Genomic DNA, 56194 nt, shown 5'->3' on the forward strand with positions numbered 1-56194 from the left:
GGGGCCGGGTGTGGGCCCGCAGGTGTGTGCTGCCGGGGCAGGTGCCGGGCGTGCGGTGCGGGCTGGAGGGATGGAGCCCTTCCCGCCGATGTCGGGTGCGGGTTGAAGGGCTGGAGGCTGGAGGGATGGAGGCCCCTCCCGACGATGCCAGGCGCGGGCTTGGAGGCCCCTCCTGACGATGCCGGGCGCGGGCTTGGAGGCCCCTCCTGACGATGCCGGGCGCGGGCTTGGAGGCCCCTCCTGACGATGCCGGGCGCGGGCTTGGAGGCCCCTCCCGACGATGCCGGGCGCAGGCATGGAGGCCCGTGCGGGCCTGGAGGCATCCGGCCGATGCCACGCACAGGGCTGGAGGCCCGTCCCCCCCGGTGCCGCGTACGGGCGGCCCCGACGTCCTCCGCCCCGCCGACGCCGTGCGCAGGCGTGAAGGCCGGAGGCAGGGGCACCCGGGGGTGGTTCGCTCAGGAAAGAGGGAGCCATGACCGCACCAGCCCCGGGCGCCTCCGGACCCGCCCCCACCGGCACCGTCACCACGGACGTGCCCGCCCGTCTGGACCGGCTGCCCTGGTCCCGCTGGCACTGGATGATCGTGATCGGCCTGGGAACCGTGTGGATCCTGGACGGCCTGGAGGTCACCACCGTCGGCAACATCGCCGGACGGCTCTCCGAGGAGGGCAGCGGCCTCGCCATCACCTCCGCCCAGGTCACCGGCACCGCCGCAGCCCTGTACGTGGCGGGCGCCTGCGCGGGCGCCCTCTTCTTCGGCCGGCTCACCGACCGCTACGGCCGCAAGAAGCTCTTCATGGTCACCCTCGCCGTCTACCTCTCCGCGACCGCGCTGACCGCGCTGTCCGTCGACGCCTGGTGGTTCTTCGTCTTCCGCTTCCTCACCGGCTTCGGCATCGGCGGCGAGTACGCAGCCATCAATTCCGCGATCGACGAGCTCATCCCCGCCAAGTACCGGGGCAGGGTCGACCTGATCATCAACGGCAGCTACTGGCTCGGCGCGATCGGCGGCGCACTGCTGTCCATCGTCATGCTGAACACGGACCTCTTCCCCGCGAACATCGGCTGGCGGCTCACCTTCGGCCTCGGCGTGGTCCTAGGGCTGGTGATCCTGCTGGTCAGGCGGCATGTTCCGGAGAGCCCGCGGTGGCAGTTCATCCACGGCCGCGGCGAGAAGGCCGAGGAGCTGGTCGCCTCCGTCGAACGGGACGTCGAGCGGGAGAAGGGCGCACCCCTGCCCCGCGCCCGCGGCGAGATCACCGTCCGGCAGCGCAAGAGCATCGGCTTCGGCACCATCGCCAGGAGCGTGTTCGCGCACTATCCCAAGCGTGCCGTCCTCGGCCTCTCCCTCTTCATCGGCCAGGCCTTCCTCTACAACGCGATCACCTTCGGCTTCGGCGCCATCCTCACCACGTTCTTCGACGTGCCCACGGGCGGTACCGGTTACTACTTCGCCGTCATCGCGGCCGGCAACTTCCTCGGCCCGCTGCTGCTCGGCAAGCTCTTCGACACCGTCGGCCGCCGGATCATGATCTCCTCGACCTACCTGCTCTCGGGCCTGCTGCTGTTCGGCACGGCCTGGCTCTTCGACCGCGGCTCGCTGAGCGCGGCGACGCTCACGGCCTGCTGGTGCGCGGTCCTCTTCTTCGCGTCCGCGGGCGCCTCCAGCGCGTACCTCACGGTCTCCGAGGTCTTCCCGATGGAGACCCGCGCCATGGCCATCGCCTTCTTCTACGCGATCGGCACCGCCGCGGGCGGCATCAGCGGCCCGCTGGTCTTCGCCGACCTCACGGAGTCAGGGGTGGTCGGCGACACCGTGCTCGCCTTCCGGATCGGCGCGGCCCTGATGTGCGTAGCGGGGCTGGTCGCCGCGTTCCTCGCGGTGAACGCCGAGCGCCGTTCGCTGGAGGACATCGCCACGCCGCTGTCGGTGGAACCGGCGGGGGCGGCCGCCGCGACGTCCGCGTCGACGAGGAGCTGACGGCCCACCTCGCACGGGCCCCCGGGCCGCGGGTGAACTCCCGGACCCCGGGGCCCGCGGCAGGCCCCGGCTCCCGGGCACGGCCCCGGCGGGCGCCCCCGGGAGCACGGATCTGAGTACGGGCACCTGAGTACGCGTACTCTGTCGGCCCGCCGCCCGGACGGGAACCCTCTTACGCATGACCGAGAAGCTGTTGAGCCCCCTGCGGACGCGCCCCGGCCCGGAACGCTGGCTGACGCGCCTGCTCGGCGCCGTGCTCTCCTGCACGGCGTATCTCCTGTGCCTGCCCTGGGACCTGGGCAACCGCCGGGCGACGGAGGACGCCCTCACCGAGACGAGTCCCGTGACCGGTGCCGGCGTCGTGACCCTCGCCGTGGTACTGCTGCTCCTGGCCGCCTACTTCGGCCACCGGGACGCGCTGGCCTGGGCGTTGCTGCTGGTCGCGGTCGGACCGGCGACGCTGCTGTACGTGTCGCTGCGCACGCACCCCGGCCCCCCGGACGGGTTCGCGGGCGCATGGCCGCTGGTATGGGCGTTCTTCACGCTGCTGATGGCGACCGGGGTGCTCGTCGCGGCGGCGGTGGCACGGCAGTTCAGGGCAGACTTGGCGGACGACTTCAACGAGGAACTGAGCCTGGCCCGCCACCCGTGACGCGCGAGGAGCCGTCACCGGCGGCCACGACGCGTGAGGAGCCCGCATGACCGTGCGCAGGATCGTCCCGGACGTCCACGTCGAGTCGGAGAAGGCCATGGCCACCAGCCGGGACTTCTACGGCTTGCTCGGCTTCGAGGAGGTCATGCACCTGGGCTGGGTCATGACACTGGCCTCCCCCTCCAACCCCACCGCCCAGATCAGCTTCTTCACCGAGGAGCGCACCGCTCCCGTCGTCCCCGACCTGAGCGTGGAGGTCGAGGACGTGGAGGCGGTCTACGAGCAGGTGCTCGCCTCGGGCGCCGAGGTCGTACGGGAACTGCGCGAGGAGGAGTGGGGCGTACGGCGCTTCTTCGTACGGGACCCGAACGGGCGGGTGGTCAACGTGCTGGGGCACCGGACGTGAGCCGCTCGCGCCGGGCGCCCGAAACCGGGGACGCCCGAAACCGGAGGCGCCCGAAACCGGAGGCGCCCGAAACCCCGGGCACCTGAACCCCGCGCACCCCGGGGCGCTGTCACTGCCTGTAGACGTCGTCACTGCCCGTGGACGTCGTCACTGCCCGTAGAAGTACTGAGAACCCTTCTCGATGAAGTACGAGGCGTAGACGCGGCCGAGGGCCGGCTTTCCGCGGTACATCCCCACGTGGTTGCGCGCGCTGTCGACCACGACGGGCCGCGTCATGCAGGCGAACTTGATGCGCTGCTGCGCCTCCGCCCACTGCACGGCGGCGGGATCGACCCGGTCGCTGACCAGGAGCGGGAAGGCGCCGATGCCGTTCTGCATTCCCACGGGCAGACCGCCCTTGGTGTCCTTGGCGTACTTCATCACCTGGTCCGTGAAGGCCGAGACGACGGGCACGGTTATCTCCGGGACCGCCGCGGCCACCGTGAACAGATGCAGCCTGGTCGCCATCCAGCGCATCTTGAAGTCGGCCCGCCGCCCCACGAGGACGGGCACCCCGGCCCAGTCCTCCCAGCGCGTCGCGCATCCGTCGGCCGTCAACTGGCGCTCTACGAAGGCCAGGTAGGCCCCCGGCGCCGACTGTCCCTGCTGTGCGTCCATGGGCGGGATCCTAAGCCCCCGTGGTGGACCCCGGCCGCACGATCATCAGGACGGTGACGGTCGCCCACAGGAGATTGAAGATCCCGGTGAACATGGCGAGCCGTACGGTCGCCCGGCGGTCGCCCGTGCCCTCCACGAGCGCGCTCTGACGGGGCAGGACCAGGGCGCCCAGGACCACCGCCGCCAGCGCGGTCAGCGCGATCGAGACGATCAACCAGGTGTCACCGAGGACACCCATGTCGCTCGCCGTGGCGAAGCCGAAGACGGGGACGGCGACGCCGACGACCGCGTACACCTGGCAGATGCGGTGCAGCAGGCGCGCGGTGGCGAGGGCACGCTCGTCGTCCGGCGCGGCGAGGGCCCTGCGCGCGGCGGGCGGGAACATGCTCGCGGCGACCGTGACGGGCCCGACGGCGACGATCGCGGCGATGACGTGGACGGCGAGGAGGAACTTGGTCACGGGGTGACGGTAGGGGCGGGGGAGGATCTTGCAGAAGTGGCGGTTCTGCCATGCCCCAACGGATTCTCGCCAGAGCTCCCGTGAAAACCTCTCACCTGCCCGATTCCCTCAGTCACGGGGAGAACCCCTCGCAGCCGAGCGCGGACACCCAGGTCGCCTCAGTGACCAGAACCCGCTGCCCACGTACGCTCTCGCCATGCACACCGTGGCCGTACTGGCGCTCGACCAGGTCATCCCGTTCGATCTCAGCGCCCCGATCGACGTCTTCGGCTGGGCACGGCTGCCGGACGGCCGGGAGGCGTACCGGGTCCGGGTCTGCGCGGTCGAGGCGGGCAGAGAGGTGGGCGCCGGACCGTTCACCCTGCGCGCCCCGCACGGGCTGCGGGCCCTGGCCGAGGCGGACACGATCATCCTGCCGGGCGTCGCCGACCCCACCGCCCCGCTCCCGCCGGGCGTCGCGGAGGCGCTGCGCGCGGCGGCCGCGAACGGCACCCGCATCGCCTCGGTCTGCGTGGGCGCCTTCGTCCTCGCCGCCACCGGACTGCTGGACGGACTGCGCGCGACCACCCACTGGATCGCGGCCCCCGACCTGGCCGCCCTGCACCCGGCCGTCACCGTCGACCCGAACGTCCTCTACGTCGACAACGGCCAGTTCCTCACCTCGGCGGGCGCGGCGGCCGCCCTCGACATGTGCCTGCACATGATCCGCAAGGACCACGGCTCGGCCGTCGCCGCGCACGCCGCCCGGATGTGCGTCATGCCGCTGGAACGGGAGGGCGGCCAGGCCCAGTTCATCGTCCACACACAGCCGCCCGTGCCGACGGGGACGACGCTGGAACCGCTCCTGGACTGGCTGGAGGAGAACGCGGCCCGCGACCTGACCCTGGAGGACATCGCGGGCCACGCCGGCATGAGCACCCGCACCCTCAACCGCCGCTTCCGCGAACAGACCGGCACGACGCCGCTCCAGTGGCTGCACTGGGCCCGCGTGCGGCGCGCCCAGTACCTGCTGGAGACGACCAAGTATCCGGTCGAACGCATCGCGGCCCAGGCGGGGTTCGGCTCACCCACGGCATTCCGGGAACGCTTCAAGCGGGTGGCGGGGACGAGCCCGCACGCGTATCGGCGGGCGTTTCAGGGGGAGGGGGCGGGGCGGGCGGGGTGAGCTTGCGCCCACGCCCGGGGTCGGGGTCGGCTGGGGTGAGCTCACGCCCATGACCAGGCCCGGCGTTGGAGGGACCCCGCGCTCAGGACCGGGCGGCCGGCGTCGCCCTGCCGCTTCCGCCCGCTCCCCTCAGGCTTCGAGGTCGGCGACGGCCGAGGCGGCGAGGGCCACGGCTTTCGCGCGTCTCGCTCAGGACCGGGCGGCCGACGTCGCCCCGCCGCTTCGCCCGGACGTCTCTCAGGCCTTGCGGTCGGCGACGGCCCAGGAGGCGAGGGCCACGGCCCCGGCGACGCCGAACACGGCGGGCCAGGCGCCGACCTTCTTGGCCAGGGGGTGGGACCCGGCGAAGGCGCCGACGTAGACGGCGGTCAGCGCACCGGCGGCCTTGCCGCCGGCAGCCTGCCGCCACTGCTGCGCGGCCGTGGCGCCCGCGGCGGCCAGCACGATCCCGCCCAGCTGTCGCTTCTTGGTCCAGCGCGCCACGCCGTAGCCGCCGATGAGCCCGCTCGCGGCCACCACCGCGGCCGGTACCTTCGCCATCACTGCCTCCTGCTGCTGCGTCAGTCGAACGAACCGAGGCTAACCCGGGGCCCTTCCCTCACCCGGCACCCACCTCACCAACGGCGCATCGGGGTCAATCCAGGCATCCGGGCGAGGGCCGGCCCCGCCGAGCAGGACAGGCGCGCGACGGGCCGTGGCCCGTTGTCAGTGGCACCCGCTTGGATGTGCGCCATGACTGCTCACGACGTCGTACGCGCCCTGCCGGACATCGAGTCCCTGAGGAACCTCTGCCGCTCGATTGCCATGGCGGAGGCGATCCTGAACCCCGACGGCGAGCGGGACCACTCCTTCTCGCCCGCGTGGTCGCCGACGGAGTCGCTCGCCTCGATGCGGAACGGCTCCGGCGACGAGTACGACGTCGTCTTCAGCCCCGCGGGCGCGTATATACGCGGCTTCGACCACGAGTCGCCCATGAGTCCCTACGCCCATGACGACGTACCCACACCGTGGCCCGGCGTGCTCGACTCGGTCCCCGCGGCCTTCCGGCGCTACGTCGACGAGCCCGCCTTCACGGACGAGGACGGAACGCCCACGGTGACGGTGTGCGTGTGGCGCGAGACCGGCACCCCGTCCTGGAGCACCGGCCGGATCACCTACCCGGAGGGCCACCGTGATCCCGACGGGTCGGACTGGCTCTTCGAACTGCTGATCCACCCGCCGGAGGCGTTCAAGGAGTACGCCGAGGACTATTACGAGATGCCCGTCGACATCGAGGCCCTCCGCCACCTGTACGCGCTGCGCCCGCTCGACCGCGCCCAGATCACCGCGCTCAACCCGTCGGCCCCGGCGGCGAGCATCGCCAAGGCGGCCACGGGGATGGGCTATCCGGTGGCTGAGGATTTGGACGTGAAGACGGCCTGACACGACGCGCTAGCCTGACCAGGAGCTCTTGGCATGCCATGCCCCGCCGCCAGATTCTTCGACCGCGGTGGGCACTGAGGGTCAACCCGCAGTAATCGCCGAATACGTCCACACGTCGGCCGGGAGCTCGTGCTGGAGGCGCCAGGTGATGGCCATCGGCCTACTGCCCGTGTGATCTTCGTAGGTGGCGGGGCCGAGCAGCATCCATGGTTGGGCCTTGCCTATGTCGGTGCTCTTGTAGCGGCGCGCAAAGAGGAGGACGTGGCTGCCCCGCTGCTTATGGTGCTGATAGCGCAGACCAGTTCGGGAGTTTGCTGCCGTCGTGTTCTGAGACTCCCAGTGGAAGAGAGTCGGGCTCAGCGCGTAGTCCTTGTAGCGGATGGTGGGGGAGAAGTCCCTCTCGTTCTTCTCCAGGGTGATGAGTAGGGCGTCGGTCTTGATGTCGTCGACCCATTGGACACCCTGTGCGAAAGATCGAGGCATCTGGCCACCCAAGCGCGCCACTCCGAGAGCGGCCAGGATCTCGGACCGGTTGTAGGAGCTGTGCACCTTCAAGGGGATGTGGTGATGAGGGCCTGACAGCGCGATCGGGAAATGGTCTGACTGCTCCATGACGTACGACAGCACCTGCCGCAGCTCGTCGCGGAACACCTGCTGATCGCCGAGGGATGCGAGACCTTGCTGGATGCTGGTGAACCCCCCTGCGTTGTCCCATAGGTTGAAGAAGAGCATGTGGGCATACGTTTGCTCGGTCGGGGTCAGCGACTCGTATGAGGGAGCGTCGTCTGCGAGCAGGCGTAGGTAGACCCGTGCGCGGTCGGGGTCATCGACGTGCAGAAACGCATGGACGCGCTTGAGGAGGTTGGCCTCACCTGCGGGGGCAGGGCTGTCATGGAAACCTGCCTTGCGGAGAATCGTCGTCCAAGAGTTGTCACCCTTGTAGAGCTCTTTGATCTCGCGACGGCTCTCGCGGAGGTAACTCGACAGCCGGGGTGTGTCGTAACCCCTCACCTCCTTGGTCAGCGTCTTCATGGTGGCGCCCAGCTGCGTACGGATGTTGTCGAGGATGAGCTCCTTCGACTTGCCTTCTAGGAGGATCTGGCAGCCGGAAGGGAGCTGCGGGAAGTCGTGCTCGATGTGATCGACGAGACGGCTGCGGGAGAGGTTGGTCATGGCCCGGAACTGCTCCTCGAAGCGGAACTCAGCTCGATGCTGGCCAATGAAGTCGAGGACAGTGAGGACCGGCTTCGACTCGGTGCGACGCAAGCCACGCCCCAGCTGTTGGAGGAAGACCGTCGCACTGTTCGTGGGCCGGAGGAGGAGCAGCGTGTCGACATCAGGGATGTCGAGGCCTTCGTTGAACAAGTCGACGGAGAAGATGACCTGGAGCTTCCCGGCGTTCAGATCGGCGAGTGCCTGTGTACGAACGCTGGTGGGCGAGTCACTGTCGAGGGCGACCGCCTGGAAGCCGGCTCTCCGAAAGAAGTCGGCCATGAAGTGCGCGTGATCCTTGGTCACACAGAATCCAAGAGCGCGCATGGCAGCCGGGTTGGATACCTTGTCCTGGACCTGCTTGACGACTATACGAGCGCGAGCCTGGTGGCCGGTGTAGAGATTGCCGAGCTCGCGGTCGGTGTATGCACCCTTCTGCCAGTTGATGCTTGTGAGGTCTGTACCGTCCGGAATACCGAAGTAGTGGAACGGACAGAGCAAGTCGTTCTCTAGCGCCTCCCACAATCGCAACTCCGCTGCGATACGCCCATCGAAGTACTCGTCCTGCACATTGCGCCCGTCCATCCGTTCAGGGGTCGCAGTCAGGCCCAGCAACTGCTTCGGCCTGAAGTGATGGATGACCCGGCGGTAGGTGGCGGCCGTTGCGTGGTGGAATTCGTCTATGACGATGATGTCGAAGTGGTCGGGGGCGAGTTGTTCCAAACGTGGCACGTTCAGTGACTGGACACTAGCGAACACGTGTTGCCACTCCTGCGGTTCCTTTCCGCCATGGAGTAGCTCCCCGAAGGACGCGTCGTCGAGTACCTCTTGGTAGGTGCGCAGGGACTGGCTGAGGATCTCCTTGCGATGTGCCACAAACAGCAGCGTCGGAGAATTGTCGTTGAACTTCTTCCGCAGAGCGCGATAGTCCAAGGCGGCCATGACGGTCTTGCCGGTGCCGGTGGCGGCGACCAAGAGGTTGCGATGGCGGCCGCGGATCTCGCGCTCGACACGAAGCCGTTCGAGCATGTCTCGCTGGTGGGGGAAGGGCCGCACTTCAAGACCGGACAGGTTGATCTGCAGGTTCGCGCCGCCGTGGGAACCACCACCCGCTTGGGACAGAGCGTGGTCGAGCCGGTCGCCATCGACATCGGGGGAGTAGGCCTCGAAGGCGTTGTCATTCCAGTAGGCGTCGAAGGTCGCCTCGAACTTCTTGAGCACAGAGGGAGTCGCGATCGATGACAGACGTACATTCCACTCCAAGCCATCGAGCAAAGCGGCTTTGGACAGGTTCGAACTGCCGACGTACGCGGTGTCAAAGCCGCTGTCTCGCCTAAAGAGCCAGGCCTTCGCATGAAGCCGGGTAGATCGAATTTCGTAGTTGACCTTCACCTCGGCGCCGAAGTCCCGCACTAGGCGATCAAGCGCTTGTCGGTCGGTGGCACCGATGTAGGTGGTGGTGATGACGCGGATCGGTATTCCGCGCTCCTTGGCGCTGCGAAGTGACTCTTCCAACACGCGTAGGCCGTGCCACTTGACGAAGGCGCAGAGGAGGTCAATCCGATCCGCTGTCGCCAGCTCTGCTCGCAACTCGCTGCCGAGACTGGGATCTTCCGGCGCGTTGGTGATCAAAGCTGTCTCGGATAGCGGCGTCAGAGGCCGTACGGCGTAGACACCTGGGGCTTCTTGTTCGGCCAAGGCCAGGAGCTGGCGAGGGCCCTCGGCGATCAGCTCAACAGCGTCCAGGTCAAGTCCTGCGGACGGGTCTGCGTCAACGGTGAGTGACTCGATGACTTGATTGGCGAGGGCGACGCGCTTGCTCTGGGGCACCTGCGCAAGCCTGTGCTCGATGACCTGGCAGAGGTGCCGGGCGATCACATGCGGAGAAGACTCCTCGCTGACGTCCGCGGCGACGGTCTTCCAGCCCGACCCGTCCAGCTGCTCCAACTGCGCCTGCCTGCGGCGCGTCATGAGTTCCTCGTACACACCCGCGACAGGCTGTGTCTCGTCCCCTGGCTGAGTCATGCTGCCCCCCCCGATCACACGTTCATCTGGGACCAGTTGTAACAGGAGCGACTGAAAGGCGCGCGGCCTGAGTCTCATGGGCCCGGACGACAGGCCGTATAGCGAAGGCGCTCACATTCGCCCCCTTGGCCAGCCTCGCCGGGGCCCTGATGTCGAGCCGAACGTCTTGTGCTTATGCCCTAACCGCCATGTGCGACTGGACATTGGGGCCATCGTCATCGACGACGCCTGGTCGATCGTCTTGAGGGCAGGCCTGCTCGGTGAGAACGTGAGGCCGAAACTCAAGAGGCATAGGAAGCACACGGTGTACGTGAACTACATCCGCTACCACCGCAAGTGGTGGCTGGGCGGAGACGACCCCAGCCACGAGTAGTGCTGGGGTCTCACGATGTGACCGGTGAGGGCGGGGTACTACCCCGCGCCGTGACACTCCCCATACCCCCGCCCCGACCCGCACCAGCAGACAGACCCCCGCTGCGGCGGCCACGCCTGCGCGCGGCCTCGGGCTGCCAGGGTCGTCGCGTACTGGGGGAGGAGGGCCGGGTCGGAGGGGGACGTGGCCTCCGAGGCGGCGAAGGCCTCGTAGGAGGGGACCGTGCCGGTGACGATGCCCAGGTTCGGGGTGCCCGAGGCGGACAGTTCGCGCAGGGAGGCTTCTATCGTCGCGAGGTGCTCCTCGTGCGAGGGGTACTCGGCGGAGAGGCCCGGGTAGGCGCTCACGAGCTCCGTGAGCTCGGGCGCCGTCCAGTGCAGGACCGCCACCGGGAAGGGACGGGAGAGCGCCTCCCGGTACGTGCCGAGCTCGGCCCGCAGCCGGCTGATCTCCGCCTGGATGTCCGCCGGGTTGTCGGAGCCCAGGGACCAGATCCGCTTGGGGTCGTGGAGCTCGTCCAGGGAGACCGACGACGAGTGCAGGGTGTCCGCCAGGGTGTCCCAGTCGTCGTGCGCCGCGCCCAGCATCCTGCGCACCCGGTGCCGGCCGAAGAGCACGGGCAGGGTCGAGTACGGGGGCTCGGCCCCGTCCGCGAGCAGCAGCGTGGCCGCCTCCGTGAACGTCTCCTGCGCCGCTTCCAGCTCGTCGTGGTGCTCCAGCGCCTCCGCGACGATCACCCAGGGGGCGGCGTCGCGCGGGGCCGCGGCACGGATGCCGTCGATGATCGCGCGCGCCTCGGCCTCGTGGCCGTACTCCCACAGGTTCGACGCCTTCAGGGCACGTACTAGGTACGGGTCCTCGAGGGGTGTCGAGGAGGCGAGCAGGCTGTCGTAGAGCGACGTGGCGCGGGCGCGGTCGCCGGCCAGCTCGAGGTGGGCCGCGGCCTGCACGAGCAGGTGTTCGGCGTCCTCGGGGTAGAGCTCGGCAGTCCGCTCCAGGCGTGCTGCTTCGGCGTTGTGGTCGACGTTCTCGGCAGGCGTGTCGGGGCGCATGGGGGACACCGTACTGCCGTCACCGTACGAAAGTGAGATACGGGCAGGCCAGGGCATTGGCCGGGAGCCGTCGGCGGCGCACCCGGGGGCCCGGTACCGCACCTCGGTACCGCACCTCGGTACCGGCCCATGTGCCGGACCCCGCGCGGATCAGTAGCCGTACCCCTCGGGCAGCAGCGTCGCGACGCGGATCAGGACGGCGGTCAGCGTGCCCGCGCACAGCAGGACTCCCGCCCAGGCGCCGATGACCGCCGACCGGTAGCGGTCCGGAGCGTCCAGGGTGACGGAGTCGGGGGCGCCGGGGACACACAGGAGGCGGACGCGGCTGCCTTCGGGCAGGGCGTGGGCACCGATCGTGTCGGGGACGGCGCGCTCGTGCTCCACGCCGTCGTCCCCGGTCCAGCGGACCACCGGGTGCAGGGCGGCGTACGTCGCCTCGCGGGAGGCCAGGTGGCCGGTGACCGTGCCCTCGACGGGGCGCGCGGTGCGGCGCACGACGCGCTCGGTCACGGCGACCATGCCCTGTTGGCCGGTCACCGCCACGCCCGCGAGGAAGGGGATCAGGGCCAGCAGCCAGTACGCGCTCATGGCCGGGGAGTCTATGGGGGCGAGAGGGCGAGAGGGCGAGAGGGCGAGGGAGCCTGTGGGGCTGGGGGAGTTGGGCATCCCCGAGTGCAAGGACGCGGGGCCGGGGCATGCCGCCGTCGGCCCCCTCCGACCCCGCCCTCGGCCCGGCCCGGCCCCCCTCAGACCGCCACCCCGTCCACCTCCAGCGTCTGCACCGCCCCCGCCGCGAACGGCACGGCGACCGTCTTCCCGGTCAGGTACGTGTCCGTGTGCGCGGTGTAGCGGTCGCCGCCGGCTCCGGTGAGGGTGTTCCAGCGGCGCACCAGGCCGCCGGTGGAGCCGGTCACCGTGCCGAAGCGGGAGAGGTCGAAGGTGAGGGTCTGGGCGGAGGACGCCTTGTTGAGCGCCACGATCACCAGACGCCGGGCGCTCCGGTCCAGGGCCGCCACCGCGTGGTCCACGCCCGTGTCGAGGATCGTCATGCCGGGCCGGATGTGGCGGCTGAACTGCGCCATGACGTAGTGCTTCGTCTGGACAGCGCCGGGGGTGAGGGTCCCGGCGTCGTACGCGATCATCGCCCAGCCCGCGGACGGGTCCATGACCTGCCAGTAGACCCAGGCGGTCGGGTGCAGCCAGCGGAAGTCCAGCAGGAGGTTGCTCGCGAGGGTGGCGCCGGTGCCGTCCGCGTCGCCGTACTCGGAGTTCCACAGGCTCTTGCGGGCGGTCGTCACGGCGTCCGTGTAGAGAAGGTCGCGGCGTCCGCCGGCCCCCTGGTAGCCGTGTACGTTGACGCGGTCGACCAGTGCCTTCGTCGTCGAGCCGAAGGAGTTCCATGTCGTACGGGCCAGGTCGTAGCCGGTCTCGTCGGACGCGGCGATCCGTGTGCCGGTCAGGCCCCGCTTGTCCAGTTCGCTCCTCAGGTGGGGCAGGACGGCTGCCTGGACGGAGGAGTCCATGTGGCAGCCCTCCTGGGTGCCGGTGGCCGTCCACCAGTTGGAGGACGGCTCGTTGAAGGCCTCGACCGTCGCGAAGTCCACACCCCAGTCGTCCCGGGCGCGGAGGGCGACCGCTGCCAGGTGGGAGGCGTGCTGGCGGTAGTTCCAGGACTGGAGGTTGTTGCCGCCGCCGGATGCTCCGGACGGGTTGTGGTTCAGACACATCCACCACATGGGGGAGTTGGCGAACAGCTCGCCGGTCGCGCCGCGCGCGGTCGCCTTGACGAGGGCTGCGCGCTGCGTGGCGTCGGCCGTCCACTTCCAGGCCGAGGAGGCGGGGTCCTCGTTGTTCCAGTCCTGCCAGTAGCCCTCGATCTGCTTGAAGGCGGGGATGCCGGCGGAGGCGACCATTCTCTCGCCGTTCACGCTGTTCCAGCTGCACGCGCCCAGGTTGTAGCGGGCGATGTTCAGGCCGAGGCCCGGCAGCGAAGTGCCGTCGTAGATCGTCGACTTGGTGGTGAAGAAGATGTCGGCGAAGTCGTCCCGGGCGCCGAAGACGTTGGCCCACCAGGCCAGCGAGGTCCCCCAGCCCTCCCAAGTCCCGTACGAAGTGGCGGGGTTGACGGCCATCGTCACGTCCGCGCGTGCGGTGCCCGTCGCCAGGGTGCCGGTGAGGGCCGTGCCGCCCGCGGCGGCCAGCAGTGTTCTGCGTCGGATCATGGCTTCTCCGTCCGGCCGACTCCTGGCCGTTCTCACGGAGTCGGCGTGTCGACTCGGTTGCCGGCCGTCCGCCGGCACTGGCCGTCGCGCTGCTGCCACAGGAAGGATCGGGTGTGGTGTGTGGGGTTGTCGAGAGTTGCGACAGCCCTTTCTAAAACCGGTGTACGAAGAGGAGTCCGACAGGTCGGGAGGCGCGGGTCTGGAGACTTGCGGGGGGATCGCCTACCGTGCGGGCCCGGCTGCCCGCCGGGCGGTGAAGGAGGCGTACGCATGCGGGCTCACCCAGGGGGCGTACGCGGCCGGGTTCCCGGCGTCGTGCACCACGGCACCCGCAGGCGGCGCGCACTGCGCCGCCGGGCCCTGTGGACCGGCGGTGAACTCCTCGTCACCGTCGGCCTCGTGCTGCTGCTCCTCGTCGTCCACCAGTTGTGGTGGACCAACCGGCAGGCCCGGCACGACGCCGAGCGCAAGGTGCAGGCGCTGGAACGGGAGTGGGGTGAACCCCGGGCGGACGACTCCGCCCCGGCGGGCGGCCCCGGCGGCGGTGCGGCGAGCGACGGCGACTCCGCCGACGGCCCGGAACCGGGCGAGGGCGCTTCCCCGGCCGGCGGCCGGCGGCCCGCCGGCGCCGGCGGCTCCGGGCAGCACCCCCGCCGGTCGCAGGCGTACGCCGTCCTCACCGTCCCCCGCCTGTCCCTGCGTGTCCCCGTCGCCGAGGGCGTCAGCAAGCCGGGCGTGCTCGACAAGGGATACGCCGGTCACTACAAGGGCACCCAACAGCCGGGCCAGGCAGGCAACTTCGCGCTCGCCGGGCACCGCAACACGCACGGTGAGCCGTTTCGGTACATCAACCGGCTGCGGCGCGGCGACACGATCACCGTCGAGACCAGGACCGCGCTGTACACGTACGTCGTCGACCGGACGCTGCCGCAGACCTCGCCGAGCGACGGCGGGGTCATCCGGAGCGTGCCGCGCAGCACCGTCCGGCCGTCGTACGGGTACAGCGAGCCCGGCTACTACATCACCCTCACCACCTGCACCCCCGAATACACGTCCAGGTACCGGTTGGCGGTGTGGGGCGTGCTGCGCTCCATGCGGCCCCGTTGAGGCCGCCGGAGAAGGCCGCCGGAGAAGGCCGCCGGAGAAGTCCGCGGGCAAGGGCGTGCGGAGACGTCCGGCCGGCCGGGCGGTGCCCGGGGAGCCCCCTAGAGGCGGGGCGGGCCGGGCGGGTACGCCGCCGGGCCCTTGCCCTGCGCGTGCAGCAGCGTCGCGAGTTCGTACTGCGCCACGACGTCGCCGCCCTCCGCCCGCGGGCGGTACAGCTCCTCCGCCTCGGCGTACCGGCCCAGCGCCGCGAGGCAGGAGCCGAGGTCGCGCCAGGCGAAGCGGTGCCCGAGCGTGACGGCGAGGCGGTACCACGCCACGGCGGCCGTCAGGTCGCCGTCCCGCCGCCTCCAGTAGCCCAGTTGGCCCGCGGCCCGCGCGCTGCCCGCCCGTGCCATCCCGGCCACCAGCTCCTCGGCCTCGGCGACCCGGCCCGACGCCCACCGGCGCATCTCCTGGGCCATGGTCACCAGCCAGTCGGGGTCCCGGCGCACTTCCGCCTCACGGCGCAGCCAGTGTTCGGCCTCCGCCTCGTGAGCGGGGTCGGTGTGGGCGAGTCCGCTGGCCGTCCAGGCCAGTCGGCGTACCGCTTCGAGGTGGCCGGCTTCGGCGAGCGGCACGAGATACCGCTTCGCCTCCTCGTGACGTCCCTGGTCCATGAGATCGCTGCCGAGCCGGTACTGGGCGGAGGCGTCGCCCTCCGCTGCCGAAGTCGCCATGACCGGCACCCTACGGGGGGACCGCTTTGCCCGGGCGCGGTCGGTCAGGTCCGTTCCCGCAGCACCAGCACGCCGGCCGCCGCCAGCAGGGACAGCCCCGCGGAGACGCCGATCGCGATGTCCGCGCCGTGTCCCGGCCCGCCGGTCGAGGTCACCAGGGCGATGGTGAGGGCGACCCCGGCGCAGGACCCGATGTAGCGGAAGGTCTGCTGGGCTCCCGAGCCCATCGCGGCCCGCGCGGCCGGTACGGACTCCACCGCGAGCAGCGGCAGGGAGGCGTTGAGCAGACCGCTGCCCACCCCGGAGACGACGAAGCCGGGGAGCAGCCGCGTCCACGAACCGGCGTCGACCGCGCCGAGCATGGTCAGGACGCCGGCCGCGTGCAGCGCGAAGCCCAGGACGAGCTGGTGGCGTGGTGAGACCCGGCCCGCGAGGCGCCGCGCCTGGAGGGCGACGGCGAAGGACAGCCCGGACCAGAGCAGGAACAGCCAGGCCGTGTCCATCGCGGACAGGCCGAGCGTCCGCTGGAGCAGCGCCGGCAGGAAGCTGAACAGGCCGATCACCGCGAGACCCGTGAACATTCCGCCCGCGGACGAGGCGAGGAAGCGGCGGTGCCGCAGCAGACCGAGGTCGATCATGGGGATGGCGGTACGGCGTTCGACGGCTACGAAGGCCGCCGTCAGGACGACGAAGGCCGCCAGCAGCAGACCCACCGGTGCGCGCAGCCAGCCGTCGCGGCCCATCGTGAGCGCGGCGACGAGGGCCACCAGGGCGAGGCCGAACGTCAGGGCTCCGGCCAGGTCGGGACGGCCGCCCCGGGGAGCGCGGGACTCGGTGAGGGCGCGGGTTCCCAGCAGGGCGACGACCAGTGCCGCCGCCCCCAGCACCGCGTAGGCCACCCGCCAGCTCAGCGTCGAGGCGATGCCGCCCGCGAGCAGCGGACCGACGGCGATGCCGCCGCTGACGAACGCGCCCCACACGCCGGTCGCGTGCAGCCGGCCGCGCGGGGTCGGGAAGGCGTGGACGATCAGGCCCAGGCCGCTCGCGAGGATCGCCGCGCTCGCCGCGCCCTGCGCGATGCGGGTCAGCGTGAACAGCCAGGTCGAGCTCGCGAGCGCGCCCAGCGCCGTGGTGATGCCGAGGGCGACCGTGCCGGACAGGAAGATCCGGCGGCGCCCGTAGTCGTCCGCGAGGCTGCCGGCCACCAGGAGCAGCGCGGCCAGGCCCAGCGGGGTGCCGTTCAGCAGCCAGGCCTGGGCGGAGACCGAGGTGTGCAGCGCGGCGGCGGTGTCGGGCAGCGTGACCATCGGCGCCGTGTACGTCATCAGGGCCACCGCGGTGGCGGCGCTGGTGACGGCGAGGGTGGGGGCGGCGCGCGGGGTGGCGCCCGGCGGCGGGGGCGCGGGGGTCTCCACCGATCTCGTGGAGAGGGTGGCTTCGGTGGCTTCGGTGGTGTCGACGGCGCCGGCGGCCCGGGTGGCCACGGTGGACCCGTCGGTCCCGGCGGCCCGGGTGGCCACGGTGGACCCGTCGGTCCCGGCGGCCCGGGTGGCCTCGGCGGTCGCGTCGGTGGAGGTGTCGGTCCGGTCGAGCCGGGTCATGGCCTGCCCCTTCGGAGCGTGAGTTCGTTCATTGAACCTTCGGATGTGCCGACCGTAGCACCCTGGGTTCGTTCATTGAACCAAGATGTCGGAAAGTGGCTACAGTGGGGGCATGGCTCTGGGCAAGGACTACGCGACGCAGGAGTGCTCGATCGCCCGCGCACTCGAAGTCGTGGGCGAGCGCTGGACGCTCCTCGTCATCCGCGACGCGCTCTACGGCGTGCGGCGCTACAACGACTTCCTCGTGCACCTCGGCATCCCGCGCGCCGTCCTGGCCGCCCGCCTCCAGACGCTCACCACCGAGGGGATCCTCGAAAAGCGCCGCTACCAACAGTCGCCGCCGCGCGACGAGTACGTGGTCACGGACCGCGGCATCGCGCTGTGGCCCACGCTGCGCGCACTCGGACTGTGGGGCCGTGAGCACTTCACCGAGACCCAGCTGCGGACGTTCCGTCACGCGGAGTGCGGAACGGAACTCGGTCCCTACGGGGAATGCCCAGTCTGCGGAACCGTCGTGCCCGTCCCGGACGTCGAAATGGTGCCGGGACCCGGACTCGATCCGGACCCGGCGGATCCGGTCAGCCGGGCACTGCTCAAGCCGAAGAGGCTGCTGCGGCCGATCGAGACGGATCCTGTATAACGGCAGGGAGTCAGGCACGGCAGGAAGCCGTGGTGCGGGACGGCCGACGTGGGCCCGCCGCACCACGGGCACGAGCACAGGCGCTCGTACCCGCACGGGCACGAGCACAGGGGGCGCGTACGCACGCGGCCACAGGCACGCGTACGCACACGGGCACGAGCGGAGAGGGGAAGCGGTCCATGACACGGAGCTGGGCGAACGCGCGTCCCGTCGCCGTGCTGCTGGCGCTTCTCCTAGAGGTCGCGCTGCTCGACACGGGCAGCCTCTCCGCCGCCGTGGCCGTCGCGTTCACCGCGACCGCGGCGGCCGGCTCCGCGCTCGCCGTCTGCGCCCTCACCGTCTCGCGCTGCGCGCCCGCCGTCCCCCGCACACGGGTCCGGACGGCCATCCGCGACCGTGAGCACCGTACGGCGTTCCTGCCCCAACGTGATCCCGACGCCGCCGGGCGCACCCGCCCGCGCGCACCCGGCCGTGCCCTTCTGACGGCCACCGCGTAGGGACGCACCGCACCATCACCTCACCGGTCACGCCGACCGGCACTCCGTGCACCCCGCGCGGGCCCGTCATGCCGCAACCCCGACGCACGTCGCCCCGACGCCGTCGAGGTGTCCGATTCCGGCACGACGAGACCCCTCGGAGGGCTCACCCATGTCCACGTTCATGTCCGCGTTCGCCGATCTGGTCGAGCAGCTCGCCGACCTGCTCCGCCCGCTGTTCCACGACTCCGCGGCCGCCGCGGCGATCATCCTGTTCACCGCGCTCGTACGACTCCTCGTGCACCCCCTGTCCCGGGCGTCGGCGCGCGGGCAGCGGGCGCGCGCCGAACTCCAGCCACGGATCGCGGAACTGCGCAAGAAGCACGGGAAGGACCGGGAGACGCTCCAGAAGGCGGTGCTGGAGCTGCACGCGCAGGAGAAGGTGTCGCCGCTCTCCGGATGTCTGCCCAGCCTGCTCCAGATGCCGGCCTTCTTCCTCCTCTACCACCTGTTCTCCAGCTCGACGATCGGTGGCGACGCCAACGCCCTGCTCGGGCACCGGCTGCTGGCCGCGCCGCTCGGCGGCCGGTGGGCGGACGCCCTGGGCGACGGCGGGCTCATCGGTGCCCCGGGACTCGTGTACCTCGGCCTGTTCGCGGTCGTCGCGGCCGTCGCCACCTTCAACTACCGGCGCACGAGGCGGACGATGGCGGCGGCCGCCCCGGCGGCCGGCGACGAGCAGCTGCCGGGACTCGCCTCGGTCAACCGGTTCATGCCGTTCCTGTCCTTCTTCACGCTCTTCACCGTGGCCGTGGTGCCGCTGGCCGCCGCGCTGTACGTGGTCACCAGCACGACATGGAGCGCGGTCGAGCGGGCGGTGCTGTACCGCGACATGCCGGGGGCGGCTCCCGCGGCGGCGACCCTCGTCTGAGCCCGGCCGCCGGGGGTTACGGTCCAGTCCGTGAACGGGGTATTGCGGACTGGACGTCGAACTCGGAGGATCGACCAGTCCTCCGATGGCTGCACCCGTCGGTCGACAGCCCGCGATCGAGGGAGATTGTGATCATGAAGCTGCTGCGAGTCGGTACGGCGGGATCGGAGCGGCCCGCGCTGCTCGACGCCGAGGGGACCCTCCGGGATCTGTCGGGCATCGTCCCCGACATCGACGGTGCGCTGCTCTCCGACGACGCGGCGCTCGGCCGGATCCGTGCCGCCGCGGCGGCCGGGGAACTGCCCGCGCTGGACGCGGCCGGGCTGCGCGTCGGGCCGCCGCTCGCCCGCATCGGCAAGGTCGTGTGCATCGGGCTGAACTACCACGACCACGCCCGCGAGACCGGTGCCGAGCCGCCCGCCGAGCCGGTCGTCTTCTTCAAGGCGGCGGACACCGTGGTCGGCCCGAACGACACGGTGCTCGTGCCGCGCGGATCGGTGAAGACCGACTGGGAGGTGGAGCTGGCCGTCGTCATCGGCCGTAGGGCCCGCTACCTGGAGACCGACGAGGAGGCGCTCGCGCACGTCGCGGGCTACGCGGTCGCGCACGACGTCTCCGAGCGCGAGTTCCAGATCGAGCGCGGCGGAACCTGGGACAAGGGCAAGAACTGCGAGACGTTCAACCCGCTGGGGCCGTGGCTGGTGACCGCGGACGAGGTCCCGGACCCGCAGAACCTGTCGCTGAAGCTGTGGGTCAACGGCGAACTGAAGCAGGACGGCACGACGGCCGAGCAGATCTTCCCCGTCGCCGAAGTCGTCCGCTACGTCAGCCGGTTCATGACGCTCTACCCCGGTGACGTCATCAACACCGGTACGCCCGCCGGCGTGGCCCTCGGGCAGCCCGAGCCGAAGCCGTACCTGCGGGCCGGTGACGTCGTAGAGCTGGAGATCGAGGGGCTGGGGCGGCAGCGGCAGGCCCTCAAGAACGCGTAGGCGCTCCGCTTGGGCTGCGGTTCTGCGGAGCCCGGGGCGCCGGGGGCTCGGGGGGCTCGGGGGCGGTTGGGGGTAGGGGCTTTCGGGGCGGGGGGGTCCGTGCCGGTCGGGGGTGGCTGGGCGCGCCGTTCCCGCGCCCCCCGCGGGGTGCTTCCGGCCCCGCCTGTCGGCGGGGCCGAGGGGCGTTCAGGTGGTCCTGAGCTTTTCCAGGGCCTCTACGACCAAGGCGTGGTCCTCGACCTGTGGCAGGCCGGACACCACCACCGTGCCGATGACTCCCGCGCCCTCGACGGCGATCGGGAACGCGCCGCCGTGCGCGGCATACGTGTCGGGGTCCAGGCGCGAGGACTCCTCGAACGTCGTGCCCTTGGCGCGGAAACGCGAGCCGACCAGGAGCGACGAGCAGCCGTAGCGCTCGACGACCCGGCGCTTGCGGTCGATCCAGGCGTCGTTGTCCGGGGTCGAGCCCGGCAGCGCCGCGTGGAAGAGCTGCTGCCCGCCGCGGCGGATGTCGACGGCGACGGGCGCACGGCGCTCGCGCGCGAGCTCCACGAGGAGCGTGCCCAGGGCCCACGCGTCGTCGTACGTGAAGTGCGGCAGCGTCAGGCGGCGCTCCTGCTCCTCCAGCTCGGCGATCTCCGGCGCGTTCACAGGGACACCACCACGGACTCGCGGGCGGACCGGCGGGCCGCCTCCAGGACGTCGAGCGCGGCGGCCGCCTCGTACGCGGTGACCGGGTTGGGGCCGCCGTCGCGGACGGCGGCGGCGACAGCCGCGTAGTACGCCGGGTAGGCGCCCGGGACCGTGGGCTCGGGTCGCCCGCCGCCGCTCAGCGGGGACTCCCCGGAACCGACGCGGCCCCACAGCGCCTCGGGCTCGACACCCCATTCCGTGCCCGCCGCGGGCCGCTTGCCCTCGCGCAGGTCCGCCTCCTGCGGGTCGAGGCCGTACTTCACGAAGCCGGCCTGCGAGCCCAGGACCCGCAAGCGCGGGCCGAGCTGGGCGGTCGTCGCGGAGACGTAGAGGTGGGAGCGGACGCCGTTCGCGTGTGTGATCGCGATAAAGGTGTCGTCGTCGGTCGCGGCGCCGTCGCGGCGGACGTCCGCCTCGGCGTACACCGAGGTCGCGGGACCGAAGAGGACGAGCGCCTGGTCGACGACATGGCTGCCGAGGTCGTAGAGAAGACCTCCGATCTCTGCCGGGTCGCCGGACTCGCGCCAGCCGCCCTTGGGCTGCGGGCGCCAGCGCTCGAAGCGGGACTCGAAGCGCCAGACATCGCCCAGTTCACCCTCGGCGAGCAGCTTGCGCAGGGTCAGGAAGTCGTTGTCCCAGCGGCGGTTCTGGAAGACGGAGAGCAGCAACCCGCGCTCGTCGGCCAGGGCCGCCAGCTCGCGGGCGTCGGCGGCCGTACCGGCGATGGGCTTGTCCACGACCACGGGCAGACCGGCCTTCAGCGCGGCCGTCGCGATCGGCACGTGGGTCTTGTTCGGTGAGGCGATGACGACGAGGTCCAGCTCGTCGGCGCGCGCCCACAGCTCGTCCGCAGTGGCGGCGAACCGGAGGCCGTCGCCGAACTCGGCGCGGGCCTGCTCCTGCCGCTCCGGGTTCGACGTGACGACCGTGTCCAGGGCGAGCCCCTCGGTCGCGGCGATCAGCGGAGCGTGGAAGACGGAGCCCGCGAGGCCGTAGCCGACGAGGCCCACACGGAGGGGAGTACGAATCATGCCCCCCACTTTCGCAACGCTGTTGCCAAAGTGCAAGCGCGAGAGACAATGGCCGATGTGAACAGGACGAACGCGGGAGAGGCGGGACGGGCACCGGCGCCGACGGCGGCCGGGGGCCGAGCACGGGCGGGCGCTGCCGAGCCGGCGGGCGGTGCGCACTGGGCTGCGGGGGCGGGCGGAGCCGTCGGGGCGGTCGGCTCGGGCGGCTCCTCGGGCGCGGGTGCGGGCGGGGCCGTGGGCTTGGCAGGACCCGCCGGGGCGAACCTGCCGGCGTTGCGCAGCCACAACGCCGCCCTCCTGCTCGACCTGCTGCGTGCCGCCGGGCCCACCGGGATCAGCCGGCTCGAACTCGCCGAGCGGACGGGGCTGACCCCGCAGGCAGTCAGCAAGATCACCGCACGGCTGCGGGCCGAGGGGCTCGCGGCGGAGGCGGGCCGCCGGGCCTCCACCGGCGGCAAGCCGCGCACGGTGCTGCGGCTCGTCCCCGAGGCCGGTCACGCCGTCGGACTCCATCTCGACCGGGACGAGCTCACGGCGGTGCTGTGCGACCTCACCGGAGCGGTCGTGGCGGAGCGCAGGGCCCCGCTGGACCTGGGCGCCGGGGGCGCCGCGGTCGTCGAGGGCGCGGCCGGGGAGGTCGAGGCGCTGCTCGCCGGGATGTCCGTGCTGGGCGTGGGCGTCGCCCTGCCCGGACCGCTCGACCACACGCGCGGGGTGCTGCACCGCGTCACCGGGTTCCCCCAGTGGGACGGGTTCCCGCTGCGGGACGCGCTGGCGGGACGGCTGGGCCTGCCGGTCGTGGTGGACAAGGACACCAACGCCGCCGCCCTAAAGATCGCGGTGGCGGGGGGCGAGCCCGCCGGGTTCGCCGCGCCGGCGGGCTCCGGCGGCGGGTCCTTCGCGTACCTGCATCTCGGTACGGGGCTGGGGGCCGGGCTCGTGATCGGCGGGGCGGTGCATCGCGGGGCCCGCACCGGGGCGGGCGAGTTCGGGCACCAGGTCGTCCAGCTGGACGGGCCGCTGTGCGGGTGCGGCAACCGGGGGTGCATCGAGGTGCTGTGCCTGGACGCGGTCCGGCGGGGAGCGCCGGAGGAGGCGGCCCGGGTGCTCGGAGCGGGGGCCGCGAACCTGGTGGGGCTGCTGGACATCGATCGCGTGCTGCTGGGCGGGCGGACCGTCGCGGCGGCGGAGGACGTCTTCGTGCGCGGGGTCGGGGCGGTGCTGGAGGAGCGGGCCCGGCGTGAAGGGGTTGCCGCGGGCGTGCCCGTGCGGGTGGCTCCGGGCGGGGCGCGGGGCGTCGCCGAGGGGGCCGCACAGCTGCTGCTGGCCCCGCTGTTCGGGCGGGGGGAGGGGTAGGGGCGGGGTTCGCTCTGCCGTACCTGGGAGTGCCGGGGAGTGATCGGGGCAGGGGTGGCGGGGCCGGGCCACACCTCGGATGTGGCAGCGCGCGGGGAGTGACGAGCCCGTCCGGCGTTTGAGGGTGAGGCGGTTCAGGCCGATCCGGGGGTCTGGGGACGGTGCTCCCGGGGACAAGGGACGGGCAGGGGTGGCCGGGGAACAAGGGACGGGCAGGGGCGGCGGGGGCGAAACCCGTCCGGCGCGCACCCGGCACGCCGGGCACGCCCGGCACCGGTCTCCAGGCCCGCACCGGTCTCCAGGCCCGGCTCCCGCCCGGCACTGGCCTCCAGGCCCGGCTCCCGCCTCCAAACCCGGCTCCCGCCTCCAGGCCGGAAGGGGTTCGGAGTGAAGGCCGACGCCGCACGGACTGAGCGTTCCCGGGTGCCGAAAGGGCTCGGCGAGCCAGGGCCAGAGCCAGGGGCCAGGGGCAGAGCCAGGGGCCAGAGCCAGAGCCAGAGCCGGCGCCGGCGTCGGACGGGCTCTGCGTTCCCCGGTGTCGAAAGGCCTCTGCCAACGGCAGCCGGCGCTTGGCGGCCTGACGGCCCCACGGCACTCGAAAGGGGCTGCCGTTCGGGCTATTTGTGCTACTTGTCCGGCGTGGTGGGGCGTTGCGGGCCGAGCGGCATGGCACGGTCGGGGAGGCCGTTGCGCGGTACCCCTGCCGCTTTCGACCCCGCTCCCAGCCGTCCCCCGATCGGCTAAGGCCCTTCATGCGACTGCGTTCCCTGCTTCCGTTCACCCTGACCGCCGCCGCCCCCGCGGCTCTGGGGAGTCTCGCCCCGGCGGCCTTCGCGTCGACCCCGGCCCCGGCGTTCACCGCCTCGGAGCCGCGTCCCGCCTGCGCCGCGCCCGACACCCGGGACTTCCCCATCAAGACCCGTATCCACGGCGGCCCGGCCGTGTACGGCGTCGGCGGCGGCTTCTCGACCTGGTACATCGACCTCACCAACACCACCGCGCACGCCTGCGGCGGCATCCACCCGATCGTCGTGCTCGTGGACGAGAAGCGGGCGTTGCGGCCGGAGCAGGCGCGGCTGGAGTTCTACGAGGGAGAGAAGTCGCACGCGGTGACGTTCGACAAGAGCGACGAGGCCGAGAACGTAGGCGCGTTCGACGACGGATTCCCGGGGTTCACCGTGGGCGCGGGCCGGACCCTCACCGTGAAGGTGCGGCTGTCCCTGACGTCGGACGCGCCCGTGCCGAACGAGGTCGTCGCCAACGCGGCCGTCGTGCAGCGGCACAACGACGACGGCGACTGGGTGGGGGAGTCGAACGACTACCGCTTCCGCGTCGAGGACCAGAGCGAGGACCCGCAGGGGAACGAGGAGCGGGGCGAGGAGTCGCGGGAGGAGCAGCAGGGGGAAGGGCGGGATCCGGGGCAGGGTGCCGGTGACGGGGAGAGCGCCGGGGCAGAGCCCGGGGTCGGGTCCACCGCGAGTGCCGGGGACGGTACCGCCACGGGGGGCGCGAGCCGTGACGCCACCGGCACGGACGAGAACGCGAACCCGTCCGCGGACGTGCTGGCCAGTACGGGACAGGGCGCGCCGCACGCCGTCGGGGTGGTGGCGGGCCTGCTGCTGTCGGCGGCCGGGGCCGCCCTCTTCGTGGTCTTCCGCCGGGAGCGCCCGGGCCGGCACCGCTGACACCCGTACCGCGGGGCCCCGGCGCCGTCGTCGGCGGTCCCCTCGTGGGCTACCCGAACCACCAGGCCCCCGGGCCCCCTTCCGCTCCGGCATCCCGGAACACGGTCGTATCCCGAAGTGCTACGCGGTGAAGGCGCACATCGCCGTGCCACGAGCCCCGCGGCTGGACGAGGACTTCACGGGCGACATCCGCAGCGGCGACGCCGTGGTGCTGTGCACGGCCGCCCGGCCCGGCGGCCTCGTCCGGGAACCGGCGGGCCTGACGCCGAGCCGGTCGCGCGGACACGCGTTGAACGACGAGTCGGGCGGCCGGAGCGCGGACGGCGCGGGTCCGGTTCCGCCGCACCGGCGGGAGCAGCTGGTACCGGGTGCTCGACGGGGTGTCGGTCGAGCCGGTCCGATGGCACCACCGGCCCCGCCGGGCCCGGAACCACGCTGTCGTGACCCAGGGATGCCGTTCGGATCGGGGTCCGAAAAGATGCCGAACGGCACCCCCTAGGCTGGGGGCGCCGGCACAACGTCGTTCCGGCGTCCCCGGATCGAGTGCGTGCAGGTACGCCAGGACGGCAGGAGACCCAGCAGATGGCAGAGCGCAAGCCCATCGAATCGTGGCTCACCGACATGGACGGTGTGCTCATCCACGAGGGCGTGCCGATCCCCGGCGCCGACGCCTTCGTCAAGAAGCTGCGTGAGTCCGGGAAGCCCTTCCTGGTGCTCACCAACAACTCCATCTACACCGCCCGCGACCTGCACGCCAGACTCCGGCGCATGGGCCTCGACGTGCCGGTCGAGAACATCTGGACGTCGGCCCTGGCCACCGCCAAGTTCCTGGACGACCAGCGGCCGGGCGGCACCGCGTACGTCATCGGCGAGGCGGGTCTGACGACGGCGCTGCACGACATCGGATACGTCCTCACCGACCACGACCCGGACTACGTGGTCCTCGGCGAGACGCGCACCTACTCCTTCGAGGCCATGACGAAGGCGGTCCGGCTGATCAAGGAAGGCGCCCGTTTCATCGCCACCAACCCTGACGAGACGGGCCCGTCCACCGAGGGACCGCTGCCCGCCACCGGCGCGGTCGCGGCACTGATCACCAAGGCGACCGGCAAGCAGCCGTACTTCGCGGGCAAGCCGAACCCGCTGATGATGCGCACCGGCCTGAACGCGATCGGGGCGCACTCCGAGACCAGCGCGATGATCGGCGACCGCATGGACACCGACGTGCTGGCGGGGCTGGAGGCCGGGATGCAGACCTTCCTGGTCCTCACCGGCCTGACCACACCCGAGGAGATCGAGCAGTATCCGTACCGGCCGTCGAAGGTCGTGGACTCGATCGCGGACCTCGTCGACCTGGTCTGAGACCCACCGGCCCGTTTGAAACCGGTACGAAGGCACGCAGACTCGGATGGAGCAACCGGGTCGCTCTGAAGATGCGCCCCGGCGCCGCTGGGGGGAACCTCCTGTTGTCTGGAGGTTCACGATGCGTTCCATGCGAATCACTCTCTGCGCCGGGGCGGCGGTCGTGGCCGCGTTCGCACCCACAGCGTGGCTCGCCCCCCTCGCCTTCGCGGCCGACCCGGGTACGGGCGTGCTGCTGACGCCCGCGGCCCCCGCGCCCGGCACCGACGTCCAGCTTCGGGCGACCGGCTGCTCGGGCAGGACGGGCACCGCCACGTCCTCCGCGTTCGTCTCCGACGCGCGGCTCACCGCCGTCGGCGGGGGCGTCCTGACCGGCGACACCCGGGTGACCAGCGGGCTGGCGCCCGGCACGTACACCGTCGAGGTCGACTGCGACGGCGGGGACGGCAAGGTCAGGGGCGTCGCGCAGATCGTCCCGCGGAGCTCCGCCACCCAGGGCGCCCTGCCCGACCTGCTGCCGAGCGACGTCGTGCAGCACCTGCTGCCGCAGGACATCGGGCCGACCATCCGGGTGCCGCAGGGCATCGTCCCGACGGGCATCGTGCCGACGGGCATCATCCCGACGGCTCTCGTGCCGCAGAGCAGGCCCGCCGAAGAACCCGGGACGGACCCCGGCTCCGACGAGGACTCCGGTACCGACCACGGCTCCGGCCTCGTGTCCGCACCCCCCGACGTCCCGGCCTCGCCGGTCGCGCCCGTGCACGCGGGCGGCGGCGGCACCGTGCTCCTCGCCACCCCGGACGCGCGAGCGGCGGGCCCCGGTACCCGGCAGGCCGTGATCGGCCTCGTCCTGGCCGGCGTGGCCGCCGTCGCCGTCGCGATCCTCCCCAGGGTCCGCGGCTCCGCCCGGACCGTCACGCGCCGGGGGGACGACCGCGACTGACATGTCCGAGCACGAGCGTTCTTCCGGCACGGGGCGGCTGCTGACCGCGGTGGCCTGGCTGGTGCTGCTGTTCGGGCTGTGGTTGTGGGGCCGCGACGTGACCGATGTCCGGCAGGGGCTCACGACGCCCACCACCGGCGACATCGCGGCCGTCGGGCGCCCGGACGTCCCGCTGCCGCCCGCGCTGGAGCCGCTCGGCAACGCGCGCCCGCAGCGCCTCGACATCCCGTCGATGGGGGTGCAGGCCCCCGTCGTCGCCCGCGGGCTCGACCGGCAGGGCGCGATCGAGCCGCCGCCCTTCGAGCAGCCCGGCGTGGTCGGCTGGTACGCCGCCGGCGTGCGGCCGGGAGCGGCCGGCGCCGCCCTGTTCGTCGGGCACGTCGACACGGAGACCAAGCCCGCGGTCTTCTACAAGCTCAGCGCGGTGCGGCCCGGAGCGACTGTTCGTGTCGTCCGCGACGACGGGAAGGTCGCCGAGTTCACCGTGGACGAGGTCCAGGTGATCCCGCGCGATCACTTCGACGCCCAGCAGGCCTACGGTGCCCGCAAGCCGGGGCGGGCCGAGCTGCGTCTCGTCACCTGCGGCGGCACCTTCGACCGCGCGAGCCGCACCTACACGGCGAACGTGGTGGTGTCGGCGTACCTCACCGGGAGCGGTTGACGAGCGGTACCGGGCCCGGTCGACGACACGCTCCCCCGGGAGCCGTCGACCGGGCTGGTCCTCGACCGCGCGCGCACGGGCTGCGGGAGTAACCCGGCGACCGGCGCGGGAGGTTCTGAGTCCGTCCGCGCGGGTACGCGGGCGGAGGCAACCGGCTCGGGGCCGTGGCCATGCGTGGCAACTCTAGAACGGATGAGCGTTCCGGCCTAGAGGTCGTCTGACGCCAAGTCCACGACCCGTGGCTCTGCGTGATGGGTGCAGGTGGACGCGGCCCCGGGACGGGCCGGGGCGGCCCGGCGCCCGCAACGTGCGCATCGCGCGCCCGGGGCGGGTGTCTACGGGTCCCGGACGGTCCGGGGCTGTAACAGCTCTCCGACAAGGGGTGGGCGACCTCGTGAGCCGCGCGACACCTATGTCAGGATTGAGACTTAGGACGGTGCACCCAAGGGGGAGTTGGATGTACGGCAGCAGGGGGGCCGGGGCACGGGCGTCCGTGGCGGTGGTGGGGGCGGCCCTGCTTCTCGCGGGATGTTCCTCCTCCGGGGGCGACGGCAAGAGCGACGGCTCGGGGGCCAAGGTCACGCAACAGCCCAAGAATTCGGACCCGTTCTGGGTCAATCCTGACGGGAACGCGGCCGAGCAGGTCGCCTCCTACCTGAAGGCGGACAAGAAGGACGAGGCCGAGCAGATCCGCAAGATAGCGGAGCAGCCGACCGGCGAGTGGATCGGCCCGGAGAACCCGGAGTCGGAGGCGCGCGGCTTCACGGAGGCCGCCGAGAAGGCGGACCGGGCCGCGATCCTGGTCCTCTACAACATCCCGCACCGCGACTGCGGACAGTTCTCGCAGGGCGGCGCCGCCGACGGCGACGCCTACCGGACCTGGATCGACGGGGTCGCCCAGGGCATCGGGGACCGGCCCGCCACGGTGATCCTGGAGCCGGACGCGGTCCTGCACCTGGTCAACCAGTGCACCCCGGACGAGTACCACGAGGAGCGCTACGACCTCCTCAAGGGCGCCATCGGCAAGCTCAAGTCCCTGAAGAACACGAAGGTGTACCTGGACGCGGGCAACGCCGGCTGGGGACACCCCGACCAGATCTTCCAGCCCCTCCAGTGGGCGGGCATCGACCAGGCCGACGGCTTCTCCGTCAACGTCTCCAACTTCTACTCGACCGAGGACTCCATCGCGTACGGCAAGCAGCTGTCCGCGAAGGTCGGCGACAAGCACTTCGTCGTCGACACCAGCCGCAACGGCAACGGCCCGTACACGCGCGGCAAGGCCGACGAGAACTGGTGCAACCCGCCGGGCCGCGCGCTCGGCGAGACCCCCACGACCAAGACGGCCGACCCGCTCGTCGACGCCTATCTCTGGGTCAAGCGGCCGGGCGAGTCCGACGGAACGTGCAAGGGCGGGCCGAAGGCCGGCCAGTGGTGGCCGGAGTACGCGCTGAAGCTCGCACAGGCCACCGAATAGCGGGCGAGCCGCCGGGCATCGGCAGCCGGACACGAGGAGAAGGGGGCGCCCTCCGCTCGAAGCGGAGGGCGCCCCCTTCGTCCGTGGGCCTCGCCCTCCGGGGCGAGGCGCAGCCGGTGCCGGGCGGCCGGGATCAGGGCACCCTGACCCACTGGGCCTTGCTCGGCGTTCCCTGGTCGTCCGTCACGAACAGCATGTACCAGCCGGATTCCACGAGGTTGCGGCTCTTGGGAACCGTCACCGTGATGCCGTCCTTCGTCTTGGTGAAGTCCAGCGCGATGGACCGTTGGTCGACGTCGGTGACGTGCGTGGAGGCGCTCGGCCGGATCAGCCGGGCCGTCCTGATCGAGGACGTGTGCTGCGAGGAGAACGTGGCCGAGCCGCCGCGCGCGATCGTCTTCGGACCCCCCGAGAGCGAGGGCCGCGAGTCCCGGTACAGGTACGGCGGCGTGTAGATCTCGATGCGCTGCTCGAACACGCCCGGCTTGGTGTCGGCCTTGTCGGCGTAGAGCGAGTCGGACCCGAAGAACATCACGCGGCCGTCGGGCAGCAGGAGCGATCCCGAGTGGTAGTTGCGGCCCACCAGCGGGTCGGCCACCCGGTCGAAGGTGTTCGACTTGGGGTCGTAGATCCGCGCCTGGAGGATGTTGGAGTCACCGCGCCCGCGGTAGTCCTCGGAGCCGCCGGACACCAGCACGGTGTCGTCGGGCAGGATCGAGGACTGCGGGTAGCGGGTGCCCTTCTCCAGCTCGGGGCCGTCCACGAACCTCGGGTTCTTGTCCTTGAGGTCGATGAGCCGGGTCTTCTTGCTGGACAGCTGGGATTCGCCGACCCCGCCGCCGCCGATCACCATGTACTTCTCGTCCTGGGCGGGCGGCAGCAGCACCGTGCCCGAGGTCTCCATCATGTTCGCGTCGCTCAGACCCTTGAGCTTGGTGAACTTGTTGGTCTCCACGTCCCAGACACCGGGCTCGCGGCCCACGTCGTCGGGGCCGTACCCGGCGTTCGAGCCCGAGTAGAAGAGCTTGCCGTTCTGCATCAGGGAGATCGCCGGATAGGTCGGGAACTGCCGGATGCCCTTGGTGTAGGTCCACTTCCTGGTCTTGGGGTCGAACACCTCGTTCTTGCCCGGGACCAGCTGGCCGATCTCGTCGAGACCGGACAGGCTGAGCACCTTGCCGTCGGACAGGGTGGTCAGCGTCGGGTACCAGCGGGCCTCGTTCATCGGGTCGACCTTGATGTACTTCTCGGCGACCGGATCGAACTCGTAGGCGTCCCTGATTCCCTGGAAGTCCTTCTTGTCCAGGGCGAGTTTCTGCGCGATGCCGTACGTGTTGCGGGCGTCGGTGCCCGTCAGGCCCTGGACGCGGTAGTTGTCCTGGGTGCCGGTCTCGTGCTTCTGGCCGCTGCGCTGCGCCTCGACGTAGATGCGGCCGAGGCCCGGGTCGTTGCGCAGGAACACGCCGGTCGCCGGGTCGAAGACCTTCTTGGCGCGCGGTACGAGCACCGGGTCCTTGGAGACGAACGTCTTGCCGTTCTTCTTGCCGGTGAACTTGGTGCCCGCGGGCAGGGTGATCGGCTTGTCCGGGTTCTCGTTGTGCAGGATCATCAGGCCGCCGGCCTTGGTGACGTCACCCTTCAGCTTCTCGTACCGCTTGGTGCCGCCCGCGATCAGCAGGTTCCCGTTGGACAGCTGGGTGTGGCCCGTGCAGAAGAGGTCGCTCGGCGTGGGAATCTTCTTGATGGTGCCCTTGACCGGGTCCCAGATCCGCGTGTCGAACCTCTTCGCGTCGAAGTTGTCCTGGTTGTTGCCCGAGCCCGCGACGAGCAGGACCTTGCCGGTGTGCAGCAGGGCGGCGTGGATGGTGTTCTGCCGGTACTCCTCGGGGAACTGGACGATGTCCCAGTGGCCGTTGTCGGCTTTGTACTCGGGCTTGTTGATCGTGTACTGGTGGTACTTGTCCGTCCCGAAGCGATACAGCCAGGGCCCGTTCATCCCGGCCAGAGCGAGCACCACCACCCCGGTTATGCCGAGGCGGCGGGCACGGCGGCGGCGGGCACCGTCTTTCATTTCTTACGTCCCCCAAGGGCGATCTGCATGGTCTGGTCGTTGCCCCCGGCCGAGGCCCAGGTGGGCCGCTGCTGCGGCGCGTGCGGGGCGTGCTGCTCCTGCTGCGGCACGGAGGCCTGCGGCGGGACGGTGGCGGCCTCGGGCGGAGTCGGCGGCTTCTTCCGCTCCTGGCGCATGGTCCAGCGCCAGGCGAAGATCGGCGAGGCCGTGATCAGCAGGGCGAAGGAGGCCCAGGTGATCATCGCGGGGTGGGAGTGCCCGAGCACGAAGCCGGCGGTGATCGAGCCGGCGAAGACCAGGATGAAGAACAGATGGATCCGGAAGGTCCCGAACAGCGTGTCGGGGCTGGCCGAATCGCCCTTGGGCGTCACCACGAACTTGCTCTTGCGGCGCAGTACGGCGTCCATCAGCGAGCGGGCGTAGATCGGCGCGGACAGCGCCGACATCACCATGCCCGCGACACCGCCGGAACCCTCGGGCTCGTGCGGGGAGACGTTGTGGCGCCGGTTCCAGATGTACAGGCCGATCTGCAGCGCGGACGCGTTGCCGTAGAGCATCAGCCAGACCGTCGGGTCGATGTTCACGCCGGAGGCGCCCAGGCCCAGGAAGAGGGCGCAGCTCAGTGCCGCGAGGATCCAGTTCAGCGCCGACATCGGGTAGAAGATGATCATCATCGTGTAGTTGAAGAGCTTGCCCGGAGGCATGGAGAAGAAGCCCTTCCAGTACTGCTTGAGGATCGTCTCGTAGGTGCCCCGGGACCAGCGCAGCTGCTGGGTGAAGAAGTCCGTCCAGGCGTTCGGCCCCTCGCCGACGGCGAGCACGTCCGGCGTGTAGACCGACTTCCACTTCCGGCCGGTGGCGGGGTTCTTCGCGCGGTGGATCTCGAAGCCGGTCGCCATGTCCTCGGTGATCGAGTCGTACAGGCCGCCGATCTGCTTCAGCGCCTTGATGCGTACGGCGTTCGAGGTGCCCACGAACATCGGGGCGCCGTAGAAGTTGCCGGCGCGCTGGATGAGGGCGTGGAAGAGGAACTGCTGGGACTCGGCGGCCTTGGTGACGAACGCGTCGTAGTTGCCGTACACCTGCGGGCCGATGACGAAGCCGACGTCCGGGTCGCGGAAGAAGCCGAGCATCCGCTCCAGGTAGTTGGGCAGCGGCACGTGGTCGGTGTCGACCGAGGCGAAGTAGTCGTAGTCGTCGCCGTGCGCCTCGAGCCAGGCGTTGTAGTTGCCGTGCTTGGTCTTGGCGCGGTGCGGGCCCTTGGCCCGGTTCCACTTCGAGACACCCTTGCGGGAGAAGTGGTGCACGCCCAGACGCGCGCACACCTCCTTCACCTCGGGGTCGTCGCCCTCGTCGAGGAGCCAGACGTGCATCAGACCCCGGTGGCGCAGCTTGACCGCCGCCTCCAGGGTCTTCGTCACCATGGCGAGGGGTTCCTTGCCGGGCACGAAGGAGGTGAGGAAGGCGACTCTGGTGCCGGTCTCCGGCACGACCGGGATCGGGTCGCGGGCGACCAGGGTGGCGTGCGCGTTCGACAGCACGTTCATGCAGCGGAAGAACTCGATCAGACCGATCGAGACCAGCATGACGATGTCGAGCGCGGGCAGGAAGTCGTAGGCCGGGTAGTCGCGTTCGGTCCAGTGCTCGGGCTGGAGCAGCCAGCCCAGCAGGATCAGCGAGAGCAGCGGCGCCGCGCCCAGCATGAGGGCCGCCCGTATGCGGTGCGGCTCCTGCGACAGCAGCGAGCGGTACTGCACCTTGTAGGGCTTGCCCGGGTCCGGCTGAGTGAGGGGCCCCGCGAGCCGGCTGTAGTGCTCGTAGTCGTACCTCGGAAGCGACTTCTTGATTCTCCGGAAGCCGCCCGTCCGGTGCGGCGGCACACGGAGCTGGGTCGTCTCGGACGGGTCGAAATTCTGCCGGGCGCCCGTCGGCGTCGACGTCATGAGTCATCCCCCCGCACGCACGGTCAAGTGCGTGTTCGTCGGTTCTTGGCGCCCGCTCAGGTCCCCCTCGACCTTCCCGGACGCATCACTGGCAGGCCGCAGTCACCACATCTTCCACACCCTATAGACATGGAACGACGACCTTCCGGTTGCATGATGCCCCCCTCGGCATCCGTTCATGAAGAGGGGCCCCCAACCCCCCATGCCCGCAACCGGCCCTGCCCCCAACCGTCATGTATCGACAGTCCCTTGAAGCCCAGGGTTCTACGCCGTTCATCATGATCGCAAGATGCGAAACGATGTGTTAACCGGTCATACGCGCTCATTGGGACACGTGTACGACGGCGAGGGTGATGTGGCGTACGACGAAGGGCCCCCTCGCGGTGGCGAGAGGGCCCGTCGGTCTGTGCGCCGCCAGGGACTCGAACCCCGGACCCGCTGATTAAGAGTCAGCTGCTCTAACCAACTGAGCTAGCGGCGCCTGCTGACGGCAGAACTCTACCCGACCCGGGAGGGTGCTCCCGACCGCCGGATGGCCGGGCCGGAGAGTGGGGGAGAGGGGCGGGCCGGGGCGCGCGCGGAGGGCTCCGGGCGGGAGTGGCCGCGGGTCGGACGGATGCGGTGGGCGCCGAGGGAGGGGCTCGGGCTTCGGTGGCCACGGCCGGCTCAGGGTGAGACGGGGCCCCCGGGTGGCGTACATCATTCGGACCGTCAACATGCGACACCGGGGCACAGTTGCCAGACTGGCGAATGTGCAGAAATGCGGACAATTTGACGGGGAGTACGAGGGGAGTCGCATGAATGCTCCGGTGTTCGAGGAGATCGATCCCGCGAGCGACTGCGACTGCCCCGGATGCGTGCACTGGCGGCGTGTGATGCCCGCTTCCGCGCTGCCCGGACCCGTGGGCCATCCGGCGGCACGCAGGGCGCTCGCCCTGGCCGCCGCGGCGGGCACCGTCCTCGGCGCCGGCCAGTCTGTGCCGGCGCTCGCGGTCGCGCACGGACCCGCCCGGCCGGGCGGGTCCGCGGACGACGAGCCCGGTACCCCGCAGGGCGGCCGGGCCCCGCTGCACGGCCCGGCGGGCAGGCCCGCGAAACCGGCCAGGCCCGGGGCCGAGGTGCCCACGACCACCCGGGCCGCGATCATCAACCGGGCGAAGGCCTGGGTCTCCGGTCGGGTGCCGTACAGCATGAGCGCGTACTGGTCGGACGGATACCGGCAGGACTGCTCCGGCTTCGTCTCGATGGCCTGGAACCTGCCCGGCAACGAATGGACGGGCAGCCTCGCGGTTTTCGGGGTGCGCGTCTCCCGGGACCAGCTCCAGCCCGGCGACATCCTGCTGTTCCACAATCCCGCCGACCCGCAGAACGGCTCGCACGTCGTCCTGTTCGGCGGCTGGACCGACTACACGCACACCTATTACGTCGCCTACGAGCAGACCCGCCCGCACACCCGCAAGCGGTCCACGCCGTACGCCTACTGGACGCACTCCAGCGGTTATCTGGCCTACCGGTACAAGGGGCTCGCCAGGGCCGCGACCGGTGCGGGCGCGTCATCCCCGGGCACCGCGACGGCACGCTATCCGGGCTCGGCGTACTTCGGATCCGGCGCGGACAACGCCTACGTCACCCAGTTGGGCCGCCTCCTCGTCGACCGGGGTGCGGCCCGTTTCTACGCCTCGGGGCCGGGGCCGCGCTGGTCGGACGCGGACCGGCGGGCCACCCAGGCGTTCCAGCGGGCGCAGGGCTGGACCGGGTCGGACGCGGACGGGCTGCCGGGGCCGCAGACTTGGTCGTACCTGGTGGGAAGCAAGGGCAAGGACATTGCCGGTGCGGTGGCGGGGGGGTCGGGATCCACGGGGTCCTTCGGCGGCAAGGAGGGCACCGGACAGGACGGCAGCCAGACGCCGGGCGGATCCTCGCACGGCGTGCCGGGCTATCCGGGGCGCGGCATGTTCCGGCCCGGCGCCGACAACGCCCATGTCACCCGGCTCGGGCGGCGGCTGGTCATAAAGGGGTTCGGCAAGTACTACACCTCGGGGCCCGGTCCGCGCTGGGGTGAGGCGGACCGGCGCAACGTGGAGGCGTTCCAGCGGTCCCAGGGCTGGCGCGGCGGCGCAGCGGACGGCTATCCGGGGCCGGAGACGTGGCGGCGGCTCTTCTCCTGAGCACCGTCCCGGGGCCTCGTGAACATCTGGTCAGTCCGTCCGTCGGTTCCGGGTCCGTCCGGCACGGCCCGGCGATTCCCGGGTCCGTCCCGGGTTCTCACGAAACTTCCAGGCGCGGAGGCATGGAGGCAGCTATGAGCACGACGACGTCACACACCCCGGAGTCGGAGGGGGCGTCCTCCCAGGCCTCCGGGTCCGATGCGACCGCGGAGGGCGCCGGCGGTCCCCGGTCCGCGCGCCTCATCCAGAACGAGGCGACCACCGAGATCCCCGTCCACCTGCTCTTCCGGGACGACCCGGAGCCCGTCTCCGTGCCGCTCTCGCCCGCCGTCGTGGGCCGCAGGCGTGGGACCGGTGAACAGCCGAGGGTCAGAAGGCCCGCTCCCGGGCGGGCGCCCCGCCCGGTGCCGGAGGTCGAGCCCGAGCTGGTGGAGCGGCCCGCCCGGGTGCTGTCCGGAGCTGTGGGAGTGCTGGCCGGGGCCTGCGGGGTGGCCGGGTGCGTGCTCACCTCGTGGTGGTCGGGTGCGCTGCCGCCGTCCGTGACCGGGGCGCTGGAGTTGCCGTCCGCCGTGGGCGCCGGGTTCGGGCCCGCGCAGTGGGCGGCGTACGCGGGGGCCGGTGCGCTCGGCCTGTTCGGCTTCGGGGGGCTGGCCCGCGGCCGGACCGGGCGGGCCTGGGTGCTCGGGCTGTTCGGGCGCTACCGCGGCACGGTCCGGCGCACCGGACTGATGTGGATCAACCCGCTGGTGCTGCGCCGCCGGGTGGACGTGCGGCTGCGGCACTGGCGCAGCGAGCCCATGTCGGTGGTCGACGCGAACGGGGTCGCGCTGCGCGTGGTGGTGCTCGTCGTCTGGCGGGTCAAGGACACCGCGCGGGCCACGCTCGGCATCGAGGACCACGAGGAGTATCTGCGGGCGTGTGTGGAGGCGGCGCTCACCCGGCTGCTGTCGCAGCTTCCGGCGGAACTGCCGCCCGCCGTCGTGAAGGACGTGACCCTGCGCAACACGGACGCCGTCGGTGAGGCGCTGACCCGGCTGGTGGCCGTCGACACGGCACCGGTGGGCCTGGAGGTGTTCTCGGTGCAGCCGATCCGGATCGAGTACGCGCCGGAGGTCGCGGCCGTGATGCAGCGCCGCCGAGTCGCCGCCCTGGACGCCCAGCACCGCGACACCGTGCTGAGCTCCGTCGTCGACTCGGTCGAGGACACGGTGACCCGGCTGACCATGCGGGGGCTCGTGGAGCTCGACGACTACGAACGCAAGGCGTTGGTGAAGGACCTGACGGTGGCCTTCTACACCGGGCGCAGGGAGGCCTCCTCGTAGGTGTGCCGACGGGCGGGCCGTGCGCCTCCTCGTAGGTGTGCGGACGGGTCGGCCGTACGGGATCCTGTGCGGCCGCCGGGGGAGGCGGTGCCGCGGCCGGGCCCCGGCGTACGGGGCGGAGAGCTTCGCGATTGGTATGGACATGTTCAACTAGCGGCAATAATCTGGGACTTGGTCTAGACCTGAAAATCGCGCGCACGGCTCACCGAGAACCTCCCCCACGTCCTCCAGGAGCGGCAGCATGCGCATACGGACGACCGAGATCCGTACCACCAGGAAAGCCAAGCTGTACGCGGCCGTGCTCGGCCTCGCCACCGCGGGCACCTTCGTGCTCTCGACCGGCGGCGCCGACGCCCACGGCTACACCGACCAGCCGCTCAGTCGGCAGAAGATGTGCGCCGCGAACGGCGGCACCGTCGCCAACTGCGGTGACATCCAATGGGAGCCCCAGAGCGTCGAGGGCCCGAAGGGCTTCCCCGCCGCCGGTCCGGCCGACGGCCGTATCTGTTCCGCGAACCACACCAACTTCGGTCAGCTGGACCAGCCCAGGACGCCTGCGGGCACGGCCTGGCCGACGACGAAGGTGACCGCGGGTCAGAGCTACGGTTTCCGCTGGCAGTTCACCGCGATGCACGCCACGACCGACTTCAAGTACTTCATCACCAGGAACGGCTGGAACCAGGACCACGCGCTGACCCGCGCGGACCTGGAGACCACGCCGTTCCTGACCGTTCCCTACAACGGACAGCGTCCCCCGTCCACGTTCTCGCACACCGGCACGCTGCCGGGCGGCAGGAGCGGCCACCACGTCATCCTCGGCGTGTGGACGATCAGCGACACGGCGAACGCGTTCTACTCGTGCGCGGACGTCACGTTCTAGTCCGGCCCGCCCCGGGGCGGCTCGGGCGACGCCCGCATTCTGAGCCTTCCTTGAGCCGCCCCTCCTTCCCCGGAGGGTATGTTCCCCGCACGCCGACGGACCGCGGCGGCGTGCGGGGAACCGCACCGGACACCGGGGGAACGAGATGGACGCGCTGTTCTACGCCATACCCGCACTGATCATGGCCGTGACGATGCTCATGGCCGTCAAGGTGGTCCGCCGCTCGCTGGAGCTGAGGAGAGCCTGGAGCAGCGGACTGACCGCCGAGGCGCGCTGCCTGCGCTCGTACACGACCACCAGCGGCGGGGGCAGCGCCTCGGTCACCACGACGCTGCACCACGTCTACGAGTACACGACGCGCGAGGGGCGCACGGTCCGCTTCGACGAGGCGGGCGGCCCCTCCACCGTCGTCGAGGGCGACATCGTCACCGTGCACTACGCGGCCGGACGCCCCGAGAAGGCCACGGCCCGGGAGCCGCACCCGGGCAGGGCCGCCGCCGGCACCGTCGGCTTCCTGGTCTTCCTCGGTGTGATAGTCGCCTTCTGTGTCGGCTTCATGGTCACGTACCACGAGGTCTTCGCGGCGAACGACGCCCTCGGCGGATTCTGAGGCCGCCGCCCGGGCGGCGGCGTCGCACCCCTCCTCATCTGACGGTGCGTCAATTATGGTGCGCATCCATGGGGTCCATGAAGCGCACCGTCGCGGAGCTCGTGCGGGAACGGTTTGACGACCACCGGCCGGGACTGTGGTTCGAAGGCCGGTTCCTGAGCCACCACCAGGTGGCCGCGGGTGCCGCCGCGCGGGCCGCGCTCCTCGCCGACCTGCTGCCGCCCGGCGCCGAACCGCACCTCGGCGTACTGCTCGACAACACCCCCGAGTACCCGCTGTGGCTGAGCGCGGCAGCCCTCGCCGGCGCCGCCGTCGCCGGAATCAACCCGACCCGGCGGGGCCCCGAACTGGCCCGCGACATCCTGCACACCGAGTGCCGGGTACTGGTCACCGAGCGGGCCCATCTGCCACTGCTCGACGGCCTCGGCCTGCCCGGCGTACGCGTCCTGGTGACCGACACGGACGCCTACGCCGGCCTCCTGGAGCCCTACGCGGACGCAGTGCCCGACACCGGCACCGCCCGCGCCGACGACCGCCTCCTGCTCTACTTCACATCCGGCTCGACGGGCGCCCCCAAGGCCGCGATCTGCACCCAGGGCAGGCTCGCCGCCGCCGGGCAGTCGCTCGTGGACCACTTCGGGGTGCGCCCGGACGACACGCACTACATCTGCATGCCGATGTTCCACGGCAACGCGGTGATCGCCGACTGGGCGCCCGCGCTCGCGGCGGGCGCGACCGTCGCGCTGCGGCGCCGCTTCTCCGCCTCCGGGTTCCTCGCCGACGTACGCGCCTGCGGGGCCACGTACTTCACCTACGTGGGCCGCGCCGTCCAGTACCTGCTGGCCACGCCCGCCCGCCCGGACGACCGGGACAACCCGCTGCGGACCGGTTTCGGCACGGAGGCCGGAGCGGTGGACGCCGCCGCCTTCGAGGAGCGCTTCGGGGTGCGGCTGGTGGAGGGGTACGGCTCCTCGGAGGGCGGTGCGGCCATCCAGCGCGCCCCCGGCACACCGCCCGGCGCGATCGGACGGGCCGCGCCCGGCGACGACCTCGCGGTGGTCGACCCCGGCACCCGGCAGGAGTGCCCGCCCGCCGTCCTCACCGACGACGGCCGGCTGCTCAACGGCGGCGAGGCGATAGGGGAGCTGGTCAATCGCGGACCCAACCCCTTCGAGGGCTACTGGCGCAACCCGGACGCCGATGCCGCACGACGCCGCGACGGCTGGTACTGGACCGGCGACCTCTTCTACCGCGACGCCGACGGCTTCCTCTACTTCGCCGGACGCACCGACGACCGGCTGCGCGTCGACAGCGAGAACCTCGCCGCCGCGATGATCGAGAACATCCTCTCCCGGTACGCGGACGCGGCCGCCGTGGCGGTGTACGCGGTGCCCGACCAGGTGGCCGGGGACCAGGTGATGGCGGCGCTGGCCCTGCGGTCCGGCGCCGCCTTCGACCCGCTGTCCTTCGGCGAGTTCCTGCTCTCCCAGCCGGACCTGGGGACCAAGATGGCCCCCCGCTACCTGCGGATCGTGGAGCGGATGCCCGTCACCGCCACCAGCAAGATCCACCGGGTGGGCCTGCGACGGGAGGGCTTTCGCTGCCCGGACCCGGTGTGGTGGCGGCCCCCGGGCGAGCCGGCCTACCGGCCGCTGGAGAGGGCCGACGTCGACGCGCTGCTCGCCCAGTACCGGGCCCGGGGACGCGAGGAACTGCTCGCGAGGTAGGGCCGGCCCCACCCCGGGGACACCCGTTGCGCATATGGTCCGGCGCGCCCGCAGCCGCCTACCGTGACCGCATGATCAGCAGAGCCGGGCCGTGGCGTGCGGCCGGATACCTCGTCACCGGTGTGCTCGTCGGCGCCCCGCTCCTCGTGGGCCTGCTCCTGCTCGCGGTCGTGGGCGCGGCACTGACCCCGCTGCTCGTCGGGCTTCCGCTGCTCGCGCTCCTCGCGCTGGCAGGCGTCCCGGTGGGGGCCGTGGAGCGGTGGCGGCTGCGGCTGGTCGACCCGGCTCCGGTGCCGGCCCCGCACCGCACCCCGGACGAGCCCGGCTTCGCCGCCTGGGCCCGGCTCCGGTTCACCGAGCGGGCGACCTGGCGCGAACTCGGGTACGCGGTGCTGCTCGCGGCCGTGCTGTGGCCGCTGGACCTGCTGGTGCTGACGGGAGCGGCCGCGATACCCGGCGCCATGATCGGGGCGCCGGCACTGCTCGCCCTCGCCGGCGACGACACCCGCGTCGCCAAACTCTGGCTGATCGACTCCTACGGCCAGGCGTGCCTGTGCGCGGCGGGCGGAACCGTCCTTTTGCTCGCCCTGCTGTGGCCGCTCGCACGGTACGCCCGAGCCCGCGCCGCCGTGGCCCGGCTGCTGCTGGCGCCCCGCGAGACCGAGCAGCGGCTCGCCGAGGTGACGCGGTCACGGGCCCGGCTGGTGGCCGCCTTCGAGGCCGAACGGCGGCGCATCGAACGGGACCTGCACGACGGCGCGCAGCAGCGGCTGGTGGCGCTGAGCATGCAGCTGGGCCTGGCCCGCCTCGACGCTCCGCCCGAGCTGGCGCAGCGGCTCGCGGCCGCGCACCGCGAGGCCGGCCAAGTGCTGGGAGAGCTCAGGGAGTTGATCCACGGCATCCATCCGCAGGTGCTCGCCGACTACGGCCTCGGGGACGCCATAGCCGACGCCGCCGACCGCTCCGCCGTGCCGGTCGAGCTGGACGTGGAGCTGCCGCGGCTCGCCGAACCCGTCGAGTCGGCCGCGTACTTCGCGGTGCGCGAGGCGCTCGCCAACGTGGGCAGGCACAGCGGGGCGCGGCGGGTGTGGATCAGCGGACGGTACGCGCGGCGACGGCCGGGGGAGGGCCGGCTGCGGATCGAGGTGCGCGACGACGGGTGCGGTGGAGCCGACGCCCGGGCCGGCACCGGCCTCACCGGGCTCACGGACCGGCTCGCCGTCCTCGATGGCACACTGACCGTCGACAGCCCGTCCGGTGGGCCCACCGTGCTGCACATGGAGATCCCTTGCTGAGAGTGGTGCTCGCCGAGGACAGCGTGCTGCTGCGGGAGGGGCTGGTGGGGCTCCTGGGCCGCTTCGGGCACGAGGTGGTGGCGGCCGTCGGGGACGCGCGGGGGCTGCGGGACGCGGTGGCGGCACACGCGCCCGACCTCGTCCTGACCGACGTACGGATGCCGCCCGGATTTCAGGACGAGGGGCTGCGCGCGGCCCTCGCCCTGCGCGCCGCGGACCCCCGCCTGCCGGTCCTGGTCCTCAGCCAGTACGTCCAGCGGGCCTACGCCGCCGAACTCCTCGACACCGGGGACGGCACCGGCGTCGGCTACCTCCTCAAGGACCGGGTCGGGCAGGTCGAGCAGTTCGCCGAGGCGGTGGAGCGGGTCGGTGCGGGCGGGACGGTCGTGGACCCGGAAGTCGTGCGGCAGTTGCTGCGCCGCAGACGTGATCCGCTGGAGGCGCTGACCCCGCGCGAACGCGAGGTGCTCGGGCTGGTCGCCGAGGGCAGGTCCAACAGCGCGATCGCCCGGGAGCTGGTCGTCACCGAGGCGGCCGTCGGCAAGCACATCGGGAACATCCTGGGAAAGCTGGATCTGCCCCCGGCGCAGGAAACCCACCGGCGCGTGCTCGCCGTGCTCGCCTATCTGCGCGGCTAGTCCCAAGTCCCAGTCCCCGCCCCTGTCCCCGCGGCCGGGTCCGCTCTCGAAGGGTGTGCGGGAGAGGAATTCCCACCGCTTCTGGGGGGGAGTATGCACCCGTACACCTGTGCGGAGGAGTCGAGGGAAGAGGGGGAACATGCGTCGCCTGATCCGGGTCACGGACGTCGAAGCCGTTCATGCCGCCGTGGTGCGGGGGCGTCGGGGCCGGGCGCTCCGGCCCGGGACGCCCGGCTTCCGGGCACGGCTCGCGGTGCGCTCCGTGCGGGGGCGGCTCGTGGCGTGTTGCCGGTGACGGGCGACGCGCGCCACCGCGTCCTGCTCGCCGGGTACTCCGTCTCCTCGTACGGCGGCCTGCTGCGGTGGTACGCCGTCCGAGGAGCCGACGCGGAGGGGGCGCCCGGTGCGTACAGCGAACGCACGGACGACGCCGGGGCGCCCGGGCGCTGACCCGCCGCCCGGACACCGGCCCGACATCACCACCATGCCGTCCGCGGCGCGGGCCCGGACTCGTCGCCCGGGCCCCGTCGTGCGTCCTTCCTGTCACCGGACACCATCCGCACACGACGATCAGGAGACTCCCGACGACCGGACCGCCCTGCCGGCCGACCCGTGCACCCGGCCCGGCGCCCCGCCGCCGCACCACCTCAACCCTCGACAGCACCCGGAAGGCACCCATGTCCCCCACGCATGACCGCAGCCACAGCGACGAACTGCTCTCCTTCGTCTCGGCCTGCCCCTCGCCGTACCACGCGGTCGCGAGCGCCGCGCAGCGCCTGGAGAAGGCGGGCTTCGCGGAGCTGCGGGAGGCGGACGACTGGTCGGCCGGTGCCGAAGGCGGCAGATACGTCGTACGGGGAGGGGCGCTGATCGCCTGGTACGTCCCCCCGGGCGCGCCGGCCCGTACCCCGTTCCGGATCATCGGCGCGCACACCGACTCGCCGAACCTGCGGGTCAAGCCCGTGCCCGACACCGGCGCCGCGGGCTGGCGGCAGATCGCCGTGGAGATCTACGGCGGCGTGCCGCTGAACACCTGGCTCGACCGCGACCTGGGGGTCTCGGGCCGGCTGGCGCTGCGGGACGGATCCACCCGGCTCGTCCGCGTCGACAAGCCGCTGCTGCGCGTGCCGCAGCTGGCGATCCACCTCGACCGCGACGTCAACGAGGGCCTCGCCCTGGACCGGCAGCGCCACATGACCCCGCTGTGGGGGCTCGGCGACGTCGAACCGGGCGCGCTGCTCGGCCGGATCGCCGCAGAGGCCGACGCCGACGTCGCCGAGGTCCTCGGCTGGGACCTGATGCTGCACGACCTCCAGCCGCCGGGCTACCTGGGCATGGACGAGGAGTTCATCGTCTCGCCGCGTCTGGACAACCTGATCTCGGTCCACGCCGGTGTCACCGCCCTGGTCGCCGCCGCCACCTCCCGGCCGCCCGCGTACGTCCCCGTGCTCGCCGCCTTCGACCACGAGGAGGTCGGCAGCGGCTCGGAGTCGGGCGCCCAGGGCCCTCTCCTGGAGCGGGTGCTGGCCCGGGGGGTCGGCGCGCGGGGCGGCGGCGGGGAGGACGTCAACCGGGCCCTCGCGGGCGCGTTCTGCGTCTCCGCCGACATGTCCCACGCCGTCCACCCGAACTATCCGGAACGCCACGACCCGGACCACCGGCCGCTGCCCAACGCGGGACCCGTCGTCAAGGTCAACGCCAACCAGCGGTACGCCACCGACGGCGCCGGGGTCGCCGCCTTCGCCGCGGCCTGCGAGCGGGCGGACGTGCCGTGGCAGCCGTTCGTCTCGAACAACGCCATGCCGTGCGGCACGTCGATCGGCCCGATCACCGCGGCCCGCCTCGGGGTCGCCACGGTGGACGTGGGCGTGCCGGGCCTGTCGATGCACTCGGCGCGTGAGCTGTGCGGGGCGCGGGACCCGGGGCTGCTGTCCCGGGCGCTGACGGAGTTCGTGACGTCGCGGTGAGGGGCGGCGCCCGGTAGGGCCCGGGCATGCGTGAAGGCCCCCCACTCGCGTGGAGGGCCTTCACCGATGTGCGCCGCCAGGGACTCGAACCCCGGACCCGCTGATTAAGAGTCAGCTGCTCTAACCAACTGAGCTAGCGGCGCATGACTCCCGCCTCCCGCTCTCGCGGTCGGCGACAAAAGAAATACTACCTGGTCCGCGGAGGTGCTCCCGACCAACCCGTTCAGAGCCTAGATCGCCAGGGAGAGCAGGACCGGTGCCGCGCCGCGGTTCAGCGTGTCCGCGGCCTGCCGGAGCCGGTGCGCGTGCTCGACCGGCAGTGACAGCGCGAGGCAGCCGACGGAGGAGCCGGCCGTGATGGGCACGGCCGCGCAGACCGTGCCGACCGCGTACTCCTGGAGATCGAGGACGGGCACGGTCGGCGCCTGCGCCTCCAGGCGGGACAGCAGCAGCCGCTCGTTGGTGATGGTCCGCGAGGTGAGGCGGGCCATCTTGTGGCGGGCCAGATGATCGCGCCGGCCGTTGTGGTCGAGCTGGCCGAGCAGACTCTTGCCGACCGCGCTGGCATGGGCGGAGGAGCGGAAGTCGACCCATTCGTTGACCGCCGGTGCCGCGGGGCTGTCTGCGTACTGGGTGACGTGCACCTCGCCGTCGATGTAGCGGCTGATGTAGATCGCCGCGCCCACCGAGTCCCGCAGCCGGTCGAGGGTGCGCTGGAGCTTGTCGCGCAGGGCCCGGTCACGCTGCTGGGCCGAGCCCAGGCGGCTGAGGGACGCGCCGGTGACGTACGCGCCGTCGGCGATCTGCTCGACGTATCCCTCCCGGCGCAGCATCCGCAGGAGTGCGGTCAGGCGTTCGGTGCCGAGGCGGGTCTGGCGGGCGAGGTCGGCGTCGGTGACACCGGCGGAGTGCCGTGCCACCGTCTCCAGGACGCGCAGGGCGTCCTGGGCCGAGTGGTACGGCGCGGTCGGCTCGTTCTTCAGCGCCACGGTTTCCCCCTGCGCTTCATGGGCCCGGCTCAAAAACGACACAGCCCGGACGGCCGGGCTCACTCCACGATAACCGTCAAAGAGCGGGCTGTGAGCGTCCGTTGACGAGATTGATGCCGTACCCGGACGCTCTCAGCAGCGACGCGACACTCTGGCATATGCCCCGGTCACGGCGCGCGGGGCATGACCCGACTGTCGGACCTCGGGCCTTGCCCTGCGCGCTCCCCGCCCGCCCCTCGTTCACTCCTGGTAATCAAAGAACCGCGCTGAGGAATTCCCGGGTGCGGTCCTGCTCCGGATCGCTGAAGATCTTCTCCGGCGGACCGGACTCGATGACGTGGCCGGAATCGAACATCAGGACCTGGTCCGAGATGTCCCGGGCGAAATTCATCTCGTGGGTCACACAGAGCATCGTGATGTCGGTGGTGTGGGCGATGTCACGGAGGACGTCGAGGACACCGGCGACCAGCTCGGGGTCGAGCGCGGAGGTCACCTCGTCGAGCAGCAGCACCTGCGGCCGCATCGCCAGCGCCCGCGCGATCGCGACGCGCTGCTGCTGGCCGCCGGACAGCCGGCTCGGACGCTCGCCGCACCTGTCCGCGAGCCCCACCAGGTCGAGCAGTTCACGGGCCCGCGCCTCGGCCTCGTCCTTGGACATCCCGAGGACGGTGACGGGCGCCTCGGTGACGTTCCTGAGGACGCTCATGTTCGGGAACAGGTTGAACTGCTGGAAGACCATCCCGATCTTCTTGCGGACCTCCCGGATCTCCTTCTCGCCCGCCGGGAAGAGCCGGTCCCCGGCGACCGTGATCGTGCCGGCGTCCGGCTTGGCCAGCGTCATCAGCAGACGCAGGATCGTCGTCTTGCCGGAGCCGGACGGGCCGATCAGGGTGACGTGCTTCCCGGAGTCGACGCGGAAGTCCAGTTCGTCGAGGACGGTGTTGTCGCCGAAGCGCTTGGTGACCTTCTCGAAGCGGATCAGCTCGGCACCGTCCACCGGCGGATTGGCGTTCGGTTCGTTCGCGGGTACGGGGTTGGTGTCAACGGACAAGACGTCGCTCCAGGGCTCGCAGAAGCAGGGAAGCCGGATAGGAAATGAGGATGAAGGCCACGCCGATGACCGTGAGGGGCTCGGTGAACTGGAAGTGCTGCTGCGAGTACAGCCGCGCCTCGCCGAGCATCTCCAGCACGGTGATCGTCATCAGCATCGGGGTGTCCTTCAGCATCGCGATGACGTAGTTGCCGAGCGCGGGCACCACGCGGCGGATCGCCTGCGGCAGGATCACCGCGGTCCAGGTGCGCCGCACGGGCAGGCTGAGCGCCGTGGCCGCTTCCCACTGGCCCACGGGCACGCCCTCGATGCCGGCCCGGTAGACCTGCATCGTGTACGTCGAGTAGTGCAGTCCGATCGCGACGACGCCCGTGGTCAGCGCGGAGAACGCGATGTTCCACTCGGGCAGCACGTAGAAGAGGAAGAACAGCTGCACCAGCAGCGGGGTGTTCCTGACGAACTCGGTGACGACACCGACCGGCCAGCGCACCCACCGCGTCGGCGTCCGCATCAGCAGCGCCCACACCAGACCGAGGGCGAAAGCGATCAGCGAGCCCAGCGCCAGCGCCTGCAGGGTGACCAGCAGGCCGTCCCAGAAGTGCGGCATGAAGTCGCCGACCGCGCTCCAGTCCCAGTTCATGCGCCACCTCCCGCCGCGCCCGCACCGGCGCCCGCGCCGGTGCTCTCCGCCCGGCGCAGCTCACGCTGGGACGCGCCGCGCTCCGGTTCCTTGCCTATGCCGGCCTTCAGCCGCTTCTCCAGACCGCGCATGACCCGGGTGAGCAGGAAGGCGATGACGAAGTAGATGAGCAGCACGTACGTGTAGATCTCCGCGCTCTGCTGGAGCGCGAGCCGCACCAGGTTCGCGCTGAAGGTCAGATCGCCCATCCCCATGACGGAGACCAGCGCCGTGCCCTTGAGCAGCTCGATCAGCAGGTTGCAGAAGGAGGGGATCATCTCGGGCACCGCCTGCGGCAGCAGGATCAGCCGCATCCGCTGCCAGGGCGTGAAGCTGAGCGCGATACCGCCCTCACGCTGTGCGGGATCGACCGCGTTCAGCGCGCCGCGCACGATCTCCGAGCCGTACGCGCCGTACGTCAGCCCCAGCGCCAGCGTGCCCGCCCACATCGGGACGAGCTGCCAGCCGAAGGCGAGCGGCAGCACGAAGTACACCCAGAAGATCATGATCAGCGCGGAGGTGCCGCGGAACACCTCGGTGTAGAAGCCCGCGAGGAAGCGGACGATCCACAGCCGCGAGGTGCGCGCGATCCCGACCACGAAGGAGACGGCTCCGGCCAGCAGGGCGCTGAAGAACAGCAGCTGGACGGTGACCCATATGCCTTTGAGTACGAGTTCCCAGAGTCCCGATGTCATCCGCGGCAGAGCTCCTTCGCGGTCATGTCGGTCATCTCCGCCTTGGTGAACCCGAACGGCCGGAGGATGCGGAACAGTTCGCCGCTCGCCTTCATCTTCCGCAGCTCCACGTTGAAGGCGTCCCGCAGCCGCGTCTCGCTCGACCGGAAGGCGAAGCCGCCGCCGTCGACGTGCGGCTTGCCCTTGACCAGGGGCGCGAAGGGTTTGGTGCTCTCCGCCTTGCGGGACTTCTTGACCACCTCACGCGTGGTCAGCGCGGTCCCCGCGAAGACGTCGGCCCGCCCCGCCTCGACGGCGTTCAGCCCGGCGACCTGGTCGGGCACGACCAGGATGTCGCTCTCCTTGTACCCGGCCTCCACCGCGTACTGGATCTCGGCGTAGCCCGTGCCGGTCGCGAACTTCGCCTTCTTCGCCACGACGTCCTTGTAGTCGTGCAGGTCCATGGGATTGCCCTTGCGCACGATGAACGCGTCGAGCATCTGGTAGTCCGGGTCGGCGAAGATGACCTGTTCACAGCGCTCGGGGTTGATGTACATCCCGGCCGACACGACGTCGAACTGCTGCGAGTTGAGTCCGGGGATGAGCGAGCCGAACTCGGTGGGGACCGGCTGGACGCGGTCGATTCCGAGCCGCTTGAAGACGGCCTTCGCCAGCTGCGGCGCCTCGCCGGTCAGCTCGCCGTTCCTGTCGATGTAACCGAAGGGGATCTCGCCCGCGATGCCGAGCCGTACGACGCCCTGCGCCTTCAGCCGGTCGAGGAGATCACCACCGTCCGTGCCGGACGCCGTGGCGACCCGGCTGCAACCGGCGGCGCCCAGCGCGCCGACGGCACCGAGCGCGGAGACACCCGCGAGCAGCGACCGCCGGCTCGGGCCTTTGCCGGGGGCCCTGAACGGGCCTCGTTTCTCCGCACCATAACCGTCCTTGCCAAGTGGTGGAGCCATGGCCGCGCGGCTACCCGGTGCCATGCGATCCATGCGGATCAATTTGCGCCCGTACACGCCGCCGAATGTCCGAGGCCCTCTTGACTCCCGCGGGACCATGGAATGCATGGCTGATCGCTACATCGAAGTCTCCCTGGTCAAAAGGGGAGTCGACTGCACGGCGAAACTGCTCGACGACCGGGCGCCGATCACCTGCGCGGCGGTGTGGGACGCGCTTCCACTGAGCGGAGACGTCTATCACGCGAAATACGCGCGCAATGAGATCTACGCCCTTTTCCCGCCTTTCGTGAAATCGGAGCCACCCCTGGAAAATCCGACAGTTACCCCTATTCCCGGAGACCTCTGTTATTTCTCCTTCGCGGGCGCGGAACTGGGCACGCAGGCCTACGGATACGACCGTGAGGTCCGTGCCGGGACGACGGTGGTGGACCTGGCCCTGTTCTACGAGCGCAACAACCTGCTCCTGAACGGGGACGTCGGCTGGGTGCCGGGGATCGTCTGGGGCCAGGTGGTCGAGGGCCTCGACGCGATGGCCGAGGCCTGCAACGACCTGTGGCGCACCGGCGCGCAGGGCGAGGCGCTCCGGTTCCGCCGGGCGTGACCGTCCCGGCGCGCCCGGCGGCGGCCGGCCGGGCGCGGAAGCACCGGGGGAGCGCCCCCGGCGCGTTGCGGAGCGCCGGTCGGTGTCCCCGGCCGGGTGTCAGCGCGCTCGCGGGTGTCCCCGGCCTGGTGTCAGAGCACTGGCGGGCGCCCCCGGCCGGGTGTCAGAGCGCCGGGGGAGCGACCCCGGCGACGCCCGCCTCGTACAGCGCCTGCGCCGTCCGCAGGACGAGGTCGTCACGGTGCCGCGCCGCCACGATCTGCAGGCCCACCGGCAGGCCGTCCCCGTCCACCCCGACGGGGACGGTCGCCGCGGGCTGCTGCGTCATGTTGAACGGATACGTGAACGGGGTCCAGCCCGTCCAGCGCCGCTGACCGGAGCGGGCGGGCACCTCCGCGCCCGCCTCGAACGCCGTCAGCGGCAGCGTCGGCGTGACCAGGACGTCGTAGGACTGGTGGAACCGGCCCATGCGCCGGCCCAGCTCCATACGGACGTCCACCGCGGCGAGGTAGTCCAGTGCGCCGAACCGGGCGCCGAGCGCGCAGATCTCACGCAGGCCGGGGTCGAGCGACTCCCGCTGGTGGGGCCCCAGCCGCTGGGTCACGCGGGCGGCCCCGCTGAACCAGAGCGTGTGGAAGGCGTCCACCGGATCGGTGAAGTCGGGGTCGTCCTCGGCGACGTACGCGCCGAGACCCGCGAGGCGCTCCACCGCCCCCCGCACCGCCGCCGCGACGGCGGGCCGGACCGCGACCTGCCCGCCGAGCGACGGCGAGTACGCGACCCGCAGCCCCCGCACTCCGCCCTCCAGCGCGTCCACGAAGGAGCCGGCCGCCGGCCCGAGCGCGGACCAGTCCCGGGCGTCCGGACCGCTGATCACGTCCAGCAGCAGCGCCGCGTCGGCGGCGTCCCGCGTCATCGGACCCACGTGCGACAGCGTCCCGAAGGCGCTCGCGGGATACAGCGGCACCCTTCCGTACGTCGGCTTCAGGCCGAAGATCCCGCAGAGTGCGGCCGGGATGCGGACGCTGCCGCCGCCGTCCGTGCCCAGGGACAGCGGGCCCGCACCGAGCGCCACGGCCGCCGCGCTGCCCCCGCTGGAGCCTCCCGCGGTGCGCGAGACGTCGTACGGATTGCGGGTCACCCCGGACAGCGGCGAGTCCGTGACGCCCTTCCAGCCGAACTCGGGCGTGGTCGTCTTGCCCACGAAGACCGCGCCGTGCTCGCGCAGCCGGGCCACCGACGGCGCGTCCTCCTCCCAGCGGCCTCCCGGGTCGACGGTCCTCGATCCGCGCAGTGTGGGATGCCCGCGCTGCAGCAGGATGTCCTTCACGGTGACGGGGACACCGTCGAGCAGACCCGCCGGCTCGCCGCGCCGCCAGCGCCCCTCCGACTCCCCGGCCCGGGCGAGGGCCTCCTCGGCGTCCAGCCGTACGAACGCGTTCACGGCGGGCTGGACGTGTTCGGCCCGCTCCACGACCGCCCGCGTCGCCTCCACGGGGCTGAATTCGCCCTTGCGGTAGCCGTCGACGAGTTGTACCGCGGTCAGCTCGGTGAGTTCCGACATCGGCCCCTCCAAAGGGAGTTCAGTGTCCCGGCACGTACCCGCGCTTCTTGTCGACGACGTTCTGGAGTGACTTGCCCGCCGCCCACCTCTCGTACAACTCCACGAACTGGCTACCCAGTTCGTCCCGCCAGCCCACTGTGTCCCCGCTCATGTGCGGCGACACGATCAGTCCCGGGATCTGCCACAACGGGCTCTCGGGGCCGAGCGGTTCGTGTTCGAAGACATCGAGGGCCGCGCCCGCGATCCACCGCTTCGACAGCGCCTCGGCGAGCGCCTCCTCGACCACCAGCTGACCCCGTCCGATGTTGATGAAGCGGGCGGAGGGCTGCATCATGCCGAACCGCCGCGCGTCGAACATCCCGTACGTGTCCTCCGTCAGCGGCGCCGCGGACACCACCCAGTCGGCGCGCGCCATCAGCCGGTCCAGTTCCCCGGGGCCGTGGATGCCGGTGCGCGGGGTCCGCCCCACCAGCGCCGTCGTGATGTCGAGCGCCTTGAGCGTGCGGACGATCGCCCGCCCGATCGGGCCGGAGCCGACCACACAGGCGCGGGTGCCGGCCACCCGCTGCGACTCGCGGTGCCGCCACTCCCGCCGGCGCTGGAGGTCCCAGGTGTGCGGCAGGTCCTTCGCCATGGCGAGCACCAGCGCGGCGACGTACTCGGCGATCGGCTGGTCGAAGACACCGCGCGCGTTGGTCACCACCGTGTCCGAGTCCGTGAGCTCGGGGCACATCAGATGGTCCACGCCCGCGCTCGCCGTGTGCACCCAGCGCGGCCGCGGGCCCTCGCCCGGCCAGGCACGGCGTACGGCGTCGGAGGTGAAGTCCCACACCAGCAGCACGTCCGCGTGCGGCAGCCGCTCGGCCAGTGTGGTCGCGTCGGCGTGCTCGATCTGCACCCGGCCGGTGAGTCTGCCGAGCCGGGGCGGCGGCTCGGCGTCCAGGACGAGCAGCCGGGTCGGGGGCTGCGGACCGGGCCCGTGAGGTGAGGTGAAGGTGGTCATCGGGTGAAACCGTTTCGCAATGCGGGTCCGCTTTCCTGGGGAGGTGTGAGGCGGTTCTCCGGGGCGGCCGAGGCGGGATCCCGGGGCGGATCATGCGGTCGGACGTGCGCTCGGGGCCGTCTGAGATGCGCGGATTGACCACGCTCGCACCCGAACCTACCTTCGTCAACACGGGCCCGCCTACGGTCCGTTGTCCACCCGTTTCCCTTCGTGAGGCCGGTGACTGCGATGGATGTCTCCTTTCTCGGCGGTCCCCGCGCACAACGTGGCGTCGGCGTCGTCGCGCCCTTCGACTTCGCTCTCGACCGTGAGCTGTGGCGATGGGTGCCCGACGACGTCTCCCTGCACCTGACGCGTACCCCGTTCGTGCCGGTCGAGGTGAGCCTGGACCTGGCCCGGCTGGTCTCCGAGCACGAGACGCTCGGCGACGCGGTGCGCGCGCTGAACGCCGTCGCGCCCGAGGTCGTCACGTACGCCTGCACCTCCGGCAGCTTCGTCGGCGGGGTCGCGGGCGAGCGCGCGATGTGCGAGGCGATGACCCGGGCGGGCGCGGTCCCCTCGCTCACCACCTCCGGTGCCCTCCTCGACGCGCTGCAGGAGCTCGACGCCCGGCGGATCGCCCTGGTCACCCCGTACACCGTCTCGGTCACCCAGTCCCTGGAGGAGTACCTGGCCGAATCCGGCATCAGCGTCACCGGGCGGTCCTCGCTGGGCCTGACGCGGCACATCTGGAAGGTGCCGTACCGCGATGTGGTGACGATGGCCCGGCACGCGGCGCGCACCCCCGCCGACGCCCTCTTCATCAGCTGCACCAACCTTCCGACGTACGACGTCATCCCCCAGCTGGAGGCCGAACTGCGCATCCCGGTGATCTCGGCCAACCAGGTGACGATGTGGGCGGCGCTGCGCCAGCTGGGTACCCGGGCGGTGGGTCCTTATCAGCGGCTGATTGACAAGTCCGCCCGTGGGGGACCGGTACTGCCGGAAGAACAGGAAGGTTGGGCATGACCGCACTCGGATTCCTCTACCCCGGTCATTCGGCCGAGGACGACTACCCGCGCATGGAGCAGCTGCTCGGCAGCGACATCCGCCTGGCCCTGGTCCACACGGACATCGGGGAGGACGCCCACCGCGTGGACGCGCTGCTGGAGATGGGCTCGGAGGCCAGGCTCGCGGCGGGCGTCGAGGAGCTGCGCCTGTCCGGTGCCGAAGCGGTGGTGTGGGCCTGCACCAGTGCCAGCTTCGTGTACGGCTGGCAGGGCGCCCACGACCAGGTCCGCGCGCTCGCCCGGGCCGCGGGTCTGCCCGCCTCCTCCACGTCCTTCGGCTTCGCGCATGCCGTGGGGGAGGTCGGCGCCCACCGCGTCGCGGTCGGGGCGACCTACCCCGACGACGTGGCCGCGCTCTTCGCCACGTTCCTGAAGGACGCGGGGGTGGAGGTCGTCGGCGTGCGCGGCTCGGGGGTCGTCACGGCCGCGGAGGTCGGCACCTGGGGGCCCGACCAGGTCCTCGCGATGGCCCGTGCGGCCGATCATCCCGACGCGGAGGCCGTCCTGCTGCCGGACACGGCCCTGCACACCGTCTCGCACATCCCCGCCCTGGAGGACGCGCTGGGAAAGCCGGTACTCACCGCCAACCAGGTGACCGTGTGGGAGGCACTGCGCCTGGCGGACCGCCGGGTCAACGCCCCCGACCTCGGCACCCTCTTCACGAGGGAGCCCATCGTGCAGATGCCGTAGTGCCTGCCGGGGCCGGACGGGCCGATGCCCGGCCCCTCCGGCCCCGAGGAAGGGCCCGGTGAGCGGCTCCCGGTGCCGGGCCGCGGCCCGGCACCGGGAATAAACGGAGACACCCTCCTGTTCGTACTCCGCGAACCACGCGTCGTACGCAAGCGAAAGCAGGAGGCACCCCGGTGGACGAGACGGACGAGACCCGAGGCACCGCGCTCGGCAGCGCACCCGTACCCCTGTCCGTACTGGACCTGGTCACGGTCGGCGCCGGCCGCACCGCCACGGACGCGCTGCGGACCAGCGTCGCCCTCTCGCGCCTCGCGGAGTCCCGCGGCTTTCACCGCTACTGGGTCGCCGAGCACCACTCGATGCCCGGCGTGGCCTCCTCCTCGCCCGCGGTGATCCTCGCCCACCTGGCGGCCCACACCACCCGCATCCGCCTGGGGTCGGGCGGAGTCATGCTCCCCAACCACGCTCCTCTGGTGATCGCGGAGCAGTTCGGCACCCTGGAGGCGCTGGCGCCGGGCCGGGTGGACCTGGGCCTGGGCCGCGCCCCCGGCACGGACGGCGCCACGGCGGCGGCCCTGCGCCGCGCCGACCGCCTCGACGAGGGCGCCGACGACTTCCCGCAGCAGCTCGCGGAACTCACCCGCTTCCTCGACGACGACTTCCCGGACGGCCACCCCTACGCCCGTATCCACGCGGTCCCCGGCCCCGTCCAGTCGACCTCTCCGGGCGGCGTCCAGTCCCCGCACCGCCCGCCGATCTGGCTGCTGGGCTCCTCCGGCTTCAGCGCCCGCCTCGCCGCGGTCCTGGGCCTGCCGTTCGCCTTCGCCCACCACTTCTCGGCGCAGAACACGATCCCCGCGCTGGACCTGTACCGCGAGTCCTTCCGGCCGAGCGCCGTCCTCGACGCCCCGTACGCCCTCATCGGCGTCTCCGCCCTCGCCGCGGACGACGAGCGGGAGGCCCGCCGCCAGGTCATGGCCGCGGCCCTGAACATGGTCCGTCTGCGCACCGGCCGCCCGGGTCTGGTCCCGACGCCCGAGGAGGCGGAGGCGTACGACTACAGCCCGATGGAGCGGGAGTTCATCGACTCCTGGAACGTCAACGTCGTCCACGGCACGGCTGACGAGGTGCGGTCGGGTCTGGACGCCCTCCAGAAGCGCACCGGGGCCGACGAGCTGATGATCACGAGCCACGCCCACAGCGGCGACCTGCGGCTGCGCTCGTACGAACTGATCGCGGACGCCTACGGCCTGCCGAAGGCCTGAACCCGGCGGCCTCAGGCCTGCGCGCAGGCCTTGGTCAGCAGTGCGGAGATACGATCCGGCGCCACCGGCCGCGAGTACAGCCACCCCTGGCCTGTGTCGCATCCGATCCCGCGCAGCCGGGAGGCCTGCGAGGCGGTCTCCACGCACTCGGCGGTGACCGTCAGGCCGAGCCGGTGGGCCAGCTGGATGAGGGCCTCGACGATGACCTCGTCGGCCGCGCCCGCCTGCGCGGCCGCACCGTCGGCGCCCTGGGCGCCGCCGTCGGGGGCCTCGTACTGGAAGCCGCGGACGAACGAGCCGTCCAGTTTCAGCACGGACACCGGCAGACGGCTGAGGTAGGCCAGGTTCGAGTACCCCGTGCCGAAGTCGTCGATGGCGATCCGGACGCCCATGTCGCTGAGGGACTGGAGGGCCTGCAGCGGGCGGCCCGCCGAGCCCATGACCGCGGACTCGGTGAGTTCCAGCTGGAGCAGGTGCGGCGCGAGGCCGGTCTCCGCGAGGATCTCCGCCACGTCCGCGACCAGGTCGGAGTCCCACACCTGCCGGACCGCGACGTTGACGCTGACGAAGATCGGCGGCGCGTCCGGGTGGTCCAGCTGCCAGCGGCGGGCCTGCCGGCACGCCGTGGCGAGCACCCAGCGGCCGAGCTGCACGATCGAGCCGTCCTCCTCCGCCAGTCCGATGAACCGATTCGGCGTCAGCATGCCGAACTGCGGGTGGTGCCAGCGGACGAGCGCCTCGACTCCGCGCACGCCGCCGTCCTCCATGCCCACCAACGGCTGGTACTCCAGGGCGAACTCACCCCGGTCCACGGCCGCGCGCAGCGTGGAGGAGAGGGCCTGACGGGTCATGCGGTGGGCGTTGCGCTCCGGGTCGAACAGGGTCCAGCGGCCCTTGCCGTCGGCCTTCGCCCAGTACAGCGTCGTGTCGGCGGCCTGCATCAGACCGGTCGCGGTCGTGCCGGTGGCGCGCCGCTCGACGACCCCGATCGACGCGGACAGCGACAGCCGCTGGCCGGAGAGGTCGAAGGGGGCCTGGAGCGCCTTCAGGACGGATTCGGCGAGGTCCGCCACCTGGTCGGTCCCCGTGGAGTCCTCGACGAGCAGCGCGAATTCGTCCCCGCCGAGTCTGGCGACCAGGGGAGTGGCCGCTCTCGTGTACCCCGCCTCGTCGGCGCAGCGCGTCAGTCGTTCGGCGACGGCCGCGAGCAGCCGGTCCCCGACCCGGTGGCCGAGCGTGTCGTTGACGGCCTTGAACCCGTCGAGGTCCAGATAGCAGAGCCCGATCCGGCCGGTGCCGCCCTCCTCGTACGCCTCCGCGTCCAGCGCGGCCGACAGGCGCTCGAAGAACAGCGCGCGGTTCGGCAGCCGGGTCACCGGGTCGTGCATCTGCAAGTGGCGCAGACGGGCCTGGAGTTCACGCCGGGCGCTGATGTCGGTGACGGACAGCAGGACCGCGGGCTCCTGGGGCGACAGCGGGGCGACCGTGACCTGGACCCAGAGGGAGTGGCCGTCGGGATGCTTGAGACGGCGGGTGAAACGCAGCCGTGCCTGGCGTCCGCGCAGCACCTCGCGGTACGCGTGCCAGGTGCGGGCGTCGGACGCCAGGTCGACCAGGTCGGCGGCGGTCTTGCCGGGGAGGGTCCCGGCCCTGGCGCCCAGCAGCGTGCTCAGCGACGCGTTGGCGGTGACGACGAGACCCTCGCGGTCGACGACGGCCATGGCGAGGGGGGCGGCGGCGAACGC

Annotated in this window: 51 protein-coding genes and 2 tRNA genes (1 of these 53 cut by a window edge); 30 read left to right on the forward strand and 23 right to left on the reverse strand. The window is 71.7% G+C overall.

The genetic code is table 11. The features are described 5' to 3' along the window. Window positions 1–475: 475 nt before the first annotated feature. From H305_RS0128390 to H305_RS0128400, 3 genes are all read left to right on the forward strand, one after another. Entirely contained in the window at window positions 476–1984 is a 1509-nt protein-coding gene (locus H305_RS0128390) for an MFS transporter (RefSeq protein WP_028803434.1), read from the forward strand. Between the two features lie 178 nt (window positions 1985–2162). Further along, window positions 2163–2636, forward strand: a complete 474-nt coding sequence (locus tag H305_RS0128395; RefSeq protein WP_028803435.1) for a hypothetical protein — start codon at window positions 2163–2165, stop codon at window positions 2634–2636. A 46-nt stretch (window positions 2637–2682) separates the two neighbouring features. Continuing rightward, a complete protein-coding gene (locus H305_RS0128400; RefSeq protein WP_028803436.1) occupies window positions 2683–3042 on the forward strand; it encodes a VOC family protein in 360 nt (119 codons plus the stop codon). Between the two features lie 147 nt (window positions 3043–3189). On the opposite strand, the gene H305_RS0128405 is transcribed toward H305_RS0128400, so the two are convergent. Together H305_RS0128405 and H305_RS0128410 are read right to left on the reverse strand one after the other, a co-directional pair. Beyond that, the gene (locus H305_RS0128405) at window positions 3190–3699 is read right to left on the reverse strand and encodes a hypothetical protein (protein ID WP_028803437.1); all 510 of its coding nucleotides are present in this window, start codon (window positions 3697–3699) and stop codon (window positions 3190–3192) included. Window positions 3700–3709: 10 nt separating this feature from the next. Then, window positions 3710–4159 carry a membrane protein gene (locus H305_RS0128410; RefSeq protein ID WP_028803438.1) on the reverse strand — a complete coding sequence of 150 codons (450 nt, stop codon included), beginning with the start codon at window positions 4157–4159 and terminating at the stop codon, window positions 3710–3712. 196 nt (window positions 4160–4355) lie between these two features. Between H305_RS0128410 and H305_RS0128415 the strand changes: the two genes are divergently transcribed. Beyond that, window positions 4356–5324 (forward strand): GlxA family transcriptional regulator, encoded by a 969-nt coding sequence (locus H305_RS0128415; RefSeq protein WP_028803439.1) that lies wholly within the window; start codon window positions 4356–4358, stop codon window positions 5322–5324. 237 nt (window positions 5325–5561) lie between these two features. On the opposite strand, the gene H305_RS0128420 is transcribed toward H305_RS0128415, so the two are convergent. Continuing rightward, on the reverse strand, window positions 5562–5864 hold the full coding sequence (locus H305_RS0128420) for a hypothetical protein (RefSeq protein WP_028803440.1): 303 nt from the start codon (window positions 5862–5864) through the stop codon (window positions 5562–5564). A gap of 192 nt (window positions 5865–6056) precedes the next feature. On the opposite strand from H305_RS0128420, the gene H305_RS0128425 reads away from it, so the two are divergent. Then, window positions 6057–6746 carry a hypothetical protein gene (locus H305_RS0128425; RefSeq protein WP_028803441.1) on the forward strand — a complete coding sequence of 230 codons (690 nt, stop codon included), beginning with the start codon at window positions 6057–6059 and terminating at the stop codon, window positions 6744–6746. 81 nt (window positions 6747–6827) lie between these two features. On the opposite strand, the gene H305_RS0128430 is transcribed toward H305_RS0128425, so the two are convergent. Further along, window positions 6828–9983 carry a DUF3427 domain-containing protein gene (locus tag H305_RS0128430; protein ID WP_028803442.1) on the reverse strand — a complete coding sequence of 1052 codons (3156 nt, stop codon included), beginning with the start codon at window positions 9981–9983 and terminating at the stop codon, window positions 6828–6830. Window positions 9984–10059: 76 nt separating this feature from the next. Here H305_RS0128430 and H305_RS56110 point away from each other — a divergent pair, with 76 nt between their 5' ends. Further along, window positions 10060–10356 carry an HNH endonuclease gene (locus H305_RS56110; protein ID WP_078629286.1) on the forward strand — a complete coding sequence of 99 codons (297 nt, stop codon included), beginning with the start codon at window positions 10060–10062 and terminating at the stop codon, window positions 10354–10356. A 38-nt stretch (window positions 10357–10394) separates the two neighbouring features. Here H305_RS56110 and H305_RS0128440 read toward each other — a convergent pair whose 3' ends face one another. The 3 genes from H305_RS0128440 to H305_RS0128450 all read right to left on the reverse strand — a co-directional run bounded on the left by H305_RS0128440 (window position 10395) and on the right by H305_RS0128450 (window position 13630). Then, the gene (locus H305_RS0128440; RefSeq protein WP_028803444.1) at window positions 10395–11408 is read right to left on the reverse strand and encodes an SEC-C domain-containing protein; all 1014 of its coding nucleotides are present in this window, start codon (window positions 11406–11408) and stop codon (window positions 10395–10397) included. A 150-nt stretch (window positions 11409–11558) separates the two neighbouring features. Continuing rightward, window positions 11559–11996 carry a DUF3592 domain-containing protein gene (locus tag H305_RS0128445; protein WP_028803445.1) on the reverse strand — a complete coding sequence of 146 codons (438 nt, stop codon included), beginning with the start codon at window positions 11994–11996 and terminating at the stop codon, window positions 11559–11561. Between the two features lie 158 nt (window positions 11997–12154). Further along, window positions 12155–13630, reverse strand: a complete 1476-nt coding sequence (locus H305_RS0128450; RefSeq protein ID WP_028803446.1) for a glycoside hydrolase — start codon at window positions 13628–13630, stop codon at window positions 12155–12157. A gap of 270 nt (window positions 13631–13900) precedes the next feature. On the opposite strand from H305_RS0128450, the gene H305_RS0128455 reads away from it, so the two are divergent. Further along, window positions 13901–14737 (forward strand): class E sortase, encoded by an 837-nt coding sequence (locus tag H305_RS0128455; protein WP_037765626.1) that lies wholly within the window; start codon window positions 13901–13903, stop codon window positions 14735–14737. Window positions 14738–14835: 98 nt separating this feature from the next. On the opposite strand, the gene H305_RS0128460 is transcribed toward H305_RS0128455, so the two are convergent. Together H305_RS0128460 and H305_RS0128465 are read right to left on the reverse strand one after the other, a co-directional pair. Continuing rightward, window positions 14836–15453: a hypothetical protein gene (locus H305_RS0128460; protein ID WP_028803448.1), complete on the reverse strand. Its 618-nt coding sequence runs from the start codon at window positions 15451–15453 to the stop codon at window positions 14836–14838. 44 nt (window positions 15454–15497) lie between these two features. Continuing rightward, window positions 15498–17054, reverse strand: a complete 1557-nt coding sequence (locus H305_RS0128465) for an MFS transporter (protein WP_234021084.1) — start codon at window positions 17052–17054, stop codon at window positions 15498–15500. A gap of 112 nt (window positions 17055–17166) precedes the next feature. Between H305_RS0128465 and H305_RS0128470 the strand changes: the two genes are divergently transcribed. The 4 genes from H305_RS0128470 (at window position 17167) to H305_RS0128485 (ending at window position 20093) form a co-directional block, all read left to right on the forward strand. Next, the gene (locus H305_RS0128470; RefSeq protein ID WP_028803450.1) at window positions 17167–17694 is read left to right on the forward strand and encodes a winged helix-turn-helix transcriptional regulator; all 528 of its coding nucleotides are present in this window, start codon (window positions 17167–17169) and stop codon (window positions 17692–17694) included. 179 nt (window positions 17695–17873) lie between these two features. Beyond that, on the forward strand, window positions 17874–18191 hold the full coding sequence (locus H305_RS0128475) for a DUF6412 domain-containing protein (RefSeq protein ID WP_028803451.1): 318 nt from the start codon (window positions 17874–17876) through the stop codon (window positions 18189–18191). A 151-nt stretch (window positions 18192–18342) separates the two neighbouring features. Continuing rightward, on the forward strand, window positions 18343–19101 hold the full coding sequence (locus H305_RS0128480) for a YidC/Oxa1 family membrane protein insertase (protein WP_028803452.1): 759 nt from the start codon (window positions 18343–18345) through the stop codon (window positions 19099–19101). 134 nt (window positions 19102–19235) lie between these two features. Continuing rightward, window positions 19236–20093 (forward strand): fumarylacetoacetate hydrolase family protein, encoded by an 858-nt coding sequence (locus H305_RS0128485; RefSeq protein WP_028803453.1) that lies wholly within the window; start codon window positions 19236–19238, stop codon window positions 20091–20093. Window positions 20094–20279: 186 nt separating this feature from the next. On the opposite strand, the gene H305_RS0128490 is transcribed toward H305_RS0128485, so the two are convergent. Beyond that, the gene (locus H305_RS0128490) at window positions 20280–20744 is read right to left on the reverse strand and encodes a heme-degrading domain-containing protein (RefSeq protein WP_028803454.1); all 465 of its coding nucleotides are present in this window, start codon (window positions 20742–20744) and stop codon (window positions 20280–20282) included. Further along, a complete protein-coding gene (locus H305_RS0128495) occupies window positions 20741–21817 on the reverse strand; it encodes a Gfo/Idh/MocA family oxidoreductase (protein ID WP_028803455.1) in 1077 nt (358 codons plus the stop codon). The genes H305_RS0128490 and H305_RS0128495 overlap by 4 nt, the downstream gene beginning before the upstream one ends. Before the next feature lie 234 nt (window positions 21818–22051). On the opposite strand from H305_RS0128495, the gene H305_RS0128500 reads away from it, so the two are divergent. The 6 genes from H305_RS0128500 (at window position 22052) to H305_RS0128535 (ending at window position 29298) form a co-directional block, all read left to right on the forward strand. Continuing rightward, entirely contained in the window at window positions 22052–23173 is a 1122-nt protein-coding gene (locus tag H305_RS0128500) for an ROK family transcriptional regulator (RefSeq protein WP_028803456.1), read from the forward strand. A gap of 752 nt (window positions 23174–23925) precedes the next feature. Then, entirely contained in the window at window positions 23926–24858 is a 933-nt protein-coding gene (locus H305_RS47250; protein ID WP_037765630.1) for an LPXTG cell wall anchor domain-containing protein, read from the forward strand. Between the two features lie 582 nt (window positions 24859–25440). Continuing rightward, entirely contained in the window at window positions 25441–26220 is a 780-nt protein-coding gene (locus tag H305_RS0128520) for an HAD-IIA family hydrolase (RefSeq protein ID WP_028803458.1), read from the forward strand. Window positions 26221–26350: 130 nt separating this feature from the next. Further along, window positions 26351–27163 carry a hypothetical protein gene (locus H305_RS55085; protein WP_234021086.1) on the forward strand — a complete coding sequence of 271 codons (813 nt, stop codon included), beginning with the start codon at window positions 26351–26353 and terminating at the stop codon, window positions 27161–27163. A gap of 1 nt (window position 27164) precedes the next feature. Further along, complete coding sequence (locus H305_RS0128530; RefSeq protein WP_028803459.1) at window positions 27165–27824, forward strand: class F sortase; 660 nt, start codon at window positions 27165–27167, stop codon at window positions 27822–27824. Window positions 27825–28281: 457 nt separating this feature from the next. Continuing rightward, the gene (locus tag H305_RS0128535) at window positions 28282–29298 is read left to right on the forward strand and encodes a glycoside hydrolase family 6 protein (protein WP_028803460.1); all 1017 of its coding nucleotides are present in this window, start codon (window positions 28282–28284) and stop codon (window positions 29296–29298) included. 133 nt (window positions 29299–29431) lie between these two features. Here the strand turns inward: H305_RS0128535 and H305_RS0128540 are convergent, their stop codons facing one another. The 3 genes from H305_RS0128540 to H305_RS0128550 all read right to left on the reverse strand — a co-directional run bounded on the left by H305_RS0128540 (window position 29432) and on the right by H305_RS0128550 (window position 33793). Then, a complete protein-coding gene (locus H305_RS0128540) occupies window positions 29432–31369 on the reverse strand; it encodes a kelch motif-containing protein (protein ID WP_028803461.1) in 1938 nt (645 codons plus the stop codon). Further along, window positions 31366–33312, reverse strand: a complete 1947-nt coding sequence (locus H305_RS0128545) for a glycosyltransferase family 2 protein (RefSeq protein ID WP_028803462.1) — start codon at window positions 33310–33312, stop codon at window positions 31366–31368. Before H305_RS0128545 ends, H305_RS0128540 begins: the two co-directional genes overlap by 4 nt. 407 nt (window positions 33313–33719) lie before the next feature. Continuing rightward, window positions 33720–33793: transfer RNA gene (locus H305_RS0128550), tRNA-Lys, on the reverse strand. A 316-nt stretch (window positions 33794–34109) separates the two neighbouring features. Here H305_RS0128550 and H305_RS0128555 point away from each other — a divergent pair. The 9 genes from H305_RS0128555 to H305_RS0128595 all read left to right on the forward strand — a co-directional run bounded on the left by H305_RS0128555 (window position 34110) and on the right by H305_RS0128595 (window position 43919). Further along, window positions 34110–35480: a peptidoglycan-binding protein gene (locus tag H305_RS0128555; RefSeq protein ID WP_028803463.1), complete on the forward strand. Its 1371-nt coding sequence runs from the start codon at window positions 34110–34112 to the stop codon at window positions 35478–35480. Window positions 35481–35614: 134 nt separating this feature from the next. Continuing rightward, window positions 35615–36802: an SPFH domain-containing protein gene (locus H305_RS0128560; protein ID WP_078629287.1), complete on the forward strand. Its 1188-nt coding sequence runs from the start codon at window positions 35615–35617 to the stop codon at window positions 36800–36802. Window positions 36803–37043: 241 nt separating this feature from the next. Then, entirely contained in the window at window positions 37044–37682 is a 639-nt protein-coding gene (locus tag H305_RS0128565) for a lytic polysaccharide monooxygenase auxiliary activity family 9 protein (protein ID WP_199791465.1), read from the forward strand. Window positions 37683–37827: 145 nt separating this feature from the next. Next, a complete protein-coding gene (locus tag H305_RS0128570) occupies window positions 37828–38292 on the forward strand; it encodes a DUF3592 domain-containing protein (RefSeq protein ID WP_028803466.1) in 465 nt (154 codons plus the stop codon). Window positions 38293–38360: 68 nt separating this feature from the next. Then, window positions 38361–40019: an AMP-binding protein gene (locus tag H305_RS0128575; RefSeq protein ID WP_028803467.1), complete on the forward strand. Its 1659-nt coding sequence runs from the start codon at window positions 38361–38363 to the stop codon at window positions 40017–40019. 71 nt (window positions 40020–40090) lie between these two features. After that, window positions 40091–41314 carry a sensor histidine kinase gene (locus H305_RS0128580; RefSeq protein WP_028803468.1) on the forward strand — a complete coding sequence of 408 codons (1224 nt, stop codon included), beginning with the start codon at window positions 40091–40093 and terminating at the stop codon, window positions 41312–41314. Then, window positions 41308–41952: a response regulator transcription factor gene (locus H305_RS0128585; RefSeq protein WP_028803469.1), complete on the forward strand. Its 645-nt coding sequence runs from the start codon at window positions 41308–41310 to the stop codon at window positions 41950–41952. The genes H305_RS0128580 and H305_RS0128585 overlap by 7 nt, the downstream gene beginning before the upstream one ends. Window positions 41953–42243: 291 nt before the next feature. Next, a complete protein-coding gene (locus tag H305_RS53530; RefSeq protein WP_158690582.1) occupies window positions 42244–42402 on the forward strand; it encodes a hypothetical protein in 159 nt (52 codons plus the stop codon). Window positions 42403–42629: 227 nt separating this feature from the next. Beyond that, window positions 42630–43919: a M18 family aminopeptidase gene (locus tag H305_RS0128595; RefSeq protein WP_028803470.1), complete on the forward strand. Its 1290-nt coding sequence runs from the start codon at window positions 42630–42632 to the stop codon at window positions 43917–43919. 69 nt (window positions 43920–43988) lie between these two features. Here the strand turns inward: H305_RS0128595 and H305_RS0128600 are convergent. From H305_RS0128600 to ehuB, 6 genes are all read right to left on the reverse strand, one after another. Continuing rightward, window positions 43989–44062, reverse strand: a tRNA-Lys gene (locus tag H305_RS0128600). Between the two features lie 87 nt (window positions 44063–44149). After that, a complete protein-coding gene (locus H305_RS0128605; protein ID WP_028803471.1) occupies window positions 44150–44908 on the reverse strand; it encodes an IclR family transcriptional regulator in 759 nt (252 codons plus the stop codon). 253 nt (window positions 44909–45161) lie between these two features. Then, on the reverse strand, window positions 45162–45959 hold the full coding sequence (gene ehuA, locus H305_RS0128610; protein WP_028803472.1) for an ectoine/hydroxyectoine ABC transporter ATP-binding protein EhuA: 798 nt from the start codon (window positions 45957–45959) through the stop codon (window positions 45162–45164). Continuing rightward, window positions 45949–46599: an ectoine/hydroxyectoine ABC transporter permease subunit EhuD gene (gene ehuD, locus H305_RS0128615; protein WP_028803473.1), complete on the reverse strand. Its 651-nt coding sequence runs from the start codon at window positions 46597–46599 to the stop codon at window positions 45949–45951. The genes ehuA and ehuD overlap by 11 nt, the downstream gene beginning before the upstream one ends. Continuing rightward, window positions 46596–47333, reverse strand: coding sequence for an ectoine/hydroxyectoine ABC transporter permease subunit EhuC (ehuC, locus tag H305_RS0128620; RefSeq protein ID WP_037765636.1), 738 nt, complete (start codon window positions 47331–47333; stop codon window positions 46596–46598). The genes ehuD and ehuC overlap by 4 nt, the downstream gene beginning before the upstream one ends. After that, the gene (gene ehuB, locus H305_RS0128625) at window positions 47330–48277 is read right to left on the reverse strand and encodes an ectoine/hydroxyectoine ABC transporter substrate-binding protein EhuB (RefSeq protein WP_028803475.1); all 948 of its coding nucleotides are present in this window, start codon (window positions 48275–48277) and stop codon (window positions 47330–47332) included. Before ehuB ends, ehuC begins: the two co-directional genes overlap by 4 nt. Window positions 48278–48383: 106 nt before the next feature. Between ehuB and H305_RS0128630 the strand changes: the two genes are divergently transcribed. After that, window positions 48384–48878: a DUF3830 family protein gene (locus H305_RS0128630; protein ID WP_028803476.1), complete on the forward strand. Its 495-nt coding sequence runs from the start codon at window positions 48384–48386 to the stop codon at window positions 48876–48878. A 163-nt stretch (window positions 48879–49041) separates the two neighbouring features. Here H305_RS0128630 and H305_RS0128635 read toward each other — a convergent pair whose 3' ends face one another. Further along, a complete protein-coding gene (locus H305_RS0128635) occupies window positions 49042–50442 on the reverse strand; it encodes an amidase (RefSeq protein WP_028803477.1) in 1401 nt (466 codons plus the stop codon). A gap of 19 nt (window positions 50443–50461) precedes the next feature. Next, entirely contained in the window at window positions 50462–51445 is a 984-nt protein-coding gene (locus H305_RS0128640; RefSeq protein WP_051371032.1) for a D-2-hydroxyacid dehydrogenase, read from the reverse strand. Between the two features lie 228 nt (window positions 51446–51673). On the opposite strand from H305_RS0128640, the gene H305_RS0128645 reads away from it, so the two are divergent. The 3 genes from H305_RS0128645 to H305_RS0128655 all read left to right on the forward strand — a co-directional run bounded on the left by H305_RS0128645 (window position 51674) and on the right by H305_RS0128655 (window position 54449). After that, window positions 51674–52453, forward strand: coding sequence for an aspartate/glutamate racemase family protein (locus tag H305_RS0128645; protein ID WP_028803479.1), 780 nt, complete (start codon window positions 51674–51676; stop codon window positions 52451–52453). Further along, window positions 52450–53184: an aspartate/glutamate racemase family protein gene (locus H305_RS0128650; RefSeq protein ID WP_028803480.1), complete on the forward strand. Its 735-nt coding sequence runs from the start codon at window positions 52450–52452 to the stop codon at window positions 53182–53184. Before H305_RS0128645 ends, H305_RS0128650 begins: the two co-directional genes overlap by 4 nt. Before the next feature lie 173 nt (window positions 53185–53357). After that, complete coding sequence (locus tag H305_RS0128655; RefSeq protein WP_028803481.1) at window positions 53358–54449, forward strand: LLM class flavin-dependent oxidoreductase; 1092 nt, start codon at window positions 53358–53360, stop codon at window positions 54447–54449. 11 nt (window positions 54450–54460) lie between these two features. Here the strand turns inward: H305_RS0128655 and H305_RS0128660 are convergent, their stop codons facing one another. Beyond that, window positions 54461–56194, reverse strand: partial view of a putative bifunctional diguanylate cyclase/phosphodiesterase gene (locus H305_RS0128660; protein WP_028803482.1) — the 3' portion only. It continues 246 nt past the right edge of the window; the window shows 1734 of its 1980 coding nt (coding positions 247–1980); its start codon lies off the right edge, out of view; the stop codon is at window positions 54461–54463.

This window comes from Streptomyces sp. 142MFCol3.1 (assembly GCF_000424945.1).
In the GTDB taxonomy this organism is placed as follows: Bacteria; Actinomycetota; Actinomycetes; order Streptomycetales; family Streptomycetaceae; genus Streptomyces; species Streptomyces siamensis.

Bases quoted from the DNA above. Each gene is read 5' to 3' on its own strand.
- H305_RS0128520 (WP_028803458.1), top strand. From the start codon at position 25,441: ATGGCAGAGCGCAAGCCCATCGAATCGTGGCTCACCGACATGGACGGT.
- H305_RS0128560 (WP_078629287.1), top strand. From the start codon at position 35,615: ATGAGCACGACGACGTCACACACCCCGGAGTCGGAGGGGGCGTCCTCC.
- ehuD (WP_028803473.1), bottom strand. From the start codon at position 46,599: ATGAACTGGGACTGGAGCGCGGTCGGCGACTTCATGCCGCACTTCTGG.
- H305_RS0128455 (WP_037765626.1), top strand. From the start codon at position 13,901: ATGCGGGCTCACCCAGGGGGCGTACGCGGCCGGGTTCCCGGCGTCGTG.
- H305_RS0128400 (WP_028803436.1), top strand. From the start codon at position 2,683: ATGACCGTGCGCAGGATCGTCCCGGACGTCCACGTCGAGTCGGAGAAG.
- H305_RS0128415 (WP_028803439.1), top strand. From the start codon at position 4,356: ATGCACACCGTGGCCGTACTGGCGCTCGACCAGGTCATCCCGTTCGAT.
- ehuB (WP_028803475.1), bottom strand. From the start codon at position 48,277: ATGGCTCCACCACTTGGCAAGGACGGTTATGGTGCGGAGAAACGAGGC.
- H305_RS0128425 (WP_028803441.1), top strand. From the start codon at position 6,057: ATGACTGCTCACGACGTCGTACGCGCCCTGCCGGACATCGAGTCCCTG.
- H305_RS0128495 (WP_028803455.1), bottom strand. From the start codon at position 21,817: ATGATTCGTACTCCCCTCCGTGTGGGCCTCGTCGGCTACGGCCTCGCG.
- H305_RS0128445 (WP_028803445.1), bottom strand. From the start codon at position 11,996: ATGAGCGCGTACTGGCTGCTGGCCCTGATCCCCTTCCTCGCGGGCGTG.
- H305_RS0128460 (WP_028803448.1), bottom strand. From the start codon at position 15,453: ATGGCGACTTCGGCAGCGGAGGGCGACGCCTCCGCCCAGTACCGGCTC.
- ehuC (WP_037765636.1), bottom strand. From the start codon at position 47,333: ATGACATCGGGACTCTGGGAACTCGTACTCAAAGGCATATGGGTCACC.
- H305_RS0128405 (WP_028803437.1), bottom strand. From the start codon at position 3,699: ATGGACGCACAGCAGGGACAGTCGGCGCCGGGGGCCTACCTGGCCTTC.
- H305_RS0128630 (WP_028803476.1), top strand. From the start codon at position 48,384: ATGGCTGATCGCTACATCGAAGTCTCCCTGGTCAAAAGGGGAGTCGAC.
- H305_RS0128450 (WP_028803446.1), bottom strand. From the start codon at position 13,630: ATGATCCGACGCAGAACACTGCTGGCCGCCGCGGGCGGCACGGCCCTC.
- H305_RS0128555 (WP_028803463.1), top strand. From the start codon at position 34,110: ATGAATGCTCCGGTGTTCGAGGAGATCGATCCCGCGAGCGACTGCGAC.
- H305_RS0128645 (WP_028803479.1), top strand. From the start codon at position 51,674: ATGGATGTCTCCTTTCTCGGCGGTCCCCGCGCACAACGTGGCGTCGGC.
- H305_RS0128390 (WP_028803434.1), top strand. From the start codon at position 476: ATGACCGCACCAGCCCCGGGCGCCTCCGGACCCGCCCCCACCGGCACC.
- H305_RS0128565 (WP_199791465.1), top strand. From the start codon at position 37,044: ATGCGCATACGGACGACCGAGATCCGTACCACCAGGAAAGCCAAGCTG.
- H305_RS0128640 (WP_051371032.1), bottom strand. From the start codon at position 51,445: ATGACCACCTTCACCTCACCTCACGGGCCCGGTCCGCAGCCCCCGACC.
- H305_RS47250 (WP_037765630.1), top strand. From the start codon at position 23,926: ATGCGACTGCGTTCCCTGCTTCCGTTCACCCTGACCGCCGCCGCCCCC.
- H305_RS0128650 (WP_028803480.1), top strand. From the start codon at position 52,450: ATGACCGCACTCGGATTCCTCTACCCCGGTCATTCGGCCGAGGACGAC.
- H305_RS0128570 (WP_028803466.1), top strand. From the start codon at position 37,828: ATGGACGCGCTGTTCTACGCCATACCCGCACTGATCATGGCCGTGACG.
- H305_RS0128575 (WP_028803467.1), top strand. From the start codon at position 38,361: ATGGGGTCCATGAAGCGCACCGTCGCGGAGCTCGTGCGGGAACGGTTT.
- H305_RS0128580 (WP_028803468.1), top strand. From the start codon at position 40,091: ATGATCAGCAGAGCCGGGCCGTGGCGTGCGGCCGGATACCTCGTCACC.
- H305_RS0128485 (WP_028803453.1), top strand. From the start codon at position 19,236: ATGAAGCTGCTGCGAGTCGGTACGGCGGGATCGGAGCGGCCCGCGCTG.
- H305_RS0128470 (WP_028803450.1), top strand. From the start codon at position 17,167: ATGGCTCTGGGCAAGGACTACGCGACGCAGGAGTGCTCGATCGCCCGC.
- H305_RS0128540 (WP_028803461.1), bottom strand. From the start codon at position 31,369: ATGAAAGACGGTGCCCGCCGCCGCCGTGCCCGCCGCCTCGGCATAACC.
- H305_RS0128595 (WP_028803470.1), top strand. From the start codon at position 42,630: ATGTCCCCCACGCATGACCGCAGCCACAGCGACGAACTGCTCTCCTTC.
- H305_RS0128635 (WP_028803477.1), bottom strand. From the start codon at position 50,442: ATGTCGGAACTCACCGAGCTGACCGCGGTACAACTCGTCGACGGCTAC.
- H305_RS0128395 (WP_028803435.1), top strand. From the start codon at position 2,163: ATGACCGAGAAGCTGTTGAGCCCCCTGCGGACGCGCCCCGGCCCGGAA.
- H305_RS0128440 (WP_028803444.1), bottom strand. From the start codon at position 11,408: ATGCGCCCCGACACGCCTGCCGAGAACGTCGACCACAACGCCGAAGCA.
- H305_RS0128530 (WP_028803459.1), top strand. From the start codon at position 27,165: ATGTCCGAGCACGAGCGTTCTTCCGGCACGGGGCGGCTGCTGACCGCG.
- H305_RS0128475 (WP_028803451.1), top strand. From the start codon at position 17,874: ATGACACGGAGCTGGGCGAACGCGCGTCCCGTCGCCGTGCTGCTGGCG.
- H305_RS0128535 (WP_028803460.1), top strand. From the start codon at position 28,282: ATGTACGGCAGCAGGGGGGCCGGGGCACGGGCGTCCGTGGCGGTGGTG.
- H305_RS0128545 (WP_028803462.1), bottom strand. From the start codon at position 33,312: ATGACGTCGACGCCGACGGGCGCCCGGCAGAATTTCGACCCGTCCGAG.
- H305_RS0128480 (WP_028803452.1), top strand. From the start codon at position 18,343: ATGTCCACGTTCATGTCCGCGTTCGCCGATCTGGTCGAGCAGCTCGCC.
- H305_RS0128465 (WP_234021084.1), bottom strand. From the start codon at position 17,054: ATGACCCGGCTCGACCGGACCGACACCTCCACCGACGCGACCGCCGAG.
- H305_RS0128420 (WP_028803440.1), bottom strand. From the start codon at position 5,864: ATGGCGAAGGTACCGGCCGCGGTGGTGGCCGCGAGCGGGCTCATCGGC.
- H305_RS55085 (WP_234021086.1), top strand. From the start codon at position 26,351: ATGCGAATCACTCTCTGCGCCGGGGCGGCGGTCGTGGCCGCGTTCGCA.
- H305_RS0128430 (WP_028803442.1), bottom strand. From the start codon at position 9,983: ATGACTCAGCCAGGGGACGAGACACAGCCTGTCGCGGGTGTGTACGAG.
- H305_RS56110 (WP_078629286.1), top strand. From the start codon at position 10,060: ATGGGCCCGGACGACAGGCCGTATAGCGAAGGCGCTCACATTCGCCCC.